Raw genomic sequence first — 57,671 nt, 5'->3', positions numbered from 1 at the left:
GCATTATCGTGGCGCCCAGCTTTGAAATTGCCAATGATCTTCAAAAGGAAATCACGTTGATTGATTTTCCTTTGCCATCAAGAGATGAAGTCAAGGGCCAGATCAATAATTTTGTTAACTCATGGCAAGGCAACAGTAGCGTCAAGATTGATCTTTCCAGCGAAACCAAAGATAAACTCATTGATGCCGCCTTGGGTCTCACGGGATTAGAGATTGACAATAGCTTGTCTCGCTCACTGGTATCCAGCCTGAGTGTAAATGAAAATACCGTAAAAGACCTTCTTTCCGAAAAAAGACAAATCATACGGAAAACAGGTATTTTGGAATACATCGACTCAACGTTAAATCTTGAGGATGTTGGTGGGCTGGCAACGCTTAAAAAGTGGCTTAAGTTGCGTAGCCAGTGTTTTGGGCAGATGGCTCAGGAGTTCGGTGTCGGAACCCCGAAGGGTTTGCTCTTAACTGGAGTTCCTGGTTGCGGTAAGTCTCTAACGGCGAAATGTGTATCGTCGTCATGGAACATGCCATTATTGCGTTTGGACATGGGAAAAATTTTCCAAGGGGTGGTTGGCTCTTCAGAATCCAATATTCGTTCCGCACTACGTACGGCCGAAGCTATTTCGCCCTGCATCCTATGGATCGATGAAATTGAAAAAGGACTTTCCGGCTCTTCCGGAGGCGCATCTGATGGTGGCACGGCCTCACGCGTATTCGGCACATTGTTGACTTGGATGCAAGAAAAAACGGCGCCTGTTTTTGTGTTTGCTACCGCAAACAACATCAACAGCTTACCTCCGGAGTTGTTGAGAAAGGGGCGATTCGACGAAATATTTTTCGTTGACTTCCCGTCGACATTAGAAAGAAAGAAGATTCTTGAAATACATCTCAAGAAGTTGAAGCGTGACCCAGAAAAATTTGATCTGGATCGATTGGCTGCTCTAGGAGGCGAGCCGAATTTTGGTAAAGATATTGTGCTCTCTGGTGCCGAAATCGAAGCCTGGGTTGGGGACTCGCTGATTGAAGCGTTCTCACGGCGGATGAATGGCTCTGGTGATGTAAGCGACCTGACCATGGCTGATTTTGAAACTACCATTTCGCGTTTAGTACCCATGAGCAAAATGCGTAAAGACGAGTTTACAAAACTACGTGATTGGGCGAATCAAAACGCAATTAGCGCATCGGCTATGGTTGCCGGTCAGAATGATACGGAAACTCAATTCGGCGGCAGGCAAATTGATTTTTAATCTGCGGTGATTTTTCGGTGGGTAAGGCTTTTCAGCAGAACCGAGTGCGCCCTGGGAAGAAAGGATGACTTTCGTGGCCAACATTTCTTCCCTCGGAACAGAATTCCGAACCGCTAGATTTGGATATCGGTGAGCGGGATAGCTGTTGGCTCAAAGCGTGCACGCGCGAACGGTTGCTTCTGGTCGTTTCCTGCCCTCGCCAAAGGCTGCTTTGGGTCGTTAGCCGCCTACCGTAAAAAGGCAGCTTCCGGCCCAGGCTGAGTGATAACACAGGCACATCAGCGTTCTGCTTCTTAGGAAAAACAAGCGGCGCAAATGTGCAGTCAGCGTTGACTATAAACGCCGTGACATAAGGTATTGCTCTTTCCCCCAAGCCTCGAAACGTTCCAGCACCTCCCAGCCAAGCCTGGAGTAATAAGCGCTCTGGTTGTGGGTGTGCAAGTACAAGGTGGTGAATCCTGCGTCTCTTGCATGGTCACAGATGCCGTCGATCAACTGCGCTGCGAGCCCTCTTCTTCGCGCTTCAGGCCTGATGAAGACACACGCAAGCCAAGGGCCCAGATCCGGCCTATCAGACAGGTCGTCACTGGCAAGCGTAGCGCCACCCAGCAACTGGCCTCCTTCCATTGCTATCAGGCACTTCCAGCGGCCATCACGCTGTCCATCAGCGAATTCCTGTTGCCAGCTTGAAAGCGATTGCTGCGCAAACTCATAACTGAACGCCCGATAGAGCCATTCGGCCATGACGCCGCACTGGTCCATTTGTGTATCGAGCCAATCCACTCGCAGCATTTGGAACACTCCTTGTCTAGGCTTTGTACGAAAAGTGCATGCACCCATTTTTGTAGGAGCGGCGGTGCGACGACTCGACTCGTCCCGCGATCGAGTGCGAAGCGCTCGCAAACCGGCCACCCGGTTGTATGAGGCACTCCGTGTAGCCAGGGATTGCTGCCGCGTTGCGGCAGATCGCGGGACGAGCCCGCTCCTACAGGACTTTTCGTACAAACCCTAATCGTCCCGCAGATAGTGAACGCCACTGGCAGCCAGATGTGCACTTCAACTAGCATGGGGCGCCAGGCAAAGACTGCCTGAAAGCCCCCCCTTCATGCGATTTAACATGACGTATCTCTCATGACTGCCTTCTACCTCAAGCTATTCATCACCCCCGCACTGATGCTGTTCATCTCGTTGGCCGCAAAGCGCTGGGGTACCCAGATCGGAGGGCTGCTATCCGGATTGCCCCTCACCTCGGCGCTGGTCATGCTGTTTCTCAGTCTGGAGCAGGGAGAAACATTTGCTTCAATGGCCGTACCTGGCGCCCTGGCCGGACTGGCTGCGATCCAGGCGACCTACTTGTTTTACTTTCTGATGACCCGAAGCGTTTCTGCGTTCACCGGATGTATTACAGCCTTGGTTTTTTACGGCTCGATTGCGCTCGTGATGAGTCGTTCGGGATGGCTGGCACTCTCTATTATCGCGACGCTGCTCTTGGTCACCGTGATCATTATCGTCACGTCGAAACAAGCACAGACAAAGGCAGCGCACTATGTCCCCCTGCCCCGTTGGGTCATCCCGATGCGGATGGTGACGGCCACACTGCTGCTCTTGGCAATCACGGCAAGTGCAGAGTGGCTTGGGCCCCTCGCCAGTGGGTTGCTAGCACCGATACCGGTGATCGCCTGGCCGCTTGCCGTCTTCGCCCATGTTCAGGGCGGGCATCAGGAGCTGGGCGCAATCGTGCGAGGCAACGCCATTGGGGCTGTTGGCGTGGTGGGCTTCTATCTGACCGTCAAGGTTTCGATTTTGCAATGGGGTGCCTTGCTGTCCATCGCTACGGCCGTCCTGCTGGCCGTAGCGATAACGTTCATGGTCGCAAGGTTGCTGGATGCACGGTAGCCACCCTCAGAAATCGACTGCTCATGATTCGACTGGTGCAAACAGGATGTGCCTTCAGCGATCTGCAAGCTTCCCCCGCCTCCACGGAATCTAGTGCAAGGCTTGACCGAAACTTCAGTTGAGCGGCAATTCTGGGATAGGCGGAGTAATCGCCAGTTTCAGGAAACAAGCCGCGCTGGAGCAATGATAAACACGCCCCAGCGCAGCAGTATCTCAAGCGGGGGAAGGCGCAGTCAGCAGATACCCGTCCAGCTCTTCGATCACGCTCATCGATAGCGTCATCTGCGCATCGATACGCGTATCCAGCGCCCCGATCATCTGCTTGTCCCGCTCAGCACGCACCGCGCCAAACAGATCGATCTTGTCGAGCAGGTAGCAGACAAAAGTCATGCTCAGCGCGGTCGCTGCCCCCACCAGCACAGCCGTCAGCACACCAGCAAAGGGGGCAAACAGGGGGACGCCGAGAATAAGCTTCTCGACAACCTCTTCCAGTGCCACACCACCAACCACGACACCGCCCGCAGCAAGCAACTTCAAGGCTTCATGTGCCGCCTGGGCGAAGGTCATGTCCTTGGGCGGGAACAAGAAGGTCTTCAGTGCTTTGAGCAACGAAAAGATCCCTTCGCGGATCATCCGTACCGCACGTTTGCCGGTGGTAACGAACAGGTTGATCATCACGGTCACGGCATTGGACACGAAGCCCGAAATGAAACCGCCGCTGAAACTGTGCAGCATTTGTTCCCATCGGCCCGCGACCTTGACGCCCACGCGCTTCAGGCGCTCGCCCAGTTCGGCAAGGATGGTGTCGCTCTGGCGGCCGCTGCGGTACAGGTCCTTGATCTCGTCCAGGGCACTGCTGAACAGTTCGACCATGAGCATGCCGAAGGCCTGCTGGCTGCCCATCTTCAAGCCTTCGTTCATGCCGGTCTGGGCGGCGTGGGAGGTGTAGTAGGCGGCTTTTTCCGAGGTGCTGGGGCCGTGGCGGTCGGCAGCCGCTTGGCCGCGTTCCAGTGCAGCCTCTACACGCTTGCGATCGATACCGTAATATTCTTCGTTGGTAACTTTGCGACCGCTCGAGTTCTTATCCAGCCACACCAGCTTTTCATCATCATTCATCGAGTTATTGATGTGGCGCTGAGTGGAGATCAGGTTCTCGGTATCGGTCCCAAAATCGGCGCGCTGGGTTTTAGACTGCATGAAGCCACCATTCTGGTGGTATTTCTTCAGCGGTATGATGTGGTCGGGACTGGTCTGATCACCTTTGACCGTTTCACCGGTGTAGCCATCACGGAGCTTCTGCTCTTTGTCCAGTTGGCCTCTGGTAAAAGTCGATCCCACCGATTTTTCACCGGTTCCAGCGAATCTCTTACCTTGGCTGTTCAAACCCCTGTCATAGTCATCGCGGTTGTATTTTTCTTCGTCAGGATTGGCATAGATATCCTGCCGGGCATTGTGAACGGTCGTCACATTACCCCCTCGCTTGTCGTACACCGCTAGGAATTTACCCAACCCCAGTGGACCGGCAATGGCGCCGATAATGTCGCGCTGTGCCTTGGACAACAGGTCGTTCAGCCGAGCCTGGTCGAACTCGTGCTCAAGCTCTCTCAGCAGCTCGCGGGCATCCTGCGGAGCGGACTGCAGCGTGAGGCTCAACGAGGCGTGGTAGTCCAGGCTGGCGAGACGTGCGCTGTCGGTCTGCTTGACCAGCAGAGCCGCTACATCTTCAGGGGCGGCAGCGACGTGAAGTAGCGGGCGGTTGGCCAGTTGCTCGCGCAGGGCCTGTTGTTTTCTGAACTGTTCGAGCTTGCTCATCGGGCGCTTTCCTCACGCGGTTTTCAGGCTGTTCCAGGCTTGCATGAAGGCCGCTTCCTGCGGGTGCACGGCATCGTCCGAGTGCACGACCAGGTTGATGATTTCGTCGAAGATGGACAGGCTCATGCCCGACTTTTTCGCCAGCTCGAAGGCTTCCCTCACCGTTGGCGGTTGCTGGTAGAGCGACTCGATTTTGGCTTTGACCGCCTCGGGGATGGCGCCGCCGGCGAGGCCAGTGATGAACAGCTCGATGTTTGCCCTTTCGTCTGGCGTGATATCGCCGTCGCATTGGGCGGTCGCGACAGCCACGGCGTTCAGGGCGATGATTGCATTGAAGTGTTGTCCAGCGGCCTTGAGGCTTTCCATGGCTTTTTCGAGGCGCTCTTTGAGCATCGTGATCTCAGCCAGCTGCTCGGCCTTGGCTTGCTTGACGCCCGCATCGAACCCGGCCTTGCGTGCTTCCTCGTCGCCGTCCATGTTCGCCGCCACCACGGCACCGGCCACGCCAGCGCCCACGGCAGCAGCGATGGTGCCGGCGCCGGCCAGTGAGCCCAGCAGGCTGGCGCCACCGATCAGCGATCCGCCGCCGGTAAAGGGCGCTGCCGCGACGGCCCCCACGCCGATCGCGGCACCGCCGAGCACTTTCAGGTAGTCAATTTCCTTCTCACCAGAGACCACGTCGCCCACGTAATCGCGCGTGGCGTCGTAGCCGTTGGAGACGGTTTCGCGAGTCGCGTCGTAAGCGTCGGACACGGCGTAACCCACTGTTTCTGCTGCGTCGGACAGCGTCTCGGCAGTGGAGCTGTAGACATTGGAGGCTGTTTCGGACACTGCCTCGGCCACATTGCCGACCGTTTCGCGGGTGGCGTCATACGCATCGGAGACGGTATCGGCCACTTTGTCAGCCACATCGCTGACAGCGTCCTTTGCCGAGTCGTAAGCGCGAGACAGGGCGTCGCCGATGGAGGAGAAAATAAAAGTGCAGCCCACCGTGTCACGGGCCATCGGTTCGCGCTCGTGGCTAACCAGGTTGGTACCGAAGCCTTGAGTCGATTGCAGGAAGATACGTCGATACATGAGCAGGCCATCCGTGGTGGACAAAAGTGCCTGCGATTCTCCATAGGGCGCCAATGATGTCAATATGCCTGTAGTGGCATTTTAGAATGCCACTGCTCATGCGACACAGGGGCCCCGTCATTTGCCTGGTATCTACTCATAAAGCCAGGGCTTCAACGCCTCCAGGTTTTTCACCACAATCTGCTGTGCCGACGCCTTGGGCTCAAGCTTCTTCGGATCGATCTGGTAGCGCTGCAACACATAACCCACCAGCGCACACCGCGTCGGTATCACCAGCTCACCGTGCTCCATCCCGAAGTCGACCTCGATGATCGCCTTTTGCTCGGGGTTCAAACGCGAGTCCGGCTCGATGACCACATCGACAAGGGTGTTCCATTCCTCATCCTCACCGATCAGGTTCTCGCTCATCCGCTCGAACTCCGGCGCCCCACGGAATCTGCTCAACACAAAATCCCGATACTTCCGATTCTTCTCGCAATAAGCCCGCACATGCCAGCGCATGCCCGTGTAGACCAAGGTATGCGGCGATATCAGCCGCGTCTCCGGCACGGGGTTGGACAGCGATACATACTCGATGGCGATGACCTCGCCATTGCGGCAAGCCTTGAGCAGCGGCCGCAGTACTTGCGGGCGAATCGTGCGGTCCGGCACCTCCAGTACCTTGGTATGCGCATAAGCCAGTGCCAATCCCTCCACATGCGGAGCCCGCGAGTGGGTCTGGTTCAGCAGCTGCAGATAGGCATTGGCACTGTCTTCGATGAACAGCGGCGTGAAGTGCTTGCTCGGTACATAACCCTTCAGCTGCTTGTCATATGTAAGGTTTTTAGGCGCATGCTCGGTGATGTAGGTGTTGATGTCCTTGGACGCCTGCTGACGGCTGATGCCGAAGCTCTGCATCAGGTGGCCCGTGGTAAGGCGGCCCTCCCACCAGGCCACAGTTTCGATCAAACGATAGCGAAGTGCCAGGTCCCAGCGAACCTGGTTGATCTCTTGTGTGCGTTTCATGACCCATCCATGTGCGCGGTTTGTTTACCTGTACAAGTCTACAATCTATACGTGTAATAAATCACTACATATCCTTTGACTGTCTTCGGAGCAAACGACTTAGCGTAAGGAGTGAACATGACTACGACGGATGTGATTTCGGCAGTAGCCCTGGCGATGATGGTGGTGATTGCTGTGTTGCTGCTGGCCCACTATCTGAAGTTGCAAAAGGTGTGGGACACGATCGTCAATTGCCGTACGACTTTACGCTGGGCGCGCATTCATGAGTCGGAGAACAAGGCGCTTCGGTCGGCACTACGTGCTGAGCGGGCGCATGTGGACCAATTGCAGCGGAAGGTAACGTTGCTGGAGGAGCTGTTGCCCGAAGGCAAATGAATACTGTCCGTAGTGTGCATGCTCAAGGCTGACACTCCCAGCCCTGAGCATACAAGCAGTTGCAATCAGTCCACCGACCCAGCTTGCGCCCCCTCCAGGAATGCCAGCAGATGCTCGTTGAACGCCTGCGGCGCCTCCTCCATCACAAAGTGCCCACACCCGGGAACGACCACCCCGCGCAGTGTTCGTGCACGCCCCTTCAGCGTCTGCAAGGGCGCATCGCCCGTGGCATGCTGCGCCCCGATCGCCAGCACCGGCATGTCCAGTTCGCACCGGGCGCGCTCGGTGTTCTGGCGGATCGTTTCGGGTATCGCCCGGTAGTACTCGAAGCCACCCCGCAGGCCGCCGGGCGTCGAGTAGGCACGGATGTAGACGTCCGACGCCACCGCATGACGCCGCACGGCCCAGCGGTCGAACATGAAGTTCAGGTAACCCTCCTCACGGCCTGCAATAAGGAACTCCGGCAGGTCGCGTACCTGGTTGAACAGAAAGTGCCAGAGGAAGATGTTCTCCTGCGGCGTAACGAAGATCGGTGGCGCCGCTGCCAAGCCGGGAATCACGGCCTCGGCCACCGCCAGGGTCTTCACCGCCTGCGGCTGGTCGCTGGCCAGCGCATACGCCACCCACATGCCCACGTCATGGCCGACCAGGTGGTAGCGCGCGTGGCCGAGCTGGGCCATGGCCTGATGCAGCAGCCGGGCGATGTTGCCGGTGTCATAGCCCTGGGCCGGACGATCGGAATCACCCAGGCCCGGCGGATCGACGGCGATGGCCATGAAGCCGCGCCCGGCCAGCGCCTGCATCACATGGCGCCAGGCATACCAGGTCTGCGGCCAGCCCGGCACCAGCAGCACCGGCTCGCCCTCACCCGCCACCACGCAATGGATACGCAGGCCATCCACCTGCACATAGGTATGGGTGAACGCATTCCCTGAAGCCTCGAGAGACGCCGTCATGCGCAAGCCTCCTGCGAGTGAACGCCAAGCATCCGGCGAATCTGTCCGGCATCGACCGGCGCACCGGCAAAGTCGTCGAACACCTGGTCGGTCACCCGGATGATGTGGTTGTTGATGAACGCCACGCCTTCGCGGGCGCCGTCCTCCTGGTCTTTCAGGCAGCACTCCCACTCAAGCGTCGCCCAGCCGGCATAGTCGTACTGCGCGAGCTTGGAAAAGATGCGCTTGAAATCCACCTGGCCATCGCCCAGCGAGCGGAACCGCCCGGCGCGATCGGCCCAGCCGCTGTAGCCGCCATAGACCCCCTGGCGGGCGCTGGGATAGAACTCGGCATCCTTGACATGAAACATGCGGATGAACGGGTGATAGAGGTCCAGGTAGCCGAGGTAGTCGAGTTGCTGGAGCACGAAGTGGCTGGGGTCGAAGAGGATCCGGCAGCGCTCGTGCTCATCCACCAGGGCGTGGAAGCGTTCGAAGCTGGTGCCATCGTGCAGGTCTTCGGCGGGGTGAATCTCGTAGCACAGGTTGACGCCCTGCTCGTCACACACGTCCAGGATCGGCCGCCAGCGCCGCGCCAGCTCCTCGAACGCCGTCTCGATGAGCCCTGCGGGGCGTTGCGGGAACGGAAACAGATACGGCCAGGCCAACGAACCGGAGAAGGTCCCCATGTCTTCCAGGCCGAGGTTGCGACTGGCACGCGCCGAAAGCTTCACCTGCTCGATGGCCCAGGCGCTGCGTTCTGCCGGCCGCCCGCGCAGGGCCGCGGGGGCAAAGGCATCGCACATCGAATCGTAGGCCGGATGCACCGCGACCAACTGACCGAACATATGGGTGCTCAGCTCACTGATCTGCAGGCCGCGCTCCGCCAGCCTGCCCTTGATTTCGTCACAGTAACCAAGGCTTTGCGCCGCCAGCGCGACGTCGAACAGACGCTCGTCCCAGGCCGGCACCTGCAGGGCCTTGAAGCCCAGGCCGCTGGCCCAGTCGGCGATGCTGTCCAGGCTGTTGAACGGGGGACGCTCAGCACTGAACTGGGCGAGATGGAGGCTGGGGCCTTTGAGGGTTTTCATACAATCGATCCTATTGTTTGTCGATCGGCAAACAATAGGATCGATCAGTGCTGGCCGTCAACCTCGAGTTGGATAGAATGGTCGTTCAACCCATTCAAGGCAGGCAGGTGATGGCAGGACGTCCCAGGGAGTTCGACAAACAGGAAGCGTTGCGCAAGGCGATGCAGTTGTTCTGGGAACACGGCTATGAAGGCACGTCGATGTCGATGCTGGTGTCTACGCTGGGCATCGCTTCGGCGCGCATCTATGCGGCTTTCGGCAGCAAGCAGCAGCTGTTCGAAGAGGCCGTGGCGCTGTACGAATCCGCCGAAGGCGGCTTCGCCGATCGCGCCCTGGACGTGCCGGACATTCGCCAGGCGCTGGCGCAGATGCTCGATGCCGCCATCGGCACCTACACCCGGGCCGACGAACCTCGCGGCTGTTTGGTAGTGAGTGCGGCCAGTGGGGTCGCGCCGGAGAACACCGGGGTCTTCACGTGGTTGTCCGGGCATCGTCGGCAGCGCACCGAGTCGATCATCTCGCGGCTGCATAAAGCCCGGGAGGACGGGCAGTTGCCGGTCGATGCGGACGTTGAGGCGTTGGGGCATTTTTATGCCACGTTCTTGCACGGTATCTCTGTGCAGGCACGGGATGGGGTGCCGGCGGTGGCGTTGCGTAGTGCCTGTGAGTGTGCGTTGGCAGTGTTGCCGGAGCGTGATCAGCGATAGCTGGTGTTCAGGAGCTTGCGGGCGGGTTCGGCTCAGGCTCCTCCCCTTGAATCTGCCCTCTAACCTCGCTACCCTCCTCCTGTCGCTGTAAATCCAGCGACTCGGGCTTGGCGGCCCGGGACGAAGGCGCAAAGCGCCCCATTTTCACCGTCGCAGGCGCTTTTTTTGTGCCCGCGATGCTGCTTTATGGCGGGCTGCGCATGGACTTCTTCGGAAGTGCCGGTTCCTTCGTACCGGTCCGCCAACCTTGCGTAGTCCGTCACCCTTCCCTGCTTGGCGGCAGTCGGTGGCGGATCCTTTAACTACGAAGGAGCACCACCATGACAAAACCCGTTCCCGATCCCCCGCTTGTAACCAAAACCAGCACCACCTTCGGCTCCTGCAACGGCAGCCATGCCCCATTGTTCGCTGTCCGAACCGGAGTCTCGTCCGAAGACGCCCTGGTCCACGCCAGTATCCTGCTCAAAAGCGCTTACCAAACCAATGCACAGGCCTGTGAGAAGGTTGAGCCCGATGTCCGTGGGCTGCTCTGGGCTACCCAGCATTCGTTGGAGATGAGCCTGGCGCTGGTGGAGGCGTTGCTGGATGAGGTGGAGGCACGGTCCACGACGGCGGCGTTTGTGCGCCGTGCCGGGCAGGTGGATCACGCTTCGGTTGAGTGATTGTTGAAGGTTGTGCCAAGGGCCGCAGGTGCGGCCCGTCGATGTGGGATGATGCGTTGAGTGGGTGTTCGGCGTTGCGGTGAGGTGGCTGGGCGTACTTTTGGGCCTGTGTTGCAGATGATCGCAGCTTGGCGGCAGCGGCTACGAGCCTGCAATGCAAATCTGCACAAAGCGCAAATCTGAACTGTCTGTTGTGCTTTTGATAGAACGCGCCCCTGCATTTGCTGCCCTTCGTGACGGACAGGTATCGGCCAAGAGCAGCCAGTGGGCGTCGAATTTCGAGTAGGCTAAGCACCAGGATGGCTACAACCCCTGAAACGAAAGTCTTCTGTAAGTCACAGAGTTCACTAGCACCCGAGAAATACTCCTCTAATCGTTAAAAGCATGATGCGTTGGATGCTCAAAGGGCAGAAGACAACGGCATGGCGATTTGATACTGTCCTGTCACCGCACGGATACAGGGACTGGCCGGATGCACCTTTCGAAAGTGGCACTAGTTAATTATAGGAACTTTGAGTCTGCCAAGTTTTCTTTCAAACCTGGGATTAATACAATCATAGGTGAGAATGGTTCTGGTAAAACGAATTTATTTCGGGCTATTCGACTTCTACTCGACTCTAACATTTATCGAGCCGCACATGATCTCTCCGAGCTGGATTTTCATCGCAAGACCACTAGCTGGAAGGGGCATTGGATTGTAATAAGTCTAGAATTTGACGATCTGAGCCCTGAAGAATCTATACAGTCTCTATTCATTCACCAAGCTGCCATCATGACAGGCTCTGCAATTAGCAGAGCTAGCTACAATCTGCTGTTTAGACCAAATAAACATATCAGAAAAAAGCTAAGCGAGATAAAGCCTGGTGATAAGGCATCTTTGATGGCCCTGCAAGATGAAATTTCAGTAGACGATTATGAAACGATTTTTACTGGAAGGAGTGATGTGGATTTCACAAACGCTGATCGGTACAGAGAGATTGTTGGAGATTTTGATAAAGTCCTTTTCCCGGCAGTAGACTCTAAACACATAGGAACCAGAATTCCTCATCAGCTGTCAATTTCAAAGGAAGTATCGTTCACGTTTGTTAAGGCTTTAAGAGATGTTGTTTCCGATTTTAGTGGGAACAGACAAAATCCGCTTTTGAATTTATTGACTAGAAAAAGTCAGCAGATAGATAAGGCAAAGTATGCGAGTGTTACGCAGGCTGCCTGCAACCTTAACCTTGACATCGAGAAGTTGCAAGACGTTCAAGATGTGCGCAGAGACATTCAAGTGACAATAAGTGAAACCGCTGGGAACGCATATGCGCCAGCGAGCCTGCACATAAAGTCAGATCTTCCCAGCGAAGCTGAAAAGTTACTTCAATCCCTGAAGTTGTTTGTCGGAGAAACGGATGAGTCATACGCAGGGGATATAAATGAGCTAAGCTTGGGTGGGGCGAACTTAATTTATCTAACCCTTAAGCTGCTGGAATTCAAATATCAAAAACAGAAAGAAACTTCTATTAATTTCCTGTTAATTGAAGAGCCGGAAGCTCACATCCACACGCATATTCAGAAAACGCTTTTTGAAAATATAACATATCCAAACACTCAAATAATCTATTCAACACACTCAACGCAAATTTCCGAAGCAAGTAACATAGAGACCGTTAACGTTCTTGCTCGTAAAGGAAAGCGTTGTGAATCCTATCAGCCTTCGACTGGCTTAACACCTGACGAAATTCGCCATCTTCAGCGCTATCTGGATGCAACTCGAAGTAGCCTATTATTTGCGAGGGGCGTAGTTTTGATCGAGGGAGATGCGGAAGAGTTTATCATTCCTGTTTTGTTCAAAAAAGTCTTAGGGGTGAGCCTCGACGAGCTTGGTGTGAGCCTCATCAACATTCGGAGCACGGGTTTCGAAAATATTGCATGCGTTTTCCACAAATCTAGAATTAAGCGTATGTGTAGCATAATTACTGATCGCGACAAGGCAATCGGTGATATGACAATCTATGAAAATGACTCAGTTGCCGAAAAAAAATACAAAAGAAAAATGAAAGGGTCGGACGCTGCTGGCTTAACCAGGCAAATCAGGCTGGAGGCTTATTGTAAAGACAACCCTTACACGAATGTATTTTATGCGCAGCATACCTTTGAAGTTGATTTTTTAAAAGCTGAAAATGATTATGAAGTTTGCGGCGTTGTGGATAGTGTCTACTCTGACGACGACACCAAAAAACAGTCCAGATCAGAGATTGCTGATGGCAGCATAGCGATTTCAGGGAAGAGAGTTCTTGCCATGGCGAAGTACGCTGGCAAGGGATGGTTTGCAATTTTATTGGCTGACCAGATTACAGAGAACACGAATATACCTGAGTACATTTTGGAAGCGGTTTATGGTGCATCCGAAAAGCTTTCTGCAGCCAGCCGGCTTAAAATATTAAAATATAGAACAAATGCCATTTTGAATAGTACGTACCATAAACGTCTACATGATTTAGCCCGCTCAGTCGAGGTTATGATCCAATCACATGAAAATGGCGACGTGACGTATGATGATATGATGGATGAACTGAAGGGTCTGGTCAGCGATGAAGACCCCATCATACAGCTAACGGTGGAGTCTTGACGTTGATCGACCTAGTTGAACATGGACTGAATAAAAGCCAAATCCTGGCGATCAATACACCTGGCAGCGTATTCCTATCGGCATGCCCAGGAAGTGGCAAAACGCGTACGCTAGCTTTTAAAATAGCTGTCGCGCTAACTAATCTTGAGACTTCAAAAAAATACATCGTAGCAATTACTTATACGCATAGAGCTGCCGACGAGATCTTAGAACGAATTGAGGCACTCGGCCTTGATACTTCGCGGCTATGGATAGGTACTATCCACTCTTTCTGCCTTGAGTGGATCCTGAGACCTTATGCCATTTATGAACCGAGGCTAGAAAGTGGCTTTACAATCATTAACCAGCCGGACACTGAGAGAATTCTTGAGGAGATTTGCTCAACAGTTAGTGATCAGCGAATAAGTACTTACGATTGCAATTATCATTTCATGGACGGAAAGGTAGCTCTTCTCTGCAACGATTTATCCAAGCATGCCAATATTAGAAAAGTTCTCAGAACCTATTTCTCTATCTTAAAAGAAAATAGGCAAATTGATTTCGAGCTGATTCTATATTTTGCAGAAAAAATTTTGACGTCGCACCCGGTAATTCCAAGGACGCTTTCGGAAGTGTTCGAGTTGATTGCTCTAGACGAGTATCAAGATACTAAGTTTATACAATACTCTATATTATTTTCTATATATAAGTCGGGCAATGGAAAAACTAAGGCCTTTGTCGTTGGCGATCCGAACCAAGCCATTTTTGAAAGCCTGGGTGGGCATGCCATTGCCTATGCGGAATTCAAAAAGCGCTCGCAGCTTGATGTTACAGAGCTTTCACTGAACCAGAATTATCGTACAAGTCAAAATCTAGTTGATTATTATTCAAACTTCCAGGTCGTAAAAGCTGCAACCATCGCGGAAGGCGAAAATAAAAATCATAAAAGTCTCATCGTTTGGGACAAGGACTTGCCAAGCAGCCAACTAGAAGAAAGAGTATGTAACTTAATCGATTTTTGTTTAAAAGACTTGAAATGTACAGAGGAGGAGATCTGTATCGTTGGTCCTCAGTGGCCATCGTTGGCGGCCTTAACTAGGCGTCTCATGGCAAAGCGTCCCGAATATAGATTCAACGGGCCAGGCATGATCCCGTTCGGACGTGAATTGGATAATTTTTGGTACAAGCTGAGCCGGATTTGCCTTTCAGAACCCGCACCTGATATGTATATCAGACGCATGCGTTGGGCAACGGAAATTCTTAGCTCTTTGTCAGATGCTGGCTGTGATTGCCCACTCAGTAACAAAGAGCTGCTTCGAGAACTCAACCAGGTAACTTCTAATGAAAGTGATGGACTGAGATATCTTGAGCATTATTTTGCGAGTTTTTTAGAAATCGTTGATATAATTGATATTACGAGCTACCCCGATTTGGATCAGCATTATCAATCCTTCTTTGAATCATCACGCAAGAAGATAACCAAAGCCAAGAAAGATGGACTTGACTTAATTGAAGGTATTGAATTCTTTAAGAGAGCATTCAAGCCTCGGGCTGGAATTACTATATCAACCATACATGGTATAAAGGGTGCGGAATTCGAAAATGTGATTTCATTTTCTTTGCTTGAAGGTTTAGTGCCGCATTGGGCGGCTAAGCGAAGCACAGATAGCGCCAACAAGCTGCTATATGTGGTCTGTTCAAGGGCGAAGAAAAATCTTTTCTTGATATCAGAAGCTAAGACCCATAAGAGTCCGACGAAGGTTCTTTCCGGTGTCAAGTTTCTGTATGATACTGGAGTATAGCAGGCAGTCTTATCTAAAAGTTCGTGAGCGTTATTTAGTTTAGGTGAGGTTTGCAGCGTTTCTACTACCACCGTTAGGTGGATAGCATATTACCTGGGACTGCGGATAACTTATATGCTTTCAGAGAGTACGATTGTGCGAAAATAATTTATGCTTGGGCTTCCTGTATTGTTCCGATTGTTAAGGTTCGCAAGGAGTCGAGCCTTTTAGATACACATTATAGGTAGACTTTTGTCCCGTTGCTATCAATGAGCTTAGCGTGTGCAAAAAATGAAGCCGGCCCTTCTCGTAGTCTATAAGGAATATGCCAAAGACTGATCCTATCCAGCAGCGACCTCTCCTAGCCCCCGCCTTTCACGCTTCTAAAAAGTGACGGGTACTAGATGCAGAGTATCAGGATGATGAGCGGTTCGAAGGCTGCGTTGAAGTTTACGTAATGAGTAACATCCAGCCGAGACTCAACTCTGGGGCTATTCCGCGTAGTGGGTTCAATAGAGGCTAAACCGCTCCGCGAAGGTAGCGAGGGGTAAGGCATGTCCCTCTGACCGATGATTACCTACCTCTATCGGCCAAGCTCACCGCTCAGTTCGACGGCAGCTATGGGGCGATCTCAGCAGACTGTTTTCGGCCAAAAGCGGACGTTAGTTGCGACTGAGTGTTTTGTCAGCGAGAGGCTGTACATATATCCATAAACGCATCAATCAGCAACCCCTGCAAAGCTGATATGCAATGAAATAATCAAGAGATATACGCCTCCCACTGCACGCCACGCATTACTAAGCGACCGGTTACTTTTGACAGTAACGCAAGTAAGCGAGCCAAACCCACCCCCGCTTCGTTGAAGCGAATGTATGCAGCAGTACCGTCATGACCAAATAGCACTCCGTCGTTCTTAATCAGAATCCCTTTTGTTAGATCCAAATAGACATCTGGCTGACCTGCAGCGGGTAGCTCCATTAGTTTGCGCTCAATGACATCCAAAGCAGAGCCTCCATATGTTAGAACAACATTCAATATCCTTGCATATGGCCAGTCTAAATCGCCTAACTGAACTCCCTCCAATGTGCTTGGTACTAGCGTGTTCACGCTTTCAATATTGATCGCAATAGCGTCGAGAGTAGATGGGGAGATTTGGATTTTAATTTCGAAAGTCGCTACAGTTCCCTCCTGAAATATAAGATCATGGCCGCTAGCAAAAGGTAATCTTGGCATAGACCGCAACATCAGAACAATGTCTTGTTGTTTTGAGCGCCCCCGTTCGAGTCAATAATCATCCCACTCACAACGCTGGTCATTTCTGGGAGATGCGCAATGAGAAAGTCTTGGATAAGACGCTCGCGCGCCGACCCAGCGGTGGCAGAGTGACCTAGCACGTTGCTCATTTCATATTGAGCATTCAATGCTTTAACAGCTCCTTGGCAGTATTCGACTAGCGGTTTCATTCGGCAGCTCTTTTTTGGATTTGCGTGAGCCACGATTCTGTAGGAGTCTCGGAGGGACTGCAAATGGCTGTCAGTTGCTCTCTGCCAAGGGCAGCTCTGGGTCGAATGCGGCCACAATCACAGCACCAAACGCAGTCGCGGTAGACAGCACGATCTCCGAAGTCTTCAGACGTCGCAACGTGGCAGCGTAGTTGTCGGCGAACTTTTCATGAGCCTTATGCGTGTACACAACTCGGCCCAAACACTCGCGCAGCTGCCCTTTAAATGACTCAAATCACCCTACCTGGCAGCATCTGATGCTATTTGTGTCATTTACGTCGCGCGAGAGCCAGGCCAGTTTCACTCTGCGTTGACCACTTAGCAGGCGTTATGAACTTCGCTCTTGGACGGCTGCCAGTCAAAAACTACCCGCCACCGGTGAAGATAACGATGACGGGCAGATATCCATCAAGCTGGAACGGATTGTTCCAGTTGCTCCGGCTGTGACGCAAAACGCTTCAATGTGTCAGCCAAGAATTGACGGTACTCATAGGGTGCACAGATGGTCCCGAACGTTGAGTATTCAATCGTTTCCGCACTGGTCTCAATCCGGTCGTGACCTCTGTCGAAATGCACGTCTTCTTGGGGTAGCCATTCCAGCGATGTACTCCATGCAGCGAACTGACGAAGACTGTCTGAGCCTTCCAGTCCGACCTCGGCAATGTACTTGACCAATACCGGAAGATCATCGTCAGCGCTTCTCGCCCCACCAAAGCCCTCGATGATGACCGCGCCACACACTTCCCAGGAGTCATCTGACTGAATGGCGAACACGTTTTGCAGCAGGTCGGTCAGATGTTTTTTAACGGCGTTGTACTTTCTTCGCAGCTGCACAACCTTTTCACCGCAGACGTTCTTTCTGTTGGTCACCTCCCGGGGATCTCCCGGCGGAAGCATCCACCTGAGCTCACCAATGAATACCATTTTGCTCTGCGGGTCCACCAGAACCAGGTCCAACTCTTCGGTTACCCTGCCCAGCGCCACGTGGACATTAGCTCTGTGCAGAGGCCACTTGGTGCCGACCTTTGCCAAAAGGTCCTCAACCATTTTGTCTTCGAACAACCCGCTTTGAGCGTTAAATCGTTTCGGCTCCTGACGGGCCTGCAGGGTGAGCAGATTGCGTTCTAGATGGGAACTGATGATATGTATGCAGGGCAGCGCCAGCTTGCCGCCGGCTAGCTTGATGAAGGGTTGGAGCGCAAGATCAGGTGCGTCCACCTGATTTCCAAATGCTAGACGGTCAACGAATGAGCCTACAGCTGATTCGTCGATTGAGGACATCTCGATTAGGTCACTGATCAGCTGTTCTCGGCTCAGAACCAGGACCAACGATTCGTCACCGCCGCCCTTCAATTTGTATCTCCGGGCACCAAATTCCACGGCGGTAAGGTGGTACATGCACCTGATCGCCAAGGCGTTGAGCAGAAGCGTGGTTTCCTGGCGACCTCCCCACTCGAATATCCAACCATCGGGAATGAGAAAAGGTTGCTGACAGAGAACCAGAGCAAGCTGATGGGCGAGGTGCGGCAGGTAGTCATAGCGCAGAACTCGATTTTTTAACTTCACCGTCTCAGCAATCAGCCTGACAACGCTCGGAAGATCATCGGTCGCCTTTATCCAGGAAAGCAATATCAAGGAGTACGTGATGACTCCTGGCTCGATATGACCTATCACCTCCAGAACGGAATAGGAGGAATCGTGATAAACGTCATCAATCACTTCGAGCTGGATGGCATTGTCGACTTGCTTTAAGTCCACCTTCTTACCGTATACCGAAGAGATGATCTGCATGGCCGCGCTGTACTTCATACCTTCCTGAATGATGGCAATCGCTCGACGGCACAAAATGTCAGATGTTCTCCGAGGGACTTCATGATTGGAATCCGTCTTGACCTCGGTTTTTGCCCGCAGAAGTGCGTATTTGATGGAGTATTTGAGGCGGTCGACCAAGCCTTCGAGCTTCCGGTTCTGCGACTCATCCTTGGCGGCAATCCGGAACATCCAGATTTGATGATCCTCGAACGCGGTCAGCAGGTACCAGGCCACAAGCGTCCAGTCCAAGTGAGGTAAATCCAGGGAAAGGTATTTTTCATCCACAAGCTTTTCAACTTTCTCAAGCAACGCTTTATCCATTTGCATCGTTTCCGTATGGGTTGTGTTAAGCCCGCTCGGCTGCTTCGGCCGAGTCCTGATTTACAAGCGGAGCACTGGTAATTGTGCGCCGGACGGCCCTTTCTAATCGAGCCTCAGCAACTAACAACCTCATCCGCACGCCTGCGTGGCTCGGTAAGAATCTACATCGGCAGCAACACACCGGCGGAGATTGCCGTTAGCGGTATGGCACAGATCCTTGACGCAAAGAATGGCGTCAACCTGCCCAAGGAATTCAGCATGGGGAACACCAATCACTCAGTACAGGTCCTCCACCCATGACGACATACGGCCAAAGTGCAAAAACGCTGAACGAGCTCGTCTGATTTCTAACTTTGGTTTTGCCCGGTTACCCCCGGATTTTTACGCGTGTCCTTGCGCGACAAACAAAGTGCGTACGACGGTCTCGGTGCTTGTGGATCACTACACATTGCAAATGTCTTACCTGCTGAACCGATTGGAATCTCTGTGGCGCTGAACGTCTGCTATGGGTCGAAACCCGCCGGCTTCAATCTGCCTTGCTTCTTCCCATTTAAGGCAATGCCTCACCAGCTTCAGATCACGCAGCCTCAAGCTCCAAGATCATGACAGCACCCAATCCATCGCTTTTCCCGATACAACCCATTTTCCCCCTCCCCAAAAAACCGATGACAATCCCCCCCATCAAACCCAACCACTCAGGTGTTGTCATGCTCACTTCCCACAAATCCTTCGCCGAGCGTATCGTCCACGCCGTAGGCTTCGAGGCCATTGCCGTGCTGATCTGTGCACCCATCGGTGCCTGGTTGCTGAACCGTTCGGTGCTTGAGGTGGGTGCCCTGGCCCTGGTGTTGTCGACCGTGGCGATGCTCTGGAACATGCTCTACAACACCGCCTTCGACCGCCTCTGGCCTGCCGAGCGGGTGACCCGTGGGGTCAAGGTGCGGGCCCTGCACGCCGCAGGCTTCGAGATCGGTTTCGTGCTGATCGGGGTGCCGATCGCGGCGCTGATGCTCAACCTGTCGCTGGTGCAGGCGTTCATGCTGGAGATCGGGTTCTTCGCCTTCATGCTGCCCTACACCATGGCCTACAACTGGGCCTATGACCTGCTGCGCCAGCGGCTGCTCAAAGCGCGGATCGGCGGCCTGCAGGTGCAGTAAGGCCATTTGGTATCAGGGCGCTTTTGGTTTAGCCTTTAGCACATAGCTAAAGGATGGCTCCGGGCGCCCATGACTATTCACGATATTCGCAAGACCAACCTGCTGCGCCTGATCGGCACCCAGCGCAAGGCCAGTTGCGCCGAACGCTGGGGCATGAGCCCGGCGCATTTGAGTCAGATTCTCTCGCACAAGACCGAGAAGAACCTCGGTGACGAGGTGGCCCGGCGCATCGAGGCCGCCGAAGGCCTGGAGGGCGGCTGGATGGATGTGCTCCAGGACCCGGCCGCCGTGCAGCCGGTGCCTGGCTTCGTCACCATCCCCCACTTCGATATCCGCGCCTCCATGGGCCGTGGCCAGACGCCGCCGAGCCAGGTCGAGGTGATCCGCGACCTGACGGTGCACCAGGACTGGCTGCGCAGCCAGGGCGTCAGTTATTCCAGCCTGCACAACCTGGCGGTGATTGCCGGCGACGGCGACAGCATGGCCGGCACCTTCAATGACGGCGATGCGCTGCTGGTGGACCGGGGCATCAATGAGGTGCGTACCGACGCCATTTATGTCTTCAGCCTTGATGGCGACCTGTTCATCAAGCGTCTGCAACGGCTCACCGACGGGGCGTTGCGGATGATTTCCGACAATCCGCTGTACCCGCCCCTGCTGATCGAAGGCGCCGCGCTGGACAAGCTGCACATCCAGGCGCGGGTGCTGCTGGTGTGGAACGCTCGGCGGTTGTGACAAGGGTTTGTACGAAAAGTCCTGTGGGAGTGGTTATACCCTGTAGCCGCTGCCGAGGAACGAGGCTGCGATCGACTGCGTAGCAGGCGCAACCCGGTCACCTCGTTGTACCGGACAGACTGAAGTCGCCAGGTTTTACGGTCGCTCTGCGACCGATCGCAGCCTGGCGGCAGCGGCTACAGCAGCGGTTTTACCCCCGTAGCCGCTGCCGAGGAACAAGGCTGCGATCGACTGCGTAGCAGGCGCAATCCGGTCACCTCGTTGTACCAGACAGACTGAAGTCGCCAGGTTTTACGGTCGCGCTGCGACCGATCGCAGCCTGGCGGCAGCGGCTACAGCAGCGGTTTTACCCCCGTAGCCGCTGCCGAGGAACGAGGCTGCGATCGACTGCGTAGCAGGCGCAATCCGGTCACCTCGGTGTACCAGACAGACTGAAGTCGCCAGGTTTTACGGTCGCTCTGCGACCGATCGCAGCCTGGCGGCAGCGGCTACAGCGTCAGGCAATCAAGACAGTGGCTCCCACATAAATGGGTACATTTACTTTTCGTACAAAGCCGGTGCGGGGTTGGCCTCGTGAAATTTATCTGGTAGTTTTTCATGAAAATATACCAATAAAAATTCACGAGGCCCGTCATGTTCAAGCAGTCCGCCCAGCATGTCGCCAGTTATTACGCCCGTACCTTCCCTACTCCGATCCCGCTGCGTTATCCCCTGCACGAATCCATCGACACCGAGGTGCTGATCATCGGCGCCGGTTTCAGCGGCCTGCACACGGCGCTGCGCCTGGCCCTGGCCGGCAAGCGGGTGACGCTGGTGGAAGCCAGTCGGGTGGCCTGGGCAGCATCCGGGCGCAATGGCGGGCAGGCGTTGCTGGGCTGGTCATGCGATATGGCGCCACTGGAAAACGCCCTGGGCGTCGAGCGGGCCCGGCGGCTGTGGGACAGCATGCGCTGGGCCGCCGCCGAGTTGCGTGAACTGCCGCGTCGGCATGGTTTCAATATCGATTACCGGCCCGGCAGCCTGTGGACGGCGGTGCTGCCACGACGGGTCGGGATGTTGCGTGAAGCCCAGCACGAGGCGGCGCACAAGTGGGGTTACGACCAACTGCGGGTGATCGAACGCCAGGAGATGCCGGAGTGGATCGACAGCCCACGCTACCAGGCGGCGCTGTTTGATCCCGAAGGCGCCCACCTCAATCCGCTGAAGCTGGCCCAGGGCCTGGCCGCGGCCATCGAGGCGGCCGGCGGACGCCTGTATGAGCAGACCCGGGTGCTCGACTACCGGGAAACCGCCAGCGGCTTCGTCGCCCGCACCGAGCACGGCGAGGTGCGCAGCGATGTGCTGGTGCTGGCCTGCAACGCCTATATCGACAGCCTCGATCGGCAACTGTCGCGGCGGCTGTTGCCGGTGGGTTCCTACCAGGTGGCCACCGTGCCGCTGGACCCTGCCCTCGCCCATTCGCTGCTGCCGCGCAACAGCTGTGTGATCGACAACCAGTTCGTGCCCGACTACTTCCGCCTGACCCCGGATCACCGCCTGCTGTTCGGCGGCGGCTGCACCTACCTGGGCGGTATTCCCCGCGATGTCGCGGCGGCTACCCGGCCGGTACTGGAGCGTGCCTTCCCGCAGCTACGCGGGGTGGCCATCGAGCATGCCTGGGGCGGGCATCTGGATTGCAGCCTCAAGCGCACGCCGGATATCGGCCGCGCCGGGCAGCGTTACTGGTTGCAGGGCTTTTCCGGGCATGGCGTACTGCCGACCCTGGCCGGCGCCCGCGCCGTCAGCGATGCCATTCTCGGCGACACCGAATTGCTTGAGCTGTACCAGGCCATCGACAACGGCCGCTTCCCCGGCGGCGACCTGCTCGCCGCGCCCCTGGAAGCGGCGGCCAAGGCCTGGTACCGCCTGCGCGACACTATTTGAGAGGACAGCACCATGGATATGCAGGACGAAATCGAAGGTTTGGCGATCCTGATCCGTGACTTGCGCAAGCACCGCAACCTGACCCTGGGCGAGCTGGCCCAGCGCATCGACCGCTCGGTGGGCTTTTTGTCCCAGGTCGAGCGCGGCCTGTCGCGCCCCACCGTGGCCGACCTTACCGCCATCAGCGAAACCCTGGATGTGCCCACCACCTACTTCTACAACCTGAGCAAGCCACGGCAGATCGACTGGGTCACCCGCCCGGGCGAGCGCCGCACCCTGTACTACGCCGGCGGCATCACCGACGTGCTGGTCTCGCCCAAGCTCACCGGCGGTTTCTCCATGCTCGAAAGCCACCTGGCACCGGGCGCCACCAGTGGTGAAGGCCACCTGGACGACAGCTCCGAACAAGGCGGCTTCGTACTCGAAGGGCAGCTGAGCCTGTGGCTCGACGACAGCCCGGAGCCGGTCACCCTGGGCCCCAACGACAGTTTCCAGCTACCGCCGCACAGCCAGTTTCGCTACGCCAATCTGACAGAACATCCGACCCGGGTGCTCTGGGTATTCCGTTAACCCCGCTGCAGGATCGCAATAAGATGACAACAACAAAAAGCTTTCCCGATCTGCTCAGTGAAGTCCGCCACTTTCGCACGCTCAATCCCGAGGTGCGCTATGTCGACCTGATCAGCCTGGACATTCCGGGGCACTTCTACGGCAAGCGCTATCCCATCGAGATGCTCGAAAAGGTCGCCGCCGGCAGCCCCCTGAAGCTGCCGCAGAACTGCGTGCTGCTGGGGGTCCAGGGTGGCCTGTTCCCGATCGGCGACTACTGCTTCAGCGACGGCGACCCGGACGCGCCACGGCGGCTGATCCCCGGCACGCTCAAGCCGGTGCGCTGGGAGAACCAGCCGCTGGGGCAGATGCTGATCAGCTCCGACGGTACCCAGGCGCCCATCGAGTTCGAGCCGCGGGAAGTGCTGGCTCAGGTGCTGCAGCGCCTGGAGCGGCGCGGGATTCGTCCGGTGGTGGCCTTTGAGCTGGAGTTCTACCTGTTCGACCGTGCGCTCAAGGATGGTTTGCCACAGTTCCCTCGCGATCCGTTCAGCGGCGACGCCGACGACCAGCCGAACATGCATATCGAGCGCCTGTCGCGTTACTCCGACGTGCTCCGGGAAATGGTCGAGGCCGCCAATGAACAAGGCGTGGACGCCAACGTCATCACCGCTGAACTGGGCCCTGGCCAGTTCGAGATCAACTTCGGCCACTGCGACGACGGCCTGCGCGCCGCCGACTGGGCCGCGCTGTTCTGCCGCAGCACCCGTGGCGTGGCGCTCAAGCACGGCATGCGCGCGAGCTTCATGAGCAAGCCCTACCTGGACGCGCCGGGCAGCGGCATGCATGTGCACGTGAGTCTGTACGACCGCGACGGCAACAACCTGCTGGCCGCCGATGCCCAGCGGCCCCTACGCCATGCTGTGGCCGGCTGCCTGGAACTGCTGCCGCACTGCATGCCGATCTTCGCTGGCAACCACAATGCCATGCGCCGTTATGGCGCCATGGTCAACGCGGCCAGCCGTGCGAGCTGGGGTTTTGAAGATCGCGATGCGTGCATCCGCATTCCTGAGTCCGACCCGCGCAACCTGCGTATAGAGCATCGCCTGGCCGGCGCAGACGCCAACCCTTACCTGGTGCTGGCGGCGATTCTCAGTGGTATGGAGCATGGTCTGGATGCTGGTCGCGAACCTATTGCCCCGCTCAATGATGATCGCAACAGCGGCATTGATTTTCCCAAGGACATGCTGGCGGCGGTCAGCGCCATGCGCCATCACCCGGTGGTCAACCAGCACTTGGGCAGTGAGTTCGTGATGGTCTATTGCGAGAACAAGCGCCAGGATCATCTGGCGTTCATGCAGGAAGTAAGTGCACGGGAGTATCGCTGGTTCATGTGATTGGTGGGTTCATGGCCTGATGACTGACTGTGTAGCCGCTGCCGCCAGGCTGCGATCGGTCGCGAAGCGACCGTAAAACCTGGCGATCTCGGTGCATCAGGCACAACGAGGTGACCGGGTTGCGACTGCTACGCAGTCGATCGCAGCCTGGCGGCAGCGGCTACAGGGGATTGGCGTTCAGTCGCAACTGGGTTATCGCAGGCTGGCCTTGCGATGCTGCATCGCCAGCTAAATTACTTTAGCTGCCAGCATTGACGATTCGTTTACCCTGAAGCTAAGTTCAAGGACAGGCGCGACACAATTTGTCGCAGCCATGCCCAGTTCAGGAGAACGCCCATGTCCGTCAACATCGACAAACTGATCATCACCACCCCCGTCCCCAAGTCCAGCACCGACCCGGTCGCCCTCGAGCTCACCGGTGCCCAAGCCCTGGAGCGTCTGCCCAAGGTCATCGCCACCCTCGCCGACGGTTCGGTGCGCTTCACCGCGCCCACCAAGGGCGCCGCCAGCAAGAGCACCCACCGTACCCGCTGCGAATGGAAGGAGCCGCTGTACTGGTCACTCGCCAGCGCCGCCCTGCACCGCAACCACCAGGTCATGACCCTGACCAAGGTCAACCTCGCGCAAAAGGTGGTGGTCGCGCAGATGCATGTGAAGGACGACGATAGCCCGGTGCTCAAGGTGTTCTGGAACAAGGGCAAGATCACCTACGGCTTTCGCAAGAGTTTCAACCAGCCGGCGCCGGCCAGCGTCACCCTGTTGAGCAACGTGCCGCTAAACGCTGTCTTTACCGTCACCCTCGAGGTCAACGACGCACGCCAGTTGACCCTCACCGCCAAGTGCAACGGCGCCAGCGCCAGCACCGGTGTCCTGCAGATGGACAGCAGCTGGAACGGCCACACCTTCAACTTCCACGGCGGCGTGTACAACCAGGTCGACTTCAACGACGACACCCCCAGCAGCGATGCCTCGGTGTGCGTGCTCAGCACCCTGCAACTGCGCCACGTCTGAGTCCGGCTAGCCGAGCTTGTGCTCCAGCCACTGGCAAAAGCTGCGGGTCAAGGCGTTGTCTTCGCTGTCGCGATGCACCAGCCAGGCCCATTTCGGGCCGCTGACATCCTGTTCGGTCAGGGGCACCAGGCTGCCCTCCTCGCGCGCCCGCCCGGCCAGCAGTTCGCTGACCAGGGCAATACCCAGTCCCTGGCTGGCGGCGTCGAGCAGCAGGCCGGGGTCGGAGAAGTTCAGGCCTTGCAGTTTTTGCCCGATGTCGGCACCGCCTTGTAGTTGCCAGTGGCTCCAGTCCATTTCGCGCTCACCATGCAAGGTGGTACGTGACTCGACGGCCACGGCCAGCACCCGCGGGTGGCAGGCCGGGTACAGGCGATCGTGCAGCAATACGCGAAAGGCGCATTCGGCTTGCGCGCTGATGTCATCGCGGATGGCGATGTCGATGGTTTGCTCGCTCATGTCCGGAATCTCGTCGCTGGTGAACAGCCAGACGTCCACCTGCGGGTGCTGACGATGAAAGTCTTCGAGATTCGGCACCAGCCAGTGCCGGGCGAAGGCCGGGGTGGTGTTGACCACCAGCTGATTGGGCTTGCGGTACTGCTCCAGGCGGCGGATGCCCACGGCCAGTTGTTGCAGCAGCACCTGGGTGGTGCTGAGCAGGTCGTGACCGGCATCGGTCAGGGCCACGCTGCGCCCCTGGCGATAGAACAGCGGCTGCTCCAGGTAGCTTTCCAGGCCTCGAATCTGCTGGCTGATCGCCGACTGGGTCAGGTGCAGCTCCTCGGCCGCCTTGTGAAAGCTGCCCAGGCGCGCCGCCGCTTCAAAACCACGCAGGGTGTTCAGGGGGGGCCAGTGCTTTAGCATTATCGATAAGCCACACTAATCAGTTCTACGGAAAATTCATCGTTTGTTTGTGCATTAAGCCAGCCATAGCATGAGCCATCAAGTTTGCTGTCGCCAAAACACTGAAAACAAAAACTTAACTCAAGGCCCCTGCTCATGCACAACCACAACGCCACGCACACCGGCTGGTTCATGCCCGCCGAATGGGTACCACACGCCGCCACCTGGATGGTCTGGCCGCATAACCAGGCCCTCTGGGAGTCGACCTGGGGCGTGTCCCTGGCCGAGGTGCAAACCGACTTCGCCCGCGTGGCCAATACCATTGCCCACTTCGAGCCGGTGAAGATGGTGGTTGACCCCAGCGCCGTGGATCGTGCCCGGCAGCTGTGCGGGGCCAATATCGAACTGGTTCAGATTGCGGTCGATGACAGCTGGTGCCGCGATTCGGGCCCCAGCTTCGTCTGCCACCCGCACCTGGGCATGGCCGGTGTCAGCTGGCGTTTCAATGCCTGGGGCGGCAAGTCCGAGCATGGCCTGGACGAGGGCCTGGCCCGACGCATCCTCAACGGCCTGGGCATGGATTGCTTCGGCACCCACCTGTCCAACGAAGGCGGCGCCATCCACGTCGATGGCGAAGGCACGCTGATCACAACCGAGTCGGTGCTGCTCAACGCCAACCGCAACCTGGGCATGAGCAAGCGCGACATCGAGGAGGTGTTCGGCCGCCTGCTGGGCGTGGAGAAAGTCATCTGGCTGCCTGGCGATCCGGACTTCGTCACCGGCGACATGACCGATGGCCACGTCGATGGCGTCTGTGCCTTCGCCCGCCCGGCTACCCTGCTGGTCGATGCCACCCACGACAGCACCAGCACCTACGCCCAGGTGGTGCGGGAAAACCGTCGCGCCCTGGAATTGGCCTCTGACGCCCGCGGCCGTCGCTTCGAGCTGATCGACCTGTACGAAGCCACCGATGCGGTGGATGAAAGCGCCGACGTGTTCTGCGCCTCCTACACCAACTTCTACATCTGCAACAACGCGATCATCATGCCGGCCTACGGCATCGCCGCCGACCAGGAGGCCGCCGCCACCTTGCAGCGAGCCTTCCCCGACCGCGAAATCGCCCCGGTGCGCATCAACCAGCTGGCCCATGGCGGCGGTGGCGTGCACTGCATCACCCAGCAACAACCGGCCTGGCCACGGGTTGGAGGTGCGCAATGAGCACCTTGACCGTCGCCACCCTGCAAATGGCCTGCAGCTGGGACCTGGCCGCCAACCTCGACCAGGCCGAGCGCCTGGTGCGTCAGGCGGCAGCGTCCGGCGCGCGGCTGATCCTGCTGCCGGAGCTGTTCGCCACCCCGTACTTCTGCATCGAGCAGCACCACGGCCACCTGGCCCTGGCCGAAACCTTCGAGCACAGCCCGCTGCTCAAGCGCTTCGCCGCGCTGGCCCGGGAGTTGTCGGTGGTCCTGCCCCTGAGCTGGTACGAGCGCGCCGGCAATGCCTGCTTCAACTCGCTGACGGTGGCCGATGCCGACGGTCGCCTGCTGGACGTCTACCGCAAGACCCACATCCCCAACGCCATCGGCTACCAGGAGAAGGAATACTTCAGCCCCGGCGACACCGGCTTCCGCGTCTGGGACACCGCGGTCGGGCGTATCGGCGTGGCCATCTGCTGGGACCAATGGTTCCCGGAGACCGCGCGTTGCCTGGCCCTGCAAGGCGCCGAGGTGCTGCTGTTCCCCACCGCCATCGGCACCGAGCCTGGCGCCGCCGACCTGGACTCGCGCGATCACTGGCAACTGACCCAGCGCGGCCATGCCGCCGCCAACATCCTGCCGGTGATCGCCGCCAACCGCGTCGGCCATGAGGTGGCCAGTCAGGATCCGGCCTTGTCCATGGACTTCTATGGCTCCTCGTTCATCACCGACCACAAGGGCCGCCTGCTGGCCGAAGCCGATCGCAGTGGCAGCGCGGTGCTGCTGGCCGAGCTGGACCTGGCGCACATGCGTGACGAGCGCCTGACCTGGGGCATCTACCGCGACCGCCGTCCGGAAATGTACGCCACCCTGCTGACGCTCGATGGCAAGCACCCGCACTCGACCTTCAAACAAGGAGCCTGACATGCGCGCGAAACGTACCCTGCTCGCCACCAGCCTGAGCCTGTTCCTTGTGTCGGGCGTGGCCTGCGCCGAAGACAAAGTCCTGCGCCTGTACAACTGGGCCGACTACTTCGCCGAAGACACCTTGAAAAGCTTCACCGCACAGACCGGCATCAAGGTCATCTACGACGTCATGGACAGCAGCGAAACCCTGGAGGCCAAGCTGCTCTCGGGTCACAGCGGCTACGACCTGATCTTCCCCGGCGACACCGTGGCCGAGCGCCTGGCCCGTGCCGGCGCCCTGCAAAAACTCGACCCGGGCAAGCTCGAACACCTCGCCGATATCGAGCCGGGCCTCAAGCGCCTGCACGACCGCTACCCCAACTCCCGTGGCAGCACCGTGCCCTACACCTGGGGCAGCATCGGCCTGACCTACAACCGCGCCGCCATCGAGCAGCGCCTCCCCAACGCGCCGGTCAACAGCCTCGACCTGTTGTTCAAGCCGGAGAACGCGAAGCAGCTGGCCGACTGCGGGATCTCGATGATCGACTCCCCCGACGAGGTGCTGGCCGTGGTGCTCAACTACCTGGGCAAGGACCCGCGCAGCGGCAAGGCCGAAGACCTGCTCGCCGCCCGGCAGTTGCTCGACGGCATCAAGCCCTACGTGCGCAAGTTCCAGTCGCAACCGGTAACCCAGCTGGTCAACGGCGACACCTGCGTGTCACTCGGCTACAGCGGCGACATGATCCAGGCGCAACGCACCGCCGACTCGGCGGGCAAGGCCATGGAGTTTCGCTACCACATCCCGGTCGAAGGCACGACGATCTGGATGGACAGCATGGCGATTCCCGCCGACGCCGCCCACCCGGACTATGCCTACACTTTCATCAACTTCATCATGCAGCCGCAGCAGATGGCGGCGATCAGTTCCTTCACCGGCTACCCCACCTCCAGTGCCAAGGCACGTGCCCTGGTCGACCCGCAGATGCGCGACAACCCGGACATCTATGTCAGCGACGCGACCTACGCCCGCCTGATCCCGGGCAAGGACATCAGCCAGCGCGACATGCGGGCGCGCATGCGCGCCTGGACCACCTTCAAGACGTCCCAGGCAAACTGAAGACGTTGCCACCGAAAAGAGAGCCTTTGTAGATGATGCCCCGTCGTACCCTGATCAAGTCCCTTTCACTGCTCGCCGGCATGGGCTGCCTGGCCGGCCCGCTGCGTTTCGCTTCGGCGGCCGACAGCGACTGGTACATGCCCGAAGAAGACCTGACCCAGCGCCAGCTGTTCGTCGCCTTCGCCGCCAGCGAAGCGATCTGGGAGGACCAGGCGGCGGCCGTCAACCAGTGCATCGCGCAGCTGGCCAGGACCGTGGCCAAGTACCAGCCGGTCACCGTGCTCTGTCGCGCCAATGACCTGGAGCTGGCCAGGCGCCAATGCGGCACCCACAACACCTCGTTCCTGGTGGTGCCGCTGGACGACATCTGGGTACGCGACTACGGCGGCTGCTTTGTCATCGACGACGAGGGCAACAGCGCCCTGGTGGACTTCAACTTCAATGGCTGGGGCGCCAAGCAGCGCCACAGCCGCGATCGCGAGGTGGCCAAGGTGTTGAGCAAGGCCACCGGCGTGCCCCTGCTGCGCAGCGAACTGACCGGCGAAGGCGGCGGCATCGAAGTGGATGGCCATGGCACGGCGATCATCACCGAGAGCTGCTGGGTCAATGACAACCGCAACAGCCAGTGGCGCCGCAGTGACGTGGAGGCCGAGCTCAAGGACAACCTCGGCCTGCGCAAGATCATCTGGCTGCCGGGTATCAAGAACCGCGACATCACCGACGCCCATGTGGACTTCTACGCACGCTTCGTCGCCCCGGGCGTGGTCATCGCCAACCTCGACAACGATCCGCAGTCCTACGACTACAAGGTCACCCGCAAGCACCTGGAGATTCTCAAGCAGGCCACCGATGCCGATGGCCGGCGCCTGACCGTGCACCTGCTGCCGCCGCCGGGCAAACTGCGCAGCAACCGCTTCACCCGCGACAACGACGAATTCGCCGCCGGTTACATCAACTACCTGGTGGTCAACGGCGCCATCATCGCCCCCGAGTTCGGCGACCCGCAGGCCGATGCCTACTGCAAGGACCTGTTGGCCAGGCTGTACCCGGGGCGCACGATCGAGCAGTTGAATATCGACCCGATTGCGGCGGGGGGTGGCGGCATTCATTGCGTCAGCAAGCACATGCCGTCCAGTCAATAACCCCCATCGCGGCCTGCGGCCGCTCCCACAAGGGCATGCGCGGACACTGTGGGAAGCCGCAGGCCGCGATAGGCCGTCAAGAGATCTCTAGCCACTGACCTTGAAGAACAGGCAAACCCGAGTACCTTCCTGCTCACGACTGCTGAGGCTGACCTCCCCTGCGAAGCGCTCCATGATCTGCCTGACCATGATCAAACCGATGCCAAGCCCACCCTGGCGGGTGGTGTAGATCGACTTGAAGGCCAGCATTTCCTGCTGGCGGGTCAGGCCCTTGCCAGTGTCATGGAGACTCAACTGCACCTGTTGGCCGTCGGCGGACAAGGACGTGTCGATCGCCAGGCGGCCACCTTCGGGCATCGCTTCGATGGCATTGGCGATCACGCTGTTGAGTACCTGGGCCAGCAGCAACTGGTGACTGACCACCAGCGGCATGGGCGCGACGTCGAGCGCGACCTGGATTCTGGCTTGGGCCAGTTGTTTCTCGAAGGCGCTCACGGTGGCATGCACGGCGCCCACCAGGTCGACCTGCTCCGCCTCCCCGCGCAAGGGTCGCAGGCACAGCAGCAGATCGTGCACCCAGCTCGACATGCGGTCGACCTGGCTGACGATATCAGCGATGTTCTTGCCCGCCGGCTGCCCGGCCGCGCCCAGCGCCAGTTCGGCACTGGTGCGAATGCTCGCCAGCGGATTGCGCATGCTGTGGGCCACCGCGGTGGACATCTCCACCAGCCCGCCGTAAGTCTTGTTGGCGACCAGTTGGTCCTGCTGCGAGGCCAGCAGCTTCGACGCCCGCCAGACGATCCAGAACAAGCCGCAATAGATGGCTAGCCCTCCCAGGGCGGTGGCCATCCAGATCAGGCGAAAACCCCGGTTGACCCGCTCGATCAGGTCCACCGGCTCCTTGTAGATCTCCACCATCGCCAGGACGTTGCCGTGCCTGTCATTCAGGGGAATGTAGTTCTCGATGAAAAAGGCACGGGGCATTTGCATGAACTGCTGCTCGATCCGCCCCTTCTGCACTTCGGTGTACTTCGCCGACACCCGTCCCCTGGACGTGAACGCCTCCTCCAGGGCCTTGTCACCGATGATCTTGCGCCCGACCAGCGCCGGGTTGGTCGACCAGATCACCACCCGGTCCGGCGAATAGATGGTGGCCAGCAGTGAGTCGGGCAGGTGGGCCAGGTGGTCGAGAAACTCCGAGCGCGCCCGTACCCGGTTGCGCAAGGTCTCCTCTTTCAGCATGCCGAACGCCTTGGGGACCAGAATGTTGCCCATCTGCATGCCGGACAGGTCATGGTGGCGAATCTCGCCGATGGCCACCGCCTGGATGAACTGGGCCGACAACAGCGCGTCGCGCTCCAGGCTTTCGTTCATCAAAAAGCGCGTGGACAACGAGCCCAGGCCGATGGCCACGGCGCCGATGATGATGAAGCTGATGATCGAGAACCAGCGCAGCAGGTTGAACTGGCCAAGGACCTGTGCTGGCTTGGGCAGTTGAAACGACAGGTGTCGGGTCCAGGATGTCGCTGCATTCATAGGAGAGGCTCGCCGGAATTGAACTGCGGTGATCGCACAGTGCGTTACGGCTGGAACCCGCAAAGCCTCACTCACCTGCCTTACACTCTAGCTCGACATCATTTCGCCTGCATTGTCGCCCCCGCCATCCCTGTAGCTGCTGCCGCCAGGCTGCGAAGCGGTCGTGGAGGCATTACGACTGCTGCGCAGTCGATCGCAGGCTTCGCCAGCTCCCACACAGGGGGCGGCTTGCACCTAAACCCTGTGGGAGCCGGCAACGCCGGCGATGGCTTCTGAACGCCAACGCCCTGTAGCCGCTGCCGCCAGGCTGCGGCTACGGACTGCGTACAACCGGGCTAGCGGGTGCCGATATCTTCGGCGAAACGCAGCAAATAACCATCCGGATCGAGCACCAGGAAGTTTCGCTGGCCGATCTGCCGGTCCTCCTGACGGTACCAGCGCTCTTCGATGCCTTGCCTGATCGCCCAGCCTGCAGCCTGCAAGGCAGACACCAGCGCCAGCGCATCCTGGCAGTTGATCGACAGGTTCATCCCCCGCCCATACGGCGGCTCCAGCGGCCCGACCCGCCAGGGCGACTCCGTGTGCCAGTCCTGCTCCAGCATGATCTGGCTGTGGCCAAAGGAGAGAAAGGCAAACTTGTCCTCCTCTCGCCAGTATTCGACCTTGAAGCCCAGCACATCACAGTAGAAACTCAGGCTTTGCCTCAGATCGGAGACGATCAGCTCAGGCACCAAGGCATTCATCTTGAACATAATTGCTTCCCTTGCATTGATTGCGAGCAAATCCCTACCAGCAGGTCCGACCCATGAGTAAAGCAGCCTACGTCCCACCCAAGGTCTGGCGCCATGATGCGCCTTCTGGCGGCGAATTCGCCAACATCAACCGCCCCATCGCCGGCCCCACCCACGACAAGGTACTGCCGGTGGGCAAGCACCCGTTGCAACTCTACTCACTGGCGACTCCCAACGGCATCAAAGTCACCATCCTGCTGGAAGAACTACTGGCGCTGGGGCACACCGGTGCCGAATACGATGCCTGGCTGATCCGCATCAACGACGGCGATCAGTTCTCCAGCGGCTTCGTCGAGATCAACCCCAACTCTAAGATCCCGGCCCTGGTGGACCACAGCGTGCAGCCGCCCCTGCGCGTCTTCGAGTCCGGCTCGATCCTCTTGTACCTCGCGGAAAAATTCGGCTGTTTCCTGCCCACCGACCTGGCCGGCCGCACCGAAGCCCTGAACTGGCTGTTCTGGCAGATGGGCGCAGCCCCGTACCTGGGCGGCGGCTTCGGGCATTTCTATGCCTATGCGCCGGACAAGCTCGAATACCCGATCAACCGCTTTGCCATGGAAACCAAGCGTCAACTGGACGTGCTGGACCGACGCCTGGCTGAAAGCCGCTACCTGGCGGGCAACGACTACACCATTGCCGATATCGCGGTGTGGTCCTGGTACGGGCAACTGGCGCTGGGCAACCTGTACTCGGCCGGGGAGTTCCTCTCGGTCCAGGACTACACCCACGTGCAACGCTGGGCCAGGGAAATTGCCGAGCGGCCGGCGGTGATCCGCGGGCGACGGGTGAATCGGACCTGGGGGGATGAGGCAGACCAGGTGGCGGAGCGGCATGAGGCGCGGGATCTGGATTGAAGCGCCGGCTCCCAGTGCAGCAACAGCCCTGAGGTTTCGGGGCGTTGCCGTGACCGGGTGATAGATTGCCCGAGCCCGGTCAGAATGACCGGGTTAAACAACCTCCCTTTGCATGGAACGCATGATGAAACTCGCAAGCGCCCTCTTGTTGTCGATCTTGTTAACCGGCTGTGGAACGGTCAATACCGTGTTCCGGGATGACAGCGTGGCGAGCGACAAGCTTGCCCGCTGGGATTCCCGATGCGAGTCCATCCCTCGCTTGTACAGCGGGGTCGCGCTGGACTTCTGCACGCTCAACGCGCAGCCCCGTAGCCCCACCCATCTTGAAGGCCAGCCGTCGGCGCCGTTGATGCTTGTCGATATGGCCCTTTCAGGCGTTGCAGATACCGTGCTGTTGCCTTATTCGATCTACTTGCAGGACAAGAGCGGAAACATACCGAAGGCGCGACTGCAGTAGCCGGTCGAGTGCGGCAAGCGAAAGGGAGCAGATTTATTCTTAGAGCGCTCGCAAAAATAAATCCGCCCCTTTTGCTACTCAGGTATTTGAACAGACAAGCGCAGCATCGAGCAGCCGTCCCTTGTCATACCAGGCATCCCGTTGGTAGGCAGAAAATTGATGCTGCCCCCCTGAACCGGAGACTTCAACAAGGCCGCTTGCCTTGTTCGGGTCAGTGCTTTCAAGATAAAGTTTGAGCGTGCCACCGTCCTCTTGAATGTACGTTTTCGAGCTACCTCTAAGCTCGTCTTGTACACAGGCCGTATAGTGTTGCGGACTCTTCGCGGTGGTACCCGACGTGTAGTCATGCCCTATACGAATATCAGGATTTTGTGCACAACCTGCAAGAAAGAGTGTGATCAGAAACGAAGACAACATCCCACTGACGGCCCGCCTTGAGCCCACCGCTTGCGCCGAGGTGTTCATGCGACACCCTCCGACCCCCATAGAAGATCATGGACAGTTACGGATCAGCACAACCCTTTTTAATAATAAACCCACGCTGCTTATCGGCACCTGTACCGCCTGTAAATATTAGCCTGCTTAGCAATCCTGCAATATTCTGGTTTGCTATATTCACTACTCTAAATTTGAATTAAGTTAAGCCACCGGCAATAGCGCTGCAAATTTCCAACTTCTTACTACGCAGTACAAACCCACTAGTCAACAGCCTTAGCCGGCACAAGTTGGATAATTAGCCAACTGCACTACAATTATCAGGAGCACCGGCAACCTGGCAGTTACAGAGCGATTGGAACCGGTCTCGCCGCAAGGTTCATTTGTTGGCGAGTTCAAGCGATGGCCAAGGCCCTTTAGTACGAAGCGCGCTCCTCGATTGGGTTCTTTACCTTGTTCCTGGTGTCGGTTCGACACCTGAGGGCCAGCGAAATGAACAACAACGACTCAGGGAGCAACCTCGGTTTCTGGTTACCTGGCAGTGCAATTATTCTTAGCCTGATTGTCTCGACCTTTGCGCTTACCCGTGTTCCGTTCCTCGAACAACGCCCCTTTGGTGCGCAATTCCAGACACAGCTGCCTATTGAAGCACGCCTGTGGCAAGACCCTTTCGATGCGCTGGAGCGCTACCGCAAGCGACTTAAAGATAACAATACCTCACTAAAAGGCGCTGAATGCACGCCGGACCTCTTTGGCAAAGCCACAATTCCTGTCGCCCCGCCCCGCCCCCCACAATGGAGTCGACCACCAAGTGTCCCCGAGACAGAAATGGCCGGTACCGCCACTGCGGGCAAATCGTCTGTAGCGACCACCCCATCAAGCGAGCCCTCGGAGCCGATCAACATCATGGTTGCCCTGGTCGAAGGTGGGCCCTACGCCGAAGAAGTGGAACTGCGCCGACGCATGCGCTACGCCATTCTCGCCGGCTTCAAGACAGCCCGTATGGTGCCCGAAGACGAACAGAACATCCGCTGCCTGGCCCTGGCGTACGACCTGCGGGGTGATCCGACCGAAAAGCCATCCGATGCACAGGGCAATGGCAAGCGCGCAGAACTGCCCTACGAAACCTTTGTCGCCAACCCTTTCGATCCACCCACCGATATGGACGACAACCCGCATCCGTCCGCCCGCACCATTTTGTTCTGGCTCAAACAAGAGCACCTGGGCACAACCCCCTTGCTGAAGCTTGAGCAACTGCGCCAGACCTTGTCGTGCAAAGTCGCCAAGCTGGACGGGACATCCCCGCCCTGCCCCAAACCCGACGACGAAACCATTCTGAAGGTCATCGGACCTGCTGATTCGACCGTGCTGCGTGACATGTACCGCCAGGAATACGAAGGCGAACGGGTGCCCAACGTAGAGATTTACTCACCCTTGGCCACCGCTGACAGAAACATGCTGATGCAAGGAATCGAAAAGCCCAAGGACCGTTCGGACCAGACACCCACGCATGCAAATTATCCGAAGAAGACGCTCAAACTGCTGCGCACCATCAGCGACGATCGCACCATGACAGCCCTGCTGCTGGAGGAACTGAAACTGCGTAAAGTCGATCCCGTCGCCGGCTTGCAGTGCGCGCCGGGCGCGGTGATGCGGGTCGCCAGCGAATGTGGACAAAATAGCTTCCAGCGCAAGAATCGCATCGCGCTGATCTCCGAGTGGGACAGTTTCTACAGCCGGGCATTGATCGAAAGCTTCAAGGCGCAGGTGGCCACCAGCGCCCACCTGGGCGATCAAGAAATGGCCTCGGTCGATGACTGGCTCTTACGCTTCAGTTACCTGCGCGGCCTGGATGGGCGCCTGCCGGAGGAAGCCGCCAGCGCTGACAAGGCCCCTGGCAAAGACAGCAAGAAAGACAGTATTGAACTGGACACCAGTCCGCTGGAAAAGTCCGATGGCAACTCCCAGCTCGACTACCTGCGCCGCCTGGCCGAGCACATCGCTCATGAAGACAACGTCTATCGGCGAAACGGTGAGGACGGCATCGGCGCCATCGGCATCCTGGGGCTCGATACCTATGACAAATTGCTGGCCTTGCAAGCCCTGAAGTCGCGCATGCCGAACAAGGTGTTCTTCTCCACCGACCTCGATGCCCGCATGTTGCAACGCGGCCAGGCCGAGATAACCCGCAACCTGGTATTGGCCTCGTCCTATGGACTGACCCTGACCCGAGCCCTGCAGCAGGACGTCCCACCGTTTCGCGACAGCCTGCAGAGCGCCGTGTTCATCGCCGTGCTGACCGCACAAGCCCCTCAAAGCTTCGACGCCAAGCGGGCAAAGTTCGACTACACCAAGTCAGGGCTACTTTCACCCGGCATCTACGAGGTGGGCATAAAAGGTTTCATCCCCCTGGCAAGCCAACTGACCGAATCGCGCCCGGAGAATTGCGCAGCACCAAACCCCGGCCGCTCAGGCCAGATCAGCCGTGTTCGCCCACAAGACATCATGGCATTGCGCTGCCTGCAGGATCGTGCGGAACCACCTTACCCCGAGGTGTCCACTGCAATGCGCGAAGGCTTTGCTAAGATCCTGTCTTATTTTTGGGCGGGGCCATTGTCATTGATAGTGCTGGTGCTGGTCCTTTTTCTCGGCTGGTGGTGGACCAACAGAAGCCCCGCCACGCCGGACGACCCCCCTCCCCCGGGTCAGAAACCAGAAGAGGCCCCCTACCGGCTCCCGCCCTGGGTTCGCAGCATGCCGATGTCGCTCTACACGGCGTCCGCCTTGTCCACCCTGGTCGGGACCTTGTACTGGCGGGTGGAGTTCATGTGGATCGCGTTCGTGCTGATTCTCCTGGGCATTGTTTGCGCAGAGCTTATTCGCCGAACGAGGCCGCCATCTTCAAGGCCCGAACGTGGTGCTGCCAGCATTGCCGGCCTGTTCAATGCTTCGGGGTGGTACATCCTGGTGCCGATGGTCGTGTTCATCCTGGCCTTGTTGTGGGCGTACCAGATTCGTCGACCCTTGACCCTCGACGGGCTGGGTGAGCCCATGTTCCTGTTCCAGGGCATTAGCGCCTGGCCCACTGTCGCGTTGCGCTTGCTGGCGGCACTGATCTCGATCTCGGCGCTGTTCTGGGGGTGGCGCAACTTGCAACTCAACCGTGACGAGATCCTCCGGGCGTTCCACCTGAGCCCTATACCGCTCATTTACCGGACCAGGATGTGGCGGCATTTTCCGCTGTTCAACCAACGCGGCAAAAGGTGGTCATGGCGTCAATGGTTCGATCAATTGGGGCATTGGCTGTTCAAGATCATCTTCCCGCTGTCACCCAGCGATATCAGCCACATCAGTAAAAAGTCCCGGCGTGCCCTGCGACTGCCCGTCAACAGTGACGGGCGCGAGCTGGTATTCATTTCGCGCTTCTGGCGCGAACACTGCGAATGCGGCACCTTCTTGGCGCGCTTGTTGCGGGCGATGCTCGCGACCTGGGTGTTCGTCGTGATCACCAGCGTACTGATGGTGGTGTGGCCCATGGAGGGAGTCCCGGTTCGGGGCGGCTCGGATATCTGGCTATGGAGCTGGCTGTTGTCCTATTTGTTTTTCCAGCTGCTGGTGTTCTGGGTGGTGGACGCCAACCGACTGCTCACGCGCTTCATCCGCCAATTGAGCGCTCACCATGGCATCTGGCCAAAGTACCTGCGGATCGAGCATAAGTTGCACTTCGGGACCGCAACGCACCCCTGCGTCGACGACTGGATGGACATGGACCTGATCGCCAAGCGCACTTCGGCCGTCAATCGCCTGATCTATGCACCGACCGTCGTCTTGCTGATCATGCTTGCCTCACGCAGCAGTTACTTCGATAACTGGCCGACCCCGCCGAGCATTGTCATTACCTTTCTGCTCACCGCAGTGATACTGCTCAGCTCGGCAATATCGTTGCGCCGCGCGGCGGAGAAAGCACGCCGCACCGCCTTGCAGCGTATCGATAACTACCTGTTGCTCCCCGCGGACGAAACACTGAGCCGGGAAAAGCTGGAAATGATCCGCGCCCGCATCGCGGCACTTAATACCGGCGCGTTCTCGCGTTACTCCGAAGAGCCCCTGGTGCGGGCGTTGTTGCTGTCGTTGACCGGCATTGGCGGCTCGATCATTGCCGATGCGATCAACTTCTCCAAGTTCTGAGGTGCGCGGGGCTGCGACCAGCCCCACGCCTGGCCTTCAAAGCCCGGGAAAGGAAGCCCGCCCGATCGCCTCGCGTGCTTGCAGGGCGCGCTCTGAAATCACCTCCCAGGAGGCTGGAAGCGCGATGGCCTCCATCGCCGAGGACCACTTCAGGTAGGCATGACTGACCGTCAGGTAACCTGCCGGCGGTTTCTTGCTGGAGGTGTAGTAGTGGTCGAAGTAGTAGCTATCGACGATGGGCACCGAGCGCTTGCTGCAACCGACCGGCGACAGGTCGCCACGGCCACTCAGGCACCGCTCAAGGGATCTGGACATCAACTGCACCACGTTTTGCTCTGCCGAACGGTCGGGACTGATCTGGTCGCCGAGCCATTCTTCAACGCTGGGGTTTCTGGCCCTGTCCTTGGCCCACAGTGCTTCGGCGAATTCGCGCTGCTGCTGGGCTTCTTCGTCCGTCAGCTGCTTCCATTTTGGCTGGCAGGCAGACAGCGCCATTGCCAGGAGAACAAGTGCAGCAGAACGTTTGATCATTTGGCCTTCCGTGGAGGATGTAAGTCGGCCATTGTAAGGTAAAAGAGGGTTGGTTGAGGCGAGCCGTCTGGTGAACGATTGAGGGCCAGGCTATCTCTGCCGCTGCTACGCTTAGCCTTGTGTCAGGCAAGCGCCCTACACGTTTGCGGACCGTTTGCCTTGACCGATGTGGCAGGTAATGTTGCCTGCCACTGGGAGGCAGCATGAAAAAACTACATGTTGTTGTCTTGAGCGCTACCTTGGGCATTTTCGGGGTAGGCGCCGCAATCGCTGATGAAGTGATTTCCCGGGAAGGTGATACAACGGCTGGAGCCGGTTACGGAGCGGGTACTGGCATGCTGGTCGGCGGTGCTGTCGGTGGCCCCGTCGGCGCGCTGCTTGGCGCAGGTGTGGGACTGCTGATTGGATCGGGTGTGCAGTCTGCAACCGGGCTGGAGGAGAATGCGTACAAGGTTCGCGATAGCTCTGGCAAGGAACAGGTTGTGCGTTCTCCGGGTGATACGTTCGCTATCGGCCAGCAAGTAGAAATGAGCGGCATAAGGTTGCGGGCAACGACGCCGTAAGTTGTTCTCCCTCGAGAAGAAGCCCGCTGCGGCGGGCTTTTTACTGCCTGCTACGCTTTCCTCCAATAGAAGAGGAAACGACATGTCCGACCTTCCCGATGATCCAACCCCTGCCCTGCTGAGCCGCCTGAACCAGAACATCAATGCCCTGGGCTCTGCTATCGAGGAAATCGGCATCTGGATTGATCAGCAAGGCTCAACGGATACCTCTGATCGAATCAATGAACACCTTGAAGTGCTATCTAGCAACAGTGACGCCATTGCTGAACTATTGGTCGACCTGATTGCCAGGTGGAAGCCCGAAGACCCAACGGATCCAGTGGACTGACCGGCGCAGATCAGGATCGGTTAACGAACTACACCCACCAATTAATTGCCGCTGCTGGGATCGCAACCTCAGAAATATCAATGGCCAGCCGCGCATCGATGGCAGCGGTGGTCCCAAAGATATTCGCTCGCCCTGCGAGATGAGTTCGGACATCCAAAGGCTTTTCAGCGTTCTTGGTACGCTCCTCGAAAATGACTGCATAACGATCAGCGTCGAAATCCAGGCTCTCCCCGAACTCAACAAGCCGGTCGTGATCGACGGAACCTGCGTTAAATCCCCAATGCAGCGGATGAATCTTAAACTTCGCATGCGGAACAGCCAATCGTCTTTCACCGGCCAGGAACATGATGATGGCCATTGACTCTACGTTACCGATGCAGTGCATGGTCAGTGGCACTGGAAGAGAACGTAAAAAATGATAGGCAGCAAAACCATGATCGGTGCTTCCGCCATCGCTTGAGAGATGAATAGCGATTTCCGTGGCGCCTTCCCGGAGCGCGCCGAGGGAGGCACTCTGCAGGGCACTCAATGTTTCCGAATTTATGCTGTTCATAAAGTGAATAACGTGCAAAGCCATCAAAACATTCCTATATCTTCTGTGAAAAGCGAGGACACCACGGCCCTGCGTGGATTAAAAATCCGGGCGTCTATCTTTTGCGCCGATCATTCGTAACAAGCGTTTTTGCGCCAACCATTTAATCCATGTTGCTGCGTCAGCGACTTGGGGAACTCAAACCCGCGCAACGAGGAAGAACAACGCTCATGAAATTTGCAAGAAAACCACGCTGACAACGACAAATGGAAATCCATAATTATCAATTTTTATTATTGATAATTTGATATGGATTGGAATTTGCGCCTCTCTCTCAAATGCGTGAGTTCCACTCGAGAAGCTCATTATTCGGCATCCGTCGGGGGTCTGTCGCGTTACCAACGAAAGGCTAGTGAATTTGCAAGCAAATGTCCTCGCGCGTGGTTAGCAGGTTGCCCCTCAAAACCTGGAGGTCGAATTGCTGGGTTAGCACTCGACCCGCTTCCCAATGAACTCTCCCTAAGGACTGCTGTAACTCCCGTAGGTCGACCAAGTGAGTCGAGTTCGCCCAGAATCACATTGCGTGGGGCATTTGGACTTGGCCGGATTCGGCTTCGCATGCTCTAAAACATGCAAAACTCTGTTTCCTTGAACCGATCCTTGTCCATAGTCTAGCCCTGCTGGAGTTGTCCAAGTCCGGGTAGCCTTGTCAAATGTTAGCTCTACTGCACCACCTGTTGCTTTTGGACCACCTCAACAGGTAAAAATCTGACCCATCAAGCTACTGAAGCGAGAACCTCTCCCTCAACTCCCCCACGACCTGATCCATCGCCACAAGCGGGGAGATATCATTTTGAGAATATACGCTGCACGAAGCCATATCTTCAGGGTAGTCAAAGTCCGCATAGATTTCTTGAAGTCTATTTACCTTACTTTCATCACAATCTTCTGATGATTTGATACATAGCAAAAAAGCCAGCCGCCATTTATCCAAGTCAGAAGCGCAATCTGTTTTTTTTACCTGCTTTAAAATCAAGTCAAGAAGATCGCCATCACTTAAATACTCCCCACCTGCAATAACAGCAACATCCACACTATTACTGCCGCTCGCTAGCTGACTGATGGCGTAATCAAAAATATCTTTTCTCTTCATCCACCCCTTTCCAAACCCCACAACAACGGTTGACCAACACATCAAATCTAATTTAATCAGCATCTCGAACGGAGACATTATTTCCTCCTTATTTTTTCGGAATTTGGTTAGGCAGCCCGGTGACTTCACCGCCAGGAATAAAACGCCGATGGGTCACATTACCCTCATCAACAATCCACTCAAATACGCCACTAACTCCGTTGTTGCTGCCTTCAATCTGCCTCAACTCCGACACCCTGACCACTTCGCCACCAGCACCTTTGGTCGGTATATAAAATTTAGCGGCGTCACCAGCATAATTATCTATTATGTCATTAAATCCATGCTGACCATCAGGAAGTTTATTTGCACTCCCGACTCTAGGTCTCCCTAGAACTGAGTTATCGATTGCTTTTGCACCCCCAGGTTTTCCAAGAATAGCACCTGCCATTGCAGCAGCCAGGCTCGCGCCCCAGGCGGTATTGTTCGGCGAGACGCCTTGACCCTGTAGATCCAGCGCCGCGCTCGCCTGCAGTAACTGCCCCATCGCCGCGACGTTTTGCATGTTGTAGCGATGCAGGTCTGCCTTGAGCTCCAGTGGAATCTGGTCATTGGCATACAGCGCTTCGATCTTCTTCTGGATCGTCAAGCGCTCGGCCGCCAGGTAGCCGAATTTCTGCACGCACCCGGCAGGGTTCGCCATGCAGGATGCGGCTAGAGCGTCATCATTGGCGACGCTGAGTGTTCGGAATTTCTCCTGCACCTGATCACAGCTATGCGTGGCCTTGCAGTTGCTAGCCTCCGTCTCGAACTCATTGAGTTCGTGCGCAAGATGGTTGTACTGCACTGAATTCTTCGCCGCCCAGGCCCCGGTTTCGAGCTTGTCGGAGCTGGCACCGGGGTCCAGCACTACCACGGCGATCAACCCCGTCAGTTGCGAAGCCATGGTCAACATAGCTTCACGGCTTTCCGCCGAGTAGCTTCCGACCAGTTGGTCCAGGTCACTGACCAGCGCTTCGTTGAGCCCGGCCCCTGCTGCCCCTGCAGCGAAACTATCGCCTCGCGCTTGCGCGGCCAGGCCGCCCATCAGGGCGTGCATCACTACCATCTGTGCGTCGCCGGCCTTCAGGTCGTGCGCCTGACCGAAGTCGCCAATGGCGTTGAAGCCGGCAGCGGCAAAGGTGTTGTAGAGGCTGTCCTTGAGCGCATCGCCGAAGCTGCCACCTTGCCCCATGGTTTTGCTCAGGGCAGCGCTGGTGATGTTCTGCATCGCCTGGTTGGCGGCGAAGCGACTGGCGCCGCTAACCGTGCTCAGGTCCACCGTGACCTTGCCGGTGACGGGGTTGGTCTTGGTTTGCAGGTACTGATCGAAGTAGCCCGCGGTCAACCCAGCCACACCCGCAGAGATCATGGCCTGCTTGAGGCTGTCACTGCTGAAGGTGTCGCTCAGCCCCTGGCGGATGTCGCCCTTGTTATTGATGGTGCTGATTGCGCCCGTGGAGGCAAGTGACGAGGCGCCAGAGGCCAACGCCACGTTGGCCCAACCCGCCGCTACCGCGTCTGTGCTTGCCGTGGCTGCCGCCCCGGCACTCAGCGCCGAACCAGACGTTGCACCCGCACCAATAGCGGCACTGGCGGCACCATAGGTCAGCACGGTCACCACGATGGCCACCGCCAGTTGCGTAGCCGGGCCCATCCCTGATTGGCTGTAGGAGTAGCTGTCGTGAATTTCTTTCACCGCCCGCCAGTCCACATCGCCTCTGGCTTCGGCCTCCTTGATCCAGGCCAGACTCGGATCGGCCTGCACCATGGCGTCGATGGCTTCGCTCATGCTCTTCTGGTCGAGGTGCTTGTAGTCGATCTGCAAGCCATCGACGGCCTTGATGGCGATGCTGCCCTGGGCCCGCAGTTGACTCTGGCGCAGCGTTTCATCGGTCTGGCCGCGGCCCTTGGATGACTGCCAGGCCAAGTCGCTATCGCTCTTCTCGTGGCTCTCCTGATGCAGGTCCTTCACCGCTTCAAAGGTCACGCTGCCGCCGCTGACGATGGCGAGGTCGTTGCCAGCTTCGAGTTTGGCACCCTGATAACGCTGGTCGCCACCGCTGAGCAGGGTGATGTCTGCGCCCGCGCTGATTTCGCTGCCCACGGCTTTGACGTCGGTGACTTCGTCACGCTGGGTTTTCTTGCTGCCCCAACTACCTTTTTCCTTCTTGTCGTACAGGGAGTAGTCGCTGTCTTGTGCGGCTAACAACGCCAGCTCGCCACCCGCCACCAGGTAGGCCTCGTCGCCGGCGCTGACGCGGCTGGAGATCAGGGTCAAGTCCTGGCCGGCACTCATTAGCACATTGCTGCCAGCGGTTACGCTGGTGCCGACCTGGCGGACGTGGTCTTCCTGTGCCTCGACCTTTTTGCTCTTGTGGTAACTGTGTTCCTCATCCGCTGCCGAGGCCAAGGTGAGGTTGTTGCCGGCGCTCAGACTGATGTCACGCTGCGCCTCGATTTGACTGGCAATGACCGCAAGGTCACGCCCGGCACTGATCGTCAGGTCGCGCCCAGTATCAATACTGGAACCGTTTTGGGTAACGCTGCTATCACGACTGTGGCTGCCGTGGCGGTTACTGGTCAGCTGTTCGGCGGAACCGATAGTGACATCGCGCCCGGCACTGATGAGCGTGTCACGGCCACTGTGCAGCACACCGCCGAGATTGCTGACGTCGCGCCCGGCACTGATGCTCAGGTCATTGCTCGCTTCGATGCGTGCGGCGTTGTCGACAAAGTCGCGCTGCTGGCTGTAGTGGCCATTGCTGCTTTGGTGAGAGCTGAGCGTGCGTTCGTTGAGCACATCGCCGCTGATGCTGGTGAGGCTGACATCGCGCCCGGCAATGATGCCGCCGGCCTGGTTGCGCAAGTCGTTGCCAGCCAGCAGGTCGAGACGATCGCCGGCGCCGACCAGGCCACTGTTGACCAGGTTGTTGCCGGCCATGGCCGCCAGGTTGTCGCTGGCTTTAAGGGTGCCGGCGTTGTGGAGGTTATTACCGGCGATCAGGCTGACGTCGCTGCCCTGAATCAGCGCGCCGTTGGGGGCCAGGCGATTGTTGGCGTGGGCCAGGTACAACACCGGCATCAACAGGTTTTCGCCGTTGACCTGGACCGTTTCCAGCCAGACGATGTCATGGGTCAGCGCCGCGACCTGCTCGGCGCTGAGCGTCACCCCGACCGACAGGTGCAGGGCGTTCTTGCTGGCGATGGCATTGTCCATCAGGTAACGGAACATCGCCTCGTCGGAGGTCAGGCCGTTGATGAAGCGTTGGCCGGTACGGGCGACCACCGCTTGCTGGATCAGGTATTGTTCGTAAAAGCCATCACCCAGGCGCTTGGCGCTGTTGTCCGGGTCATAGCCAAGGTTCCCCAACAGATAGTCCGAGCTCATGAACTGCTTGAGGTCGGTGAGCGCCGGGTTGGTTTCAATCAGGTATTTGTGTGGTTTGGATTGACCCTTGCTGTTCGGCAACCCCTGGACCTTGGCCACAGTCAATGGGCCGGTCATGCCCGCAGTAGAAGACGTGCTGCTGTTGACGCCGTGGCCTGAGGTTCCCGGAACGTTTTGCTGACGTTGATCCGAGCCGACGCTGGCCCCGCTCAGGTTCCAATTGGTGGGACCGCCATCGCCCTGCGTGCTGCCCTGACCGCTGAGACGGAACAGGCCGTTTTGCCCGGTGGGCAGTTCAAAGCCTGGCAAAGCCAGGGGATTGACCTGCTGTTGCGCCAGGTCCGGGGGCAGTTGCGCGTTCAGGGTGATGCGGGTGGAAAACTCGCTGCCCGGAGCATCGGTGTTGGTGCGCGGCCCACTACCAACATAGTTGTAGCCGCCGCGCACCACGTTGTTGTCGAAGTCATTCTCGGTGCTGATATTGACGGCACCCGCGGCCTGGATGATCGAGGCATAGCTCTGATCGCCGCTGGCCAGTTGGGTGACCCGGCGAAACTCGGGCATCTCGGTTTCGGTGGTGCCGATAAAGTCGGCCATTGCCGCTTCCAGGCCGCCGAGATTGTTGGCGTCATAGCTACTGCTTTCGAACCAGTACCGCTCAGTGAAGTCACTGGCCGCGTCGAGCCAGCGACCGGCGTCTGTGGTGCGCGCACTGCGAAATACCCGCAAGGTCTCAGTCTCACTGGTCTCAATACCGGTGTTGGTCAGAGAAATGAGGCTGGCATTCAGGTTGCCGCTGGTGGCAATGGTGCTGCTCTGGTTGAGCAGGTCACCGCCATCGAGGGTCAGGTTACCGCCGGCGGTGATGCTGGACGCGCTACTGGCCGCAGTGACTTCCAGCTTCTCACGCTGGAGAATTTCCCAGGTATGGGATTCCTTGCCACCATCGCAATCGTTGTTGTATCCCGGACGGTTACACGGTCCCTCATCAATTCTGGCGGTGTAGATACCGCCATTACTCACCGTCAACAGTGCACGGATATTGTGAATCGTATTCGCCGCCAGACTCAGGCTGCCATCGCTCTGGATCGAGCCTGAACTGTTGACGATGCTCGTGGCCCAAGCGCCGAAACCATCGCGATCAATGCTCAGGTCGCTAAGGCTGTAGAGACTGGCATAGCGGTTGGTCAGCGTGTCCACGCGCAAGCCCATGTCCCCGCCGCTGAAAATCAGCCCATGGTCGTTCAGCAACGTGCCTGTGGTGAGCGTCAGATCCTGGCCACTCCCCAGGGTGCCGTAGTTGTTCAGGCTGCCGGCAGAGAGGCTGAGGTCGGCCGACGAGGTCAGACGGCCACGGTTGTCAAGCAGGCCACCGATGTTGATCCAGGCGTCGCCACCGCTGGCGATACTGGCGATCTCCGGTAAGTCCAACTGCCCGACATCGAGCGTCAGGTCACCTCGGCTGCTCAACCGACCATTGCCGCTGTACTGACCGCCAAGATCCACAAGCAGATTGCCGTCACTGGCAATCAGGCCGTCGTTGAGCCAACGCTCCCCGCTGCCAATCAGGCTGTCGGCGGCCAGCAACTGGCCGCTGGCAGTCTGGGCGAAATGATTGACCTTGACGGTCAGACGACCAGCCTGAATCACGCTGCTATTGGTCCAACTATCGGCTGTGAGCGTCAGGCCGCCACGGGTGACCAGGTTGCCGCCCGCGTGCATGACGTGAGTGGTGGCAATGTCGAAGTTGCCATTGCCGACATGCAGCAGCGTGCCGCCGACGTTCGAAAAACCAGCGAGGACCAACGTCAGGTCGGTGTTGGCACTTTCGAAGATGCCATCGCGGTTGTCGAACAAACCACCAATTTGAAAACGGGTTGTGCCGCTGCTGCCCAGGGCGCGCAGCTGGCCGTTCTGGTTGTCCAGGCTGGCGGCCGTGATGCCCAGGGTGCTGTCGCTTTCAACGATACCCTGGCGGTTAGTAAGGGCGCCGGTCAGGCCCAGGCTAATCTGCTGGCCAGCGATCTGACCGGCACTGTTGTCGAGGGAGTTGCCACTGACGTTGATGCGCTGCGCGGCGTACAGACCGCCATGACGGTTATCCAGGCCGCCCGTGCTGATGCTCACATCACCCGTTTGCGCCGCCAGGCGGCCATTCTGGTTATCTATCCCGCCCAGTGCCGTCAGGTTCAGCCGATCGGCCTGGGTGATACCGCCCTCGCCGTCGAGTGAGGCACGCGCGTTGTGCAACCAACCGCTGAGATAGGCCGTCAAGGTTGCCTGCAGGCTGGCCAACACGCCACTTCGGTTGTCGACGTTGTCCGCCGTCAGGTCCAGATCACCCTCCTGGGCGAGGATGCGGCCCCGGTGGTTGTCGATGTCACCGGACACCGCAAGACTCAGCGCGCCCCGGCTTTGCAGCGTGCCCTGATCGTTGACCAGGCTGGCCGCAGTCACGTGCAAGGCGTCGTGCTGGCTGTAGATCAAGCCATCGGCGCCGTTTTGCACCGTGCCTGTAGCGGTCAGGGTCAACACGTCGTTGGCGGCGACGGTACCGCGATTGCGGTTGTCCAGACCGCCGGTGAGCAGGGCCAATAAATGTTGGCTGACCAGTTGGCCGCCCTGGTTGTTGATTTGGCTTGCGCTCAAGCGCAACGGCCCCGCACCCACGAGCTTGCCGTTGGTATTGGTCAACACACCAAGGAGATTCAGGTTGACCGCAGCATTGCCGGCCAGGCTGCCACTGCTGTTGTCGAGCGTGCTTCCGGTGAAAGTCAGGGCCTGCTGGGCACTGATTACGCCGCCGGCATTGTCGAGGGTCGTGGCTGCCACCGCCAGAGTGGCGGCGCTGTCGATTTGACCGCCTTGGCTGTTGTTGAGCTTGCCGTCGACGTTCAGCAGTTGATCACCGCCACTGGAGAGAATGCCACCGTTGCTGTTGTCGAGGCTGGCAGCGTTCACGGTGAGGTTCTTCTGGCTGACCAATGCGCCGGCGCCACTGTTGAGCAAGGCGCCCTGGACCTTGACCGACAGATCACCCTTGCGACTGGAGAGTGTGCCGTTGTCACGGTTGTCCAGGCTGTAGGCGCCGACACCCAGCCCTTCCCACCCCGAAATGAGGCCATTCTGATTGAGGACGCTGGCGCCGAGCAGCTCCAGCTGTTGACTGCTGATCAGTTTGCCGGAGCGGTTGTCGAGGGCACGCCCGGTCAACGAGAAGCTTTGGCCGCTGGAGATTTCGCCGTTCTGGTTATTCAGGTCACGCAGGTGATTGATGCTCAGGGGCCCGGCGCTGGTAATCAGGCCGCCAGCGTTGTTGAGATCCCCTGCGACAGGATCGAAGTCCAGATGGATCGCACCGCCGAGCAGACTGCCCCCGTTCTGATTGTTCAGGGCGGCACTGTAGATCTTCATCAGGGCCGTGGCGTTGATCAGCCCCTGGTCCTGGTTATCCAGCAGCCCGGCGACGTTCAAGTCGAGGCGATCACGGCTGGTCAAGGTACCGCCGTTGTTGTCCAGGCTGGCAGCCCGCACGTCCAGTGCCGCTGCCGCGATCAGGCCTTTGAGATTGCGTAGCGCTTGATTCACACGCAAGGTTAACGCCTGATTGCTCAGCAGTTTGCCGTTGCTGTTATCCAGGCTATCGGCGGCGAAGGTGAAGGCCTGTGCACTGGAAACTTCACCGCCCTGGTTGTTCGCGCCCTTGAGGTTGCTGAGCATCAGCAAGGGGGCGGTGATCAGCCCGTTCTGGTTGTTCAACTGGCCGTGACTGAGGTTCAGGTTCAAGGCGCTGTGGCTGAACAAAAGACCGCCTTGCTGGTCCAGGCCGGTCAAGCGGGCGGTCAAGGTCTTGTCGCTGGCGATGCGACCGTTGTCCTGGTTGGTCACCTGGGCCGCCGTGACATCGAGGGTGTCGCTGCTGGTCAGGCGACCGCCGTGACTGTTGTCGAACACACCGGTATGGAGGCGCACGGGCCCTTTACCACTGATAAGGCCGAGCTGCCGGTTATCCAGACTGGCGCTGTGCACGTCGATAGCCGCGTCGCTCAGCAGTTGCCCCTTCTGGTTGTCGATCGCGCCACGGCTGACGAGGTTGAGCGGACCGGCACTGGACAGGCTACCCTGGCCATTGCTCAGGGTGCCGACGTTGACGGTGAGCCCCCCTTCGCTGCTGATCAAACCGGCCAAGTTGTTCAGACCACTGTCGAGTCGTATATCCAGTGCGGACAACGCACTCAGGGTTCCGCTTCTGTTGTCCAGCCGCTGACCGACAATACTCACCGCCGCGGCGCTGGAAAACTCACCACCGCTGTTGTCCAAAAAACCTATCTGTGCGTTGAGTGCACCGCGACTGTTGACCAGGCCTTGGTTGTTGAGCACACGCTCGGCGTTTGCATCCAGGTCTGCGCTGCTCAACACACGCCCTTGCTGGCGGTTGTCCAGCGTCGACGTTGTGACGCGAGTGAGGTTTTGTCCGCTGAGCGTGCCGCCGCGGTTATCGAGGGCCTGACTCACGCGAGCGTCGAGGGTGCGGCTAGCGCTCACACTGCCAGCGTTTCGTAGGTTTTGCGCAGTTAAGCTAACGTCACCGAGGGTGTTGCGGCTGTTGTCGGCATTGACGCCCGCCTCTATGATGCCGCTGTTGCTCAACTGCCCGCCACTGCTCAGGCTGATGCGCTCGCGGGCGGCGAGGCTTTGCTGGTTGTTCAGGGCCCCCGCGGTGTGCACGGCGAGGTTGCTGCCGGCATACACCGGCCCCTGGGCATCGAGGCTAATCGCCTTGAGGTTGATGGCCTGGCTGGCTGCTGCCTGGGCCACGCTCAAATGACCGTTGGCATCGATCTGAATGTCACCGCCACTGGCGGCCAGATTGCCCGCCAACCTGACCCCAACCCCGGCTTCGGTGCCGATCAGTTTGATCGCCCCAGCGTACATGCCGCCAAGCGCCGTACTGTCGATGGCCAACTGCGGCGGGGTGCTGCCGTCGTCGGCACGGGCAGTAGCGCCGAGGCTTTGCGCATCGACGTCATTGCGCCCAGCGATAATGGTCAGTTTGTTCGCCTGGATCTCGGCGTTGATCCTGGCGCTGCGGGTAATCACCTCAAAACTGTCGAGATTACCGGCATTGAGCCCCGCCCCCTCGATGCTCACACTGCCGCCATCGACCTGGAAGCGATCGAGACGACCGTTGTCCACGACGGGTTTACCGGTGGTCAGGGTCACCCGTGGAGTATTGATGAAGCCGCAGCCGTTGCAGCTAATACCATAGGGGTTGGCCACAATGACCCGTGCCGACTGCCCGGCCACTTCGGTGTAACCGCGCAACTGGCTGGGCGTGCCGCCATTGACTTCATTGAGGATGGTGCTGGCGGCGCTGCCGCCCAGATTCGGGTTGCCGAGAATAATCCCGCCCAATTGGGTCGCTTGCGTACGTTGCGTGGCATTGTTGAGGATCACCCCTGCGCTGCCGACGTTGTAATCCCGGAACTGGTTGTGCGACAGCCCGCTGGCCGTCGGCTGGGCGATGTTGACGATGGGCACGCCATTGCCGGCCTGGTCCAATGTCGTGCCGGGGGCACTGACCACGATGCCCTCGGCCTGTACCAGCAGCGGTTGCCAGAACATGGCGTTGGCCAGAATGAAGGCCAGGCCCCGCTTGGGCAGCCCGCAGAAGTGCTCACGGCGGATCAGAGCGGCAGACGGTTGGCGAAACAGAAAGGCCAATTGACGTACGTCCATGTGGTGGCTCTCGAAAAAGTGGGTAGGCGCACGGGCCTTAGAGGAATAACGCCAGGCTGAAATAGATCGGGGTTTCCCGTTCCGTCAGCGCCGCCGGCCGTTCCAGGGAATGGGCGAAGGTCACGCTGGTGGCCAGGTGGGTGCCGCGGGCGAACACTTCCAGCGAGTGGCTGGACATACGCCCATGTTGATCGCCGTTGTAGCGGTCATGGCGGATCACGCCTTGGTCGTAGCCCAGGCTGCCGCCGTACTCGGCCAGCACCGGCTGCAGCCAGCCCCAGGTCAACGGCCGGCTCCAACGCAGGTCGTTGCGCCAATACACACCACTGTCACCCGACAATGACTGCTCTTTGTAGCCGCGCACCGAGGACAACCCGCCTAGGCTGATGCGCTGCGGGCTGAACAGTGTGTCTTCGCTGCGCTGGCCAGTGGCCAGACTGCTGAAGCTGAAGGACTCGTCCGCCAGCGTGAACGGCTGCAGATAGCTCAATGTGGCGGTGTACTTACGAAAGCGAGCGTTGGGCTCGCCGGGGTCGGGGTGGCCATCATCCTGAGCATCGAAGGCACCGATGCCGTTCTGCAGGCCGAGGTCGAGGTTGATGAACGCACTGCCGATACGGCGCCCATGGTTGAGCCCGAACTGGGCTTCACTGAGGCGGTTGCTGCTCACGGCGAGCTTGCTGTCCTCGATGAAATTGTTGCTGCGCAGGTAAGCCAGGCCGGCATTGAGCGAGGTCTTGCTGAGCGCATCGCGGTGCAGCACCCGCTCGGCACGCAGCAGGTGGTTCTGGCTGTCGCCGGTCTGTTTGAAGGCGAAACCGTTGGCCTCAGCCCGGGAACGGTAGTCGCTCTGGCTGTAGCTATAGGTGAAGGTCCACCAGCCCCAGGGCACGCTGTAGTTCAAGAAGGCGTTGTGGGAGGCACGCTGGTGGTCGCTCAGCGCATCCTCACCACCGCGTAACAGCAGTTGATCGCCCAGGCCCAGCGGGCTGTCCCAGTCCAAGGTGGCACCCCATTGCTGTTCGCCGGTGCTCTGTTGGCCGTCATTGCTGCGCGACAGAGACGCCCGCCAGGGCTTTTGAGCGGTGTTCTTGACCAGTACATCACTGCCGCCCGCGGCTTGGCCGGGAATCAACTCCATCTGGGCCTGATTCGACGGCAGGCGGTTGAGCTGATCGATCAGTTGCTCGACTTCGCGCAGGTTGAGCAAAGCGCCTTGGCGACCGGGAAAGCTCATGGCCAGCTCGCGCTCCGATAGACCACTGCCAGGCGCCGCTTGAATCCTTTCCAGATGCCCCTCGACCACCAACACCGTCAGCCGGCCATCGGACAACTCTTGTTGCGGCAGGTAGGCACGGCTGGTCGCCAGCCCCTGATCGAGGTAAAGATTGGTGATGACTTTGAGCAAATCGTTGAGCTGCGACACGCCCAGGCACTGATCGACATAGGGGCGGGTCAACTCACGTCGCGTCGTCTCGGAGAGCGCGGTCGCCCCCTGAATTTCAATCTGCTGGATGGGGAAACAACGGCTATCGGCCTGGGTGCCGGGAAGCACAGGAGCAACTTCCTGGCCTGGGAGCTCCTTGAGTTCTTTGAGCCGCCGCCGTTGTTCTTCCAGCAAGCGGTCCTGACGTTCTCGAATCAGGTCCTGGTCCCCCGGCGTTGGGCCCGAAGCCGCCACGGCCAGACCGCCATGACTCAAACCAGCCAGCAGCGCCAAACACAGCGCCCTCATCCGAAATACCAGCATGTAGAGTCCTTCCACTGCGCGTTAGCACTGTCGCGTAAAATTTTTGTTGTGCTCATAAGCACGGCGCGAGCATGACCGGAGACAGCACCGCCACCCCGTATGCCTTCAGCCATTTTGTGCGGGACAAAAAAAACCGGCCCAAAGCAGGCCGGCCGAAGACTTGCACCAAAGAGCGAATCCTGAAGAAACCACATCAAAAATAATTGACGTATTCCGACTGATTTTTGATGAGTGCTGACAGCACTAAATAAAAGTGGTGCGCTACAGGCTCAGTGGGAGCTCCTTCACTAGGTTCTGTACGAAATCCCGAGAAACCCAATCGCCGCCCCTCGAACGCTGAGATTTTGTAGAGTCCCCCGCCATCAACGGAAAGGAATTCTGTGAAGGCAAAACGTTACGAACTCTCGGACGAGGCCTGGGATGTGGTCTCCGATCTTTTCAGCGAAACCCTTGGCAGGGGGCAGCCTCGCTTGAGCGACCGACTGATGCTTGATGGTGTGCTCTGGGTGCTCTGCTCCGGTGCCGCGTGGCGAGATATGCCAGACCGCTTCGGCCCATGGTCAACGGTGTATCAACGGTTCAGGGGTTGGCGAAACCAGGGGACGTTCGATCAGATGCTCAAACGCTTGCACCTGAGACTGAATGAGCAAGGTTTGATTGATTTGCAGACCTGGATGATCGACTCAACAGCTGTACGCGCCACCCGAGCCTCGTCAGGCGCCGGGAAAAAAGGGGGCCTGACGAGCCTGCCGATCACGCTCTAGGCCGCAGTCGCGGTGGCCTGACCACCAAAAGCCACATGCTCTGCGACACCAACGGCACACCGTTGTGCTTCCTTCTCTCTGGCGGTCAAGCCAGCGACATCAGCTACGCCCAACCACTTCTGGATGATGTCAGCATTCCCTCGAATCACCGTGGCCGCCCCCCGCAAACGCTGCGAATGGCTGCTCGCTGATAAGGGCTACGACGCCGAAGCACTGCGCCGTTACTGCGACCAGTATCAAATGCAGCCGTCATCCCGCTGCGCTCGATGAAGCGCAAACCCAAACCTGGCTTGCCGAGGCTGTTTGATCGACCCAAATACCGACAGCGCAACATAATCGAGCGCATGTTTGGGTGGTTGAAAGAGAACCGCAGAATCGTGACGCGCTTCGACAAGCTCGCAAAAAGCTATGCCGCCATGGTCTCGCTAGCTTGTTGCATGCGGTGTTTGCGACATCTCTTTTCGTACAGAGCCTACTACCTTCAGAGCCCAAGCTTATCCCTGAGTATAGCTCTAAGAGTATGAGGAACACTTGCATCTAGAAAATTACTTAGAGAAGACATGAGACCTTCATAGTAATCATAGGCAAAAGAACTAACTGCCGCTGACACCATTATCAATGCAAATGCTCTCATCCAACTAGAGCAATAAAATTTAGACGTCCAACTAATAAACGCCACAAACCAAAACGTATTAATAGCCATCATTACAATATTATTCCACAGATAAATAGTATCTGCGACCCTCCCCGCTCTCGTCATGACTGAGTAATCAGTCAACGAGCTAATAGTAGACTCACAGTTTTCCTGCGCGAAGACTCTAAAATCGCTTTCAGAAAAAAGATCGAGAACCCAAGCCCCAAGAAGATAATATATTGATAGACTTATCCCTATAACGGAGGCAAATAAGGCTGTCAGCGGCAAATATTCCGAAAGTTTTCTCTCGCTTGCCCTTCTTGAAACAACATACAAAAAATGCACAATCACAGCTTGGGCAAACGGCAGAATATAAACAGCAATACGATCCCTACCGCTACTCCCCTCAGAAAACATCTGCATATCAGAGCATACATCACTCATCGCCCGCGCCCTTATAACTCCTGCAAAGAGACTATAAAATGCAAACGCAATACCAATCGCAAAGAAAAAAAATTTCCACACTGTTTTCCTTACAGCCTTCCTGGACAGGTCAAGGCCTTGTACATATCCGAACGGATTCTTCCACATTCGAAAGTACGTCACCATAAACTGATACTTCTCTGATATCTCATCCAGCATCTTGGCACCACCATGAAATCCCCTACCACCCACATGCCAGCCGAGAGCGATTGGCAGAACGTCATTTTCAAGAATAGCTGTAATCTCGAATCGAGCAGACCTACGCAAGAAAAAACACGAACTCGCAAGGGCCTCCGGCGCCCGGTTGGTTCCATACACACAAACGAATCATTAAGTTTAGCTTAGCGCCGCAAATTTGGATTTACAGAGTCCTATAAGCGCTCACCGCTTATTTATGGTCTACATTGACAGACGCGGCCGGTCAGCGAGGGCGTCTGCTGCAACAAGTTTCCCGATCTTTGGAATCATGGGAGTTTGATAAGCAAAAAAGAGGCCATGTTTTACAGCTCGCTTCACCGATCCAGCGCTCCTATCAGCCCCTTTGCCGCCGACGGTGACAGAGTTCCCCCCCGATGATGGATTGGACATGGATTTCCCCCCCGCCCTGCTAGCCCGGAAGTTTCTCTAGCTTGGCGGCGCAGCGGTAGCCGCCCAGCAACTTCTGACTTTTCGCCTATGCTAGTTTCATGTCTCTTTTTCGGAGAGCTAAAGCCAATTTGACCATCGAATCTGATCTCCCTCACCGATCTACCCTCAAATCTGTCATGAGTTGAAGGAAATCGACATGAAATACAACCCCGCACTTACGATTCCACTATTGGCACTAACTATTCCTCACCTATCCTTCGCTGAAGAAAGATTCGGCTGTGACGCGATTTGCGATACTGGGATTCATGTTTACTGCCATATAAAGGTCGAGACTGCACTTGAGCAAAATTTACTTGCCCAGATCGAAAAACAAGGAGGCTTTAAGCTACATGCGAAGGTTGTATTCGCTGGAACAAACCCGTCACCAGAGATGTGTGACAAAACCATCTTCACATCGGAGTATGTGCGAAGCAAATCAGTGCCGGTAATTGGCCCTGTGTGGGGTGAAATTCTCTCTGTGGGGAATAGTTGGAACCTTGGTGATGTTCTTATTATCGGCCTAAAATATGCGCCAATGTCGCCATTGCCGAGAATTTTATATCCGAACATAAAAACCAAGCTGTAGCTCCCAACAGAAGTAAATTTAAATGTGCCCGGGAGAGGAATCACCAGGTAAGCGCCGACCAGCTGTTTTTTTTGGCCACAAGAAATCCAGCTACTTTTGAATAGCGCTTGTATTGAGGTTTAGTTTTTGCCATTCTAAATGATGGCAATTAGCCGCCAACCCACGACAAGGACAGTAATGAGCTATATCACCCGCATCTGTCAAAATGATTCCAATTGGCAGTTTCCTACCAGAAGCGCAGTTGAAGCATCGAATACCTTTTCCTCACAGCACGGCTATGGCCATGAGGAGTGGCTTTTTCGATTCGAATGGCAAATTGGCGGCTGGCAATATGGCTTTCTTCAAGGGGTAAACAAGGGTTGGGAGTCACGGCTCGCACGTGGTGAGCGTGCAGGAGATATTGTGCTCTTCACCCTTACTCCCGATGGACGCCGCTATGTAGCCCGCATTCGCCATATCGAGTTCCTAGATAATGCTCAAGCCATTGCGGCCTTGGATCACTTCAAGCGGCTTGGGTGGTATGATCGCATGCTGGAGGAAATAGATGCTGTAGATGGCGATAGAAGTGGTTTGGGGAACGGGGAATGGGCCCCTTACGTGTTGAATGTTCGTTTTCGCCCAGTAGATGTTGAGTGGTATCCGCCCAACACGTTTGCGGAAGCTGGAGACCCCGTGCAGCGCTACAATCGTTATCAGCTCATTGAGCTTGATCACGAGGCCTCACTGCCAGAAACGTTGAATACACTCCGTCCGGTTCGGAAAGGACAGGATCTTCCTCCCATTCAAGACAGCTATTTCAGGAGCGGTGGCTCGGGGCGGGAGTGTTCGCCGGAGCATGGGATAATGCAGGCCGCCCTGCATGAGGAGCTGAAGATTGAATACCCTGGGGCGAATATCGTCTTCGAAGAGAATTTTATAGATGTCACAGTAACAACGGAAACTGAGAAAATCCTCTTCGAAGTTAAGTCAGATTTCTGCACCCGTAGGGTTCTGCGCTTAGCGATTGGTCAGCTACTCGAGTACGCATACTACTGGAATCAGTTGCCAGAAAAAGCAGTTAGGTTGGTTGCGGTTGGTCGGACTGCACTGAGCCCTGAGGACGAGAGATATCTCAGATACCTAAAGGAAAAATTGGATCTCCCACTTGAGTATCGCCAGGTCAAGCTTCCATCTGAGTCGTTGGAGTATCTCTAAATCAGTGACGATTTCCCAACCCATCGGCACTGCTTGAGGCTCTCCCGCTTCCTGATGATGGGTTGGGCATGTATTCCCTATACGCACCCTTTAGGCTCTGTACGAAAAGAGATGTCGCAAACACCGCATGGAACACGCCAGTGAAACCATGGCGGCGTAGCTTTTCGCGAGTTTGTCGAAGCGCGTCACGATTCGGCGGTTCTCTTTCAACCACCCAAACATGCGCTCGATTATGCTGCGCTGTCGGTATTTGGGTCGATCAAACAGCCTCGGCAAGCCAGGTTTGGGTTTGCGCTTCATCGAGCGCAGCGGGATGACGGGCTGCATTCGA

The 57,671-nt window shown here is 57.7% G+C and carries 45 protein-coding genes and 1 pseudogene (1 of these 46 running past the window's edge); 25 read left to right on the top strand and 21 right to left on the bottom strand.

Annotated elements, in window-relative coordinates; genetic code table 11:
• Positions 1-1,244, top strand: the 3' portion of a protein-coding gene (locus ACIQUS_RS20725) for an AAA family ATPase (RefSeq protein WP_403050711.1). The gene continues 367 nt to the left of window position 1, outside the view; the window shows 1,244 of its 1,611 coding nt (coding positions 368-1,611); the start codon falls outside the window, past its left edge; it ends in the stop codon at positions 1,242-1,244.
• A gap of 333 nt (positions 1,245-1,577) precedes the next feature.
• On the opposite strand, the gene ACIQUS_RS20720 is transcribed toward ACIQUS_RS20725, so the two are convergent.
• On the bottom strand, positions 1,578-2,036 hold the full coding sequence (locus ACIQUS_RS20720) for a GNAT family N-acetyltransferase (RefSeq protein ID WP_403050708.1): 459 nt from the start codon (positions 2,034-2,036) through the stop codon (positions 1,578-1,580).
• 339 nt (positions 2,037-2,375) lie between these two features.
• Here ACIQUS_RS20720 and ACIQUS_RS20715 point away from each other — a divergent pair, with 339 nt between their 5' ends.
• Positions 2,376-3,140 carry a hypothetical protein gene (locus ACIQUS_RS20715; RefSeq protein ID WP_403050705.1) on the top strand — a complete coding sequence of 255 codons (765 nt, stop codon included), beginning with the start codon at positions 2,376-2,378 and terminating at the stop codon, positions 3,138-3,140.
• A 213-nt stretch (positions 3,141-3,353) separates the two neighbouring features.
• Here ACIQUS_RS20715 and ACIQUS_RS20710 read toward each other — a convergent pair whose 3' ends face one another.
• The 3 genes from ACIQUS_RS20710 to ACIQUS_RS20700 all read right to left on the bottom strand — a co-directional run bounded on the left by ACIQUS_RS20710 (position 3,354) and on the right by ACIQUS_RS20700 (position 7,034).
• Positions 3,354-4,952 carry a hypothetical protein gene (locus tag ACIQUS_RS20710; RefSeq protein WP_403050702.1) on the bottom strand — a complete coding sequence of 533 codons (1,599 nt, stop codon included), beginning with the start codon at positions 4,950-4,952 and terminating at the stop codon, positions 3,354-3,356.
• 12 nt (positions 4,953-4,964) lie between these two features.
• The gene (locus tag ACIQUS_RS20705) at positions 4,965-6,029 is read right to left on the bottom strand and encodes a hypothetical protein (protein ID WP_403050699.1); all 1,065 of its coding nucleotides are present in this window, start codon (positions 6,027-6,029) and stop codon (positions 4,965-4,967) included.
• A gap of 132 nt (positions 6,030-6,161) precedes the next feature.
• Positions 6,162-7,034 carry a helix-turn-helix transcriptional regulator gene (locus tag ACIQUS_RS20700; protein ID WP_403050696.1) on the bottom strand — a complete coding sequence of 291 codons (873 nt, stop codon included), beginning with the start codon at positions 7,032-7,034 and terminating at the stop codon, positions 6,162-6,164.
• Positions 7,035-7,151: 117 nt separating this feature from the next.
• On the opposite strand from ACIQUS_RS20700, the gene ACIQUS_RS20695 reads away from it, so the two are divergent.
• Positions 7,152-7,409, top strand: coding sequence for a hypothetical protein (locus ACIQUS_RS20695; protein WP_403050693.1), 258 nt, complete (start codon positions 7,152-7,154; stop codon positions 7,407-7,409).
• Positions 7,410-7,474: 65 nt separating this feature from the next.
• Here ACIQUS_RS20695 and ACIQUS_RS20690 read toward each other — a convergent pair whose 3' ends face one another.
• Both ACIQUS_RS20690 and ACIQUS_RS20685 read right to left on the bottom strand, forming a co-directional pair.
• On the bottom strand, positions 7,475-8,365 hold the full coding sequence (locus ACIQUS_RS20690; RefSeq protein ID WP_403050690.1) for an alpha/beta fold hydrolase: 891 nt from the start codon (positions 8,363-8,365) through the stop codon (positions 7,475-7,477).
• The gene (locus ACIQUS_RS20685; protein WP_403050687.1) at positions 8,362-9,435 is read right to left on the bottom strand and encodes a sugar phosphate isomerase/epimerase family protein; all 1,074 of its coding nucleotides are present in this window, start codon (positions 9,433-9,435) and stop codon (positions 8,362-8,364) included. The genes ACIQUS_RS20690 and ACIQUS_RS20685 overlap by 4 nt, the downstream gene beginning before the upstream one ends.
• A 110-nt stretch (positions 9,436-9,545) precedes the next feature.
• Between ACIQUS_RS20685 and ACIQUS_RS20680 the strand changes: the two genes are divergently transcribed.
• From ACIQUS_RS20680 to ACIQUS_RS20665, 4 genes are all read left to right on the top strand, one after another.
• Complete coding sequence (locus ACIQUS_RS20680; RefSeq protein WP_403050684.1) at positions 9,546-10,142, top strand: TetR/AcrR family transcriptional regulator; 597 nt, start codon at positions 9,546-9,548, stop codon at positions 10,140-10,142.
• 320 nt (positions 10,143-10,462) lie between these two features.
• Positions 10,463-10,804: a DUF6124 family protein gene (locus tag ACIQUS_RS20675; RefSeq protein ID WP_403050681.1), complete on the top strand. Its 342-nt coding sequence runs from the start codon at positions 10,463-10,465 to the stop codon at positions 10,802-10,804.
• A 472-nt stretch (positions 10,805-11,276) separates the two neighbouring features.
• A complete protein-coding gene (locus tag ACIQUS_RS20670) occupies positions 11,277-13,418 on the top strand; it encodes an ATP-dependent nuclease (protein ID WP_403050678.1) in 2,142 nt (713 codons plus the stop codon).
• Positions 13,415-15,199 (top strand): UvrD-helicase domain-containing protein, encoded by a 1,785-nt coding sequence (locus ACIQUS_RS20665; protein WP_403050675.1) that lies wholly within the window; start codon positions 13,415-13,417, stop codon positions 15,197-15,199. Before ACIQUS_RS20670 ends, ACIQUS_RS20665 begins: the two co-directional genes overlap by 4 nt.
• A gap of 738 nt (positions 15,200-15,937) precedes the next feature.
• Here the strand turns inward: ACIQUS_RS20665 and ACIQUS_RS20660 are convergent.
• The 4 genes from ACIQUS_RS20660 to ACIQUS_RS20645 all read right to left on the bottom strand — a co-directional run bounded on the left by ACIQUS_RS20660 (position 15,938) and on the right by ACIQUS_RS20645 (position 18,813).
• A complete protein-coding gene (locus ACIQUS_RS20660) occupies positions 15,938-16,411 on the bottom strand; it encodes a hypothetical protein (protein WP_403050672.1) in 474 nt (157 codons plus the stop codon).
• A gap of 11 nt (positions 16,412-16,422) precedes the next feature.
• Entirely contained in the window at positions 16,423-16,641 is a 219-nt protein-coding gene (locus ACIQUS_RS20655) for a DUF6602 domain-containing protein (protein WP_403050669.1), read from the bottom strand.
• A 70-nt stretch (positions 16,642-16,711) separates the two neighbouring features.
• Positions 16,712-16,894, bottom strand: coding sequence for a hypothetical protein (locus tag ACIQUS_RS20650; protein ID WP_403050955.1), 183 nt, complete (start codon positions 16,892-16,894; stop codon positions 16,712-16,714).
• Positions 16,895-17,088: 194 nt separating this feature from the next.
• Positions 17,089-18,813 carry a hypothetical protein gene (locus ACIQUS_RS20645; RefSeq protein WP_403050666.1) on the bottom strand — a complete coding sequence of 575 codons (1,725 nt, stop codon included), beginning with the start codon at positions 18,811-18,813 and terminating at the stop codon, positions 17,089-17,091.
• A gap of 707 nt (positions 18,814-19,520) precedes the next feature.
• On the opposite strand from ACIQUS_RS20645, the gene ACIQUS_RS20640 reads away from it, so the two are divergent.
• The 6 genes from ACIQUS_RS20640 (at position 19,521) to ACIQUS_RS20615 (ending at position 25,585) form a co-directional block, all read left to right on the top strand.
• Positions 19,521-19,970 (top strand): multidrug/biocide efflux PACE transporter, encoded by a 450-nt coding sequence (locus tag ACIQUS_RS20640; protein WP_403050663.1) that lies wholly within the window; start codon positions 19,521-19,523, stop codon positions 19,968-19,970.
• Positions 19,971-20,039: 69 nt separating this feature from the next.
• A complete protein-coding gene (locus ACIQUS_RS20635) occupies positions 20,040-20,705 on the top strand; it encodes a helix-turn-helix transcriptional regulator (RefSeq protein ID WP_403050660.1) in 666 nt (221 codons plus the stop codon).
• Positions 20,706-21,338: 633 nt separating this feature from the next.
• Positions 21,339-22,628 carry an NAD(P)/FAD-dependent oxidoreductase gene (locus ACIQUS_RS20630; protein ID WP_403050657.1) on the top strand — a complete coding sequence of 430 codons (1,290 nt, stop codon included), beginning with the start codon at positions 21,339-21,341 and terminating at the stop codon, positions 22,626-22,628.
• Positions 22,629-22,640: 12 nt separating this feature from the next.
• Complete coding sequence (locus ACIQUS_RS20625) at positions 22,641-23,198, top strand: helix-turn-helix domain-containing protein (RefSeq protein ID WP_403050654.1); 558 nt, start codon at positions 22,641-22,643, stop codon at positions 23,196-23,198.
• A 23-nt stretch (positions 23,199-23,221) separates the two neighbouring features.
• Positions 23,222-24,574 carry a glutamine synthetase family protein gene (locus ACIQUS_RS20620; RefSeq protein ID WP_403050651.1) on the top strand — a complete coding sequence of 451 codons (1,353 nt, stop codon included), beginning with the start codon at positions 23,222-23,224 and terminating at the stop codon, positions 24,572-24,574.
• Between the two features lie 336 nt (positions 24,575-24,910).
• Positions 24,911-25,585 carry a polysaccharide lyase family 7 protein gene (locus tag ACIQUS_RS20615; protein WP_403050648.1) on the top strand — a complete coding sequence of 225 codons (675 nt, stop codon included), beginning with the start codon at positions 24,911-24,913 and terminating at the stop codon, positions 25,583-25,585.
• Between the two features lie 6 nt (positions 25,586-25,591).
• Here ACIQUS_RS20615 and ACIQUS_RS20610 read toward each other — a convergent pair whose 3' ends face one another.
• A complete protein-coding gene (locus tag ACIQUS_RS20610; RefSeq protein WP_403050645.1) occupies positions 25,592-26,446 on the bottom strand; it encodes a LysR substrate-binding domain-containing protein in 855 nt (284 codons plus the stop codon).
• 135 nt (positions 26,447-26,581) lie between these two features.
• Between ACIQUS_RS20610 and ACIQUS_RS20605 the strand changes: the two genes are divergently transcribed.
• The 4 genes from ACIQUS_RS20605 to ACIQUS_RS20590 are packed head-to-tail and all read left to right on the top strand — an operon-like array spanning position 26,582 to position 30,786.
• Positions 26,582-27,643, top strand: a complete 1,062-nt coding sequence (locus ACIQUS_RS20605) for an agmatine/peptidylarginine deiminase (RefSeq protein WP_403050642.1) — start codon at positions 26,582-26,584, stop codon at positions 27,641-27,643.
• Positions 27,640-28,545 (top strand): N-carbamoylputrescine amidase, encoded by a 906-nt coding sequence (aguB, locus tag ACIQUS_RS20600; RefSeq protein ID WP_403050639.1) that lies wholly within the window; start codon positions 27,640-27,642, stop codon positions 28,543-28,545. Before ACIQUS_RS20605 ends, aguB begins: the two co-directional genes overlap by 4 nt.
• Position 28,546: 1 nt before the next feature.
• Entirely contained in the window at positions 28,547-29,644 is a 1,098-nt protein-coding gene (locus ACIQUS_RS20595) for an extracellular solute-binding protein (protein ID WP_403050636.1), read from the top strand.
• 32 nt (positions 29,645-29,676) lie between these two features.
• A complete protein-coding gene (locus tag ACIQUS_RS20590) occupies positions 29,677-30,786 on the top strand; it encodes an agmatine/peptidylarginine deiminase (protein ID WP_403050633.1) in 1,110 nt (369 codons plus the stop codon).
• Positions 30,787-30,873: 87 nt separating this feature from the next.
• Here the strand turns inward: ACIQUS_RS20590 and ACIQUS_RS20585 are convergent, their stop codons facing one another.
• Positions 30,874-32,322: a sensor histidine kinase gene (locus tag ACIQUS_RS20585; RefSeq protein WP_403050630.1), complete on the bottom strand. Its 1,449-nt coding sequence runs from the start codon at positions 32,320-32,322 to the stop codon at positions 30,874-30,876.
• 335 nt (positions 32,323-32,657) lie between these two features.
• Entirely contained in the window at positions 32,658-33,074 is a 417-nt protein-coding gene (locus ACIQUS_RS20580; RefSeq protein WP_403050627.1) for a bleomycin resistance protein, read from the bottom strand.
• Positions 33,075-33,127: 53 nt separating this feature from the next.
• Here ACIQUS_RS20580 and yghU point away from each other — a divergent pair, with 53 nt between their 5' ends.
• Positions 33,128-33,967 carry a glutathione-dependent disulfide-bond oxidoreductase gene (yghU, locus tag ACIQUS_RS20575; protein ID WP_403050624.1) on the top strand — a complete coding sequence of 280 codons (840 nt, stop codon included), beginning with the start codon at positions 33,128-33,130 and terminating at the stop codon, positions 33,965-33,967.
• A 124-nt stretch (positions 33,968-34,091) separates the two neighbouring features.
• Positions 34,092-34,424: a YceK/YidQ family lipoprotein gene (locus ACIQUS_RS20570; protein WP_403050621.1), complete on the top strand. Its 333-nt coding sequence runs from the start codon at positions 34,092-34,094 to the stop codon at positions 34,422-34,424.
• A gap of 78 nt (positions 34,425-34,502) precedes the next feature.
• Here ACIQUS_RS20570 and ACIQUS_RS20565 read toward each other — a convergent pair whose 3' ends face one another.
• Complete coding sequence (locus ACIQUS_RS20565; RefSeq protein WP_403050618.1) at positions 34,503-34,889, bottom strand: hypothetical protein; 387 nt, start codon at positions 34,887-34,889, stop codon at positions 34,503-34,505.
• A gap of 462 nt (positions 34,890-35,351) precedes the next feature.
• Here ACIQUS_RS20565 and ACIQUS_RS20560 point away from each other — a divergent pair, with 462 nt between their 5' ends.
• Entirely contained in the window at positions 35,352-39,047 is a 3,696-nt protein-coding gene (locus ACIQUS_RS20560) for a hypothetical protein (protein WP_403050615.1), read from the top strand.
• Between the two features lie 36 nt (positions 39,048-39,083).
• Here ACIQUS_RS20560 and ACIQUS_RS20555 read toward each other — a convergent pair whose 3' ends face one another.
• Complete coding sequence (locus tag ACIQUS_RS20555) at positions 39,084-39,578, bottom strand: hypothetical protein (protein WP_403050612.1); 495 nt, start codon at positions 39,576-39,578, stop codon at positions 39,084-39,086.
• 203 nt (positions 39,579-39,781) lie between these two features.
• On the opposite strand from ACIQUS_RS20555, the gene ACIQUS_RS20550 reads away from it, so the two are divergent.
• Complete coding sequence (locus ACIQUS_RS20550; protein WP_403050609.1) at positions 39,782-40,141, top strand: hypothetical protein; 360 nt, start codon at positions 39,782-39,784, stop codon at positions 40,139-40,141.
• A gap of 82 nt (positions 40,142-40,223) precedes the next feature.
• Positions 40,224-40,469: a hypothetical protein gene (locus tag ACIQUS_RS20545; protein ID WP_403050606.1), complete on the top strand. Its 246-nt coding sequence runs from the start codon at positions 40,224-40,226 to the stop codon at positions 40,467-40,469.
• Between the two features lie 28 nt (positions 40,470-40,497).
• Here ACIQUS_RS20545 and ACIQUS_RS20540 read toward each other — a convergent pair whose 3' ends face one another.
• The 4 genes from ACIQUS_RS20540 to ACIQUS_RS20525 all read right to left on the bottom strand — a co-directional run bounded on the left by ACIQUS_RS20540 (position 40,498) and on the right by ACIQUS_RS20525 (position 53,052).
• Positions 40,498-41,046 (bottom strand): ATP-dependent Clp protease proteolytic subunit, encoded by a 549-nt coding sequence (locus tag ACIQUS_RS20540; protein WP_403050603.1) that lies wholly within the window; start codon positions 41,044-41,046, stop codon positions 40,498-40,500.
• 736 nt (positions 41,047-41,782) lie between these two features.
• The gene (locus ACIQUS_RS20535; protein ID WP_403050600.1) at positions 41,783-42,232 is read right to left on the bottom strand and encodes a DUF2247 family protein; all 450 of its coding nucleotides are present in this window, start codon (positions 42,230-42,232) and stop codon (positions 41,783-41,785) included.
• Positions 42,233-42,242: 10 nt separating this feature from the next.
• Entirely contained in the window at positions 42,243-51,302 is a 9,060-nt protein-coding gene (locus ACIQUS_RS20530) for a DUF637 domain-containing protein (RefSeq protein WP_403050597.1), read from the bottom strand.
• A 37-nt stretch (positions 51,303-51,339) separates the two neighbouring features.
• Positions 51,340-53,052 (bottom strand): ShlB/FhaC/HecB family hemolysin secretion/activation protein, encoded by a 1,713-nt coding sequence (locus ACIQUS_RS20525; RefSeq protein ID WP_403050594.1) that lies wholly within the window; start codon positions 53,050-53,052, stop codon positions 51,340-51,342.
• A gap of 380 nt (positions 53,053-53,432) precedes the next feature.
• Between ACIQUS_RS20525 and ACIQUS_RS20520 the strand changes: the two are divergent.
• A pseudogene (locus tag ACIQUS_RS20520) lies at positions 53,433-54,340 on the top strand (IS5 family transposase).
• Here the strand turns inward: ACIQUS_RS20520 and ACIQUS_RS20515 are convergent.
• Positions 54,298-55,251, bottom strand: a complete 954-nt coding sequence (locus ACIQUS_RS20515) for a hypothetical protein (RefSeq protein WP_403050591.1) — start codon at positions 55,249-55,251, stop codon at positions 54,298-54,300. The pseudogene ACIQUS_RS20520 and the gene ACIQUS_RS20515 overlap by 43 nt on opposite strands.
• A 466-nt stretch (positions 55,252-55,717) precedes the next feature.
• Here ACIQUS_RS20515 and ACIQUS_RS20510 point away from each other — a divergent pair, with 466 nt between their 5' ends.
• Together ACIQUS_RS20510 and ACIQUS_RS20505 are read left to right on the top strand one after the other, a co-directional pair.
• A complete protein-coding gene (locus tag ACIQUS_RS20510) occupies positions 55,718-56,146 on the top strand; it encodes a hypothetical protein (RefSeq protein ID WP_403050589.1) in 429 nt (142 codons plus the stop codon).
• 177 nt (positions 56,147-56,323) lie between these two features.
• The gene (locus tag ACIQUS_RS20505) at positions 56,324-57,340 is read left to right on the top strand and encodes a hypothetical protein (protein WP_403050586.1); all 1,017 of its coding nucleotides are present in this window, start codon (positions 56,324-56,326) and stop codon (positions 57,338-57,340) included.
• A gap of 90 nt (positions 57,341-57,430) precedes the next feature.
• On the opposite strand, the gene ACIQUS_RS20500 is transcribed toward ACIQUS_RS20505, so the two are convergent.
• Positions 57,431-57,671 (bottom strand): transposase (locus tag ACIQUS_RS20500; protein ID WP_403050583.1); only part of this gene is annotated, 241 nt, incomplete at its 5' end.

Origin of the sequence: Pseudomonas sp. NPDC090755 (assembly GCF_044769005.1) — a bacterium.
Classification (GTDB): domain Bacteria; phylum Pseudomonadota; class Gammaproteobacteria; order Pseudomonadales; family Pseudomonadaceae; genus Aquipseudomonas.
This window is presented reverse-complemented; position numbering and strand designations above follow the sequence as displayed.

Coding starts and splice junctions, on each gene's coding strand:
- ACIQUS_RS20720 (WP_403050708.1), bottom strand. CDS start 2,036: ATGCTGCGAGTGGATTGGCTCGATACACAAATGGACCAGTGCGGCGTC.
- ACIQUS_RS20715 (WP_403050705.1), top strand. CDS start 2,376: ATGACTGCCTTCTACCTCAAGCTATTCATCACCCCCGCACTGATGCTG.
- ACIQUS_RS20710 (WP_403050702.1), bottom strand. CDS start 4,952: ATGAGCAAGCTCGAACAGTTCAGAAAACAACAGGCCCTGCGCGAGCAA.
- ACIQUS_RS20705 (WP_403050699.1), bottom strand. CDS start 6,029: ATGTATCGACGTATCTTCCTGCAATCGACTCAAGGCTTCGGTACCAAC.
- ACIQUS_RS20700 (WP_403050696.1), bottom strand. CDS start 7,034: ATGAAACGCACACAAGAGATCAACCAGGTTCGCTGGGACCTGGCACTT.
- ACIQUS_RS20695 (WP_403050693.1), top strand. CDS start 7,152: ATGACTACGACGGATGTGATTTCGGCAGTAGCCCTGGCGATGATGGTG.
- ACIQUS_RS20690 (WP_403050690.1), bottom strand. CDS start 8,365: ATGACGGCGTCTCTCGAGGCTTCAGGGAATGCGTTCACCCATACCTAT.
- ACIQUS_RS20685 (WP_403050687.1), bottom strand. CDS start 9,435: ATGAAAACCCTCAAAGGCCCCAGCCTCCATCTCGCCCAGTTCAGTGCT.
- ACIQUS_RS20680 (WP_403050684.1), top strand. CDS start 9,546: ATGGCAGGACGTCCCAGGGAGTTCGACAAACAGGAAGCGTTGCGCAAG.
- ACIQUS_RS20675 (WP_403050681.1), top strand. CDS start 10,463: ATGACAAAACCCGTTCCCGATCCCCCGCTTGTAACCAAAACCAGCACC.
- ACIQUS_RS20670 (WP_403050678.1), top strand. CDS start 11,277: ATGCACCTTTCGAAAGTGGCACTAGTTAATTATAGGAACTTTGAGTCT.
- ACIQUS_RS20660 (WP_403050672.1), bottom strand. CDS start 16,411: ATGCCAAGATTACCTTTTGCTAGCGGCCATGATCTTATATTTCAGGAG.
- ACIQUS_RS20655 (WP_403050669.1), bottom strand. CDS start 16,641: ATGAAACCGCTAGTCGAATACTGCCAAGGAGCTGTTAAAGCATTGAAT.
- ACIQUS_RS20645 (WP_403050666.1), bottom strand. CDS start 18,813: ATGGATAAAGCGTTGCTTGAGAAAGTTGAAAAGCTTGTGGATGAAAAA.
- ACIQUS_RS20640 (WP_403050663.1), top strand. CDS start 19,521: ATGCTCACTTCCCACAAATCCTTCGCCGAGCGTATCGTCCACGCCGTA.
- ACIQUS_RS20635 (WP_403050660.1), top strand. CDS start 20,040: ATGACTATTCACGATATTCGCAAGACCAACCTGCTGCGCCTGATCGGC.
- ACIQUS_RS20630 (WP_403050657.1), top strand. CDS start 21,339: ATGTTCAAGCAGTCCGCCCAGCATGTCGCCAGTTATTACGCCCGTACC.
- ACIQUS_RS20625 (WP_403050654.1), top strand. CDS start 22,641: ATGGATATGCAGGACGAAATCGAAGGTTTGGCGATCCTGATCCGTGAC.
- ACIQUS_RS20620 (WP_403050651.1), top strand. CDS start 23,222: ATGACAACAACAAAAAGCTTTCCCGATCTGCTCAGTGAAGTCCGCCAC.
- ACIQUS_RS20615 (WP_403050648.1), top strand. CDS start 24,911: ATGTCCGTCAACATCGACAAACTGATCATCACCACCCCCGTCCCCAAG.
- ACIQUS_RS20610 (WP_403050645.1), bottom strand. CDS start 26,446: ATGCTAAAGCACTGGCCCCCCCTGAACACCCTGCGTGGTTTTGAAGCG.
- ACIQUS_RS20605 (WP_403050642.1), top strand. CDS start 26,582: ATGCACAACCACAACGCCACGCACACCGGCTGGTTCATGCCCGCCGAA.
- aguB (WP_403050639.1), top strand. CDS start 27,640: ATGAGCACCTTGACCGTCGCCACCCTGCAAATGGCCTGCAGCTGGGAC.
- ACIQUS_RS20595 (WP_403050636.1), top strand. CDS start 28,547: ATGCGCGCGAAACGTACCCTGCTCGCCACCAGCCTGAGCCTGTTCCTT.
- ACIQUS_RS20590 (WP_403050633.1), top strand. CDS start 29,677: ATGATGCCCCGTCGTACCCTGATCAAGTCCCTTTCACTGCTCGCCGGC.
- ACIQUS_RS20585 (WP_403050630.1), bottom strand. CDS start 32,322: ATGAATGCAGCGACATCCTGGACCCGACACCTGTCGTTTCAACTGCCC.
- ACIQUS_RS20580 (WP_403050627.1), bottom strand. CDS start 33,074: ATGTTCAAGATGAATGCCTTGGTGCCTGAGCTGATCGTCTCCGATCTG.
- yghU (WP_403050624.1), top strand. CDS start 33,128: ATGAGTAAAGCAGCCTACGTCCCACCCAAGGTCTGGCGCCATGATGCG.
- ACIQUS_RS20570 (WP_403050621.1), top strand. CDS start 34,092: ATGAAACTCGCAAGCGCCCTCTTGTTGTCGATCTTGTTAACCGGCTGT.
- ACIQUS_RS20565 (WP_403050618.1), bottom strand. CDS start 34,889: ATGAACACCTCGGCGCAAGCGGTGGGCTCAAGGCGGGCCGTCAGTGGG.
- ACIQUS_RS20560 (WP_403050615.1), top strand. CDS start 35,352: ATGAACAACAACGACTCAGGGAGCAACCTCGGTTTCTGGTTACCTGGC.
- ACIQUS_RS20555 (WP_403050612.1), bottom strand. CDS start 39,578: ATGATCAAACGTTCTGCTGCACTTGTTCTCCTGGCAATGGCGCTGTCT.
- ACIQUS_RS20550 (WP_403050609.1), top strand. CDS start 39,782: ATGAAAAAACTACATGTTGTTGTCTTGAGCGCTACCTTGGGCATTTTC.
- ACIQUS_RS20545 (WP_403050606.1), top strand. CDS start 40,224: ATGTCCGACCTTCCCGATGATCCAACCCCTGCCCTGCTGAGCCGCCTG.
- ACIQUS_RS20540 (WP_403050603.1), bottom strand. CDS start 41,046: ATGGCTTTGCACGTTATTCACTTTATGAACAGCATAAATTCGGAAACA.
- ACIQUS_RS20535 (WP_403050600.1), bottom strand. CDS start 42,232: ATGTCTCCGTTCGAGATGCTGATTAAATTAGATTTGATGTGTTGGTCA.
- ACIQUS_RS20530 (WP_403050597.1), bottom strand. CDS start 51,302: ATGGACGTACGTCAATTGGCCTTTCTGTTTCGCCAACCGTCTGCCGCT.
- ACIQUS_RS20525 (WP_403050594.1), bottom strand. CDS start 53,052: ATGCTGGTATTTCGGATGAGGGCGCTGTGTTTGGCGCTGCTGGCTGGT.
- ACIQUS_RS20510 (WP_403050589.1), top strand. CDS start 55,718: ATGAAATACAACCCCGCACTTACGATTCCACTATTGGCACTAACTATT.
- ACIQUS_RS20505 (WP_403050586.1), top strand. CDS start 56,324: ATGAGCTATATCACCCGCATCTGTCAAAATGATTCCAATTGGCAGTTT.